66 protein-coding genes and 1 pseudogene (1 of these 67 only partly in view) are annotated in these 53773 nt (G+C 62.0%); 34 read left to right on the top strand and 33 right to left on the bottom strand.

Features of this window, described 5'->3' with window-relative positions; translation table 11 throughout:
* The 3 genes from BLU35_RS23185 to BLU35_RS23175 form a co-directional block, all read left to right on the top strand.
* A protein-coding gene (locus BLU35_RS23185; RefSeq protein ID WP_176907382.1) for a hypothetical protein crosses the window boundary here: on the top strand, positions 1-187 show its 3' portion. 92 nt of this gene lie to the left of the window's left edge; 187 of the gene's 279 nt are visible here — the last part of the coding sequence; its start codon lies off the left edge, out of view; its stop codon occupies positions 185-187.
* Between the two features lie 444 nt (positions 188-631).
* Positions 632-2182 carry a caspase family protein gene (locus tag BLU35_RS23180; RefSeq protein WP_093234646.1) on the top strand — a complete coding sequence of 517 codons (1551 nt, stop codon included), beginning with the start codon at positions 632-634 and terminating at the stop codon, positions 2180-2182.
* Positions 2183-2373: 191 nt separating this feature from the next.
* Positions 2374-3135, top strand: coding sequence for an MBL fold metallo-hydrolase (locus tag BLU35_RS23175; RefSeq protein ID WP_093234645.1), 762 nt, complete (start codon positions 2374-2376; stop codon positions 3133-3135).
* Between the two features lie 179 nt (positions 3136-3314).
* Here the strand turns inward: BLU35_RS23175 and BLU35_RS23170 are convergent, their stop codons facing one another.
* Complete coding sequence (locus tag BLU35_RS23170; RefSeq protein ID WP_058323463.1) at positions 3315-4724, bottom strand: adenylate/guanylate cyclase domain-containing protein; 1410 nt, start codon at positions 4722-4724, stop codon at positions 3315-3317.
* 156 nt (positions 4725-4880) lie between these two features.
* Entirely contained in the window at positions 4881-5297 is a 417-nt protein-coding gene (locus BLU35_RS35710; protein ID WP_057254051.1) for a nuclear transport factor 2 family protein, read from the bottom strand.
* 189 nt (positions 5298-5486) lie between these two features.
* Between BLU35_RS35710 and BLU35_RS23160 the strand changes: the two genes are divergently transcribed.
* The 6 genes from BLU35_RS23160 to BLU35_RS23135 all read left to right on the top strand — a co-directional run bounded on the left by BLU35_RS23160 (position 5487) and on the right by BLU35_RS23135 (position 10951).
* On the top strand, positions 5487-5897 hold the full coding sequence (locus BLU35_RS23160) for a GFA family protein (protein ID WP_093234664.1): 411 nt from the start codon (positions 5487-5489) through the stop codon (positions 5895-5897).
* Positions 5898-6038: 141 nt separating this feature from the next.
* Positions 6039-7112, top strand: a complete 1074-nt coding sequence (locus BLU35_RS23155) for a cyclic nucleotide-gated ion channel (RefSeq protein WP_058323465.1) — start codon at positions 6039-6041, stop codon at positions 7110-7112.
* Positions 7113-7296: 184 nt separating this feature from the next.
* Complete coding sequence (locus tag BLU35_RS23150) at positions 7297-8142, top strand: response regulator (protein ID WP_093234644.1); 846 nt, start codon at positions 7297-7299, stop codon at positions 8140-8142.
* A gap of 306 nt (positions 8143-8448) precedes the next feature.
* Positions 8449-9717, top strand: coding sequence for a diguanylate cyclase (locus BLU35_RS23145; RefSeq protein WP_093234663.1), 1269 nt, complete (start codon positions 8449-8451; stop codon positions 9715-9717).
* Positions 9718-9840: 123 nt separating this feature from the next.
* Positions 9841-10317: a VOC family protein gene (locus tag BLU35_RS23140; protein ID WP_057254061.1), complete on the top strand. Its 477-nt coding sequence runs from the start codon at positions 9841-9843 to the stop codon at positions 10315-10317.
* Between the two features lie 226 nt (positions 10318-10543).
* Positions 10544-10951 (top strand): DUF805 domain-containing protein, encoded by a 408-nt coding sequence (locus BLU35_RS23135; protein ID WP_158539409.1) that lies wholly within the window; start codon positions 10544-10546, stop codon positions 10949-10951.
* Positions 10952-10987: 36 nt separating this feature from the next.
* Here BLU35_RS23135 and BLU35_RS23130 read toward each other — a convergent pair whose 3' ends face one another.
* From BLU35_RS23130 to BLU35_RS23110, 4 genes are all read right to left on the bottom strand, one after another.
* A complete protein-coding gene (locus BLU35_RS23130) occupies positions 10988-11587 on the bottom strand; it encodes a YdeI/OmpD-associated family protein (RefSeq protein ID WP_057254066.1) in 600 nt (199 codons plus the stop codon).
* Between the two features lie 150 nt (positions 11588-11737).
* Positions 11738-12742 carry a GlxA family transcriptional regulator gene (locus tag BLU35_RS23125; protein ID WP_057254457.1) on the bottom strand — a complete coding sequence of 335 codons (1005 nt, stop codon included), beginning with the start codon at positions 12740-12742 and terminating at the stop codon, positions 11738-11740.
* Positions 12743-13605: 863 nt separating this feature from the next.
* Positions 13606-13809, bottom strand: a complete 204-nt coding sequence (locus tag BLU35_RS23115; protein ID WP_057254070.1) for a hypothetical protein — start codon at positions 13807-13809, stop codon at positions 13606-13608.
* 99 nt (positions 13810-13908) lie between these two features.
* Positions 13909-14187 (bottom strand): hypothetical protein, encoded by a 279-nt coding sequence (locus BLU35_RS23110; RefSeq protein ID WP_057254072.1) that lies wholly within the window; start codon positions 14185-14187, stop codon positions 13909-13911.
* 112 nt (positions 14188-14299) lie between these two features.
* Between BLU35_RS23110 and BLU35_RS23105 the strand changes: the two genes are divergently transcribed.
* The 4 genes from BLU35_RS23105 to BLU35_RS23090 all read left to right on the top strand — a co-directional run bounded on the left by BLU35_RS23105 (position 14300) and on the right by BLU35_RS23090 (position 16610).
* Positions 14300-15190 (top strand): LysR substrate-binding domain-containing protein, encoded by an 891-nt coding sequence (locus tag BLU35_RS23105; protein WP_093234641.1) that lies wholly within the window; start codon positions 14300-14302, stop codon positions 15188-15190.
* A 74-nt stretch (positions 15191-15264) separates the two neighbouring features.
* Positions 15265-15912: a VIT1/CCC1 transporter family protein gene (locus tag BLU35_RS23100; RefSeq protein ID WP_093234640.1), complete on the top strand. Its 648-nt coding sequence runs from the start codon at positions 15265-15267 to the stop codon at positions 15910-15912.
* Between the two features lie 233 nt (positions 15913-16145).
* A complete protein-coding gene (locus tag BLU35_RS23095; RefSeq protein ID WP_093234639.1) occupies positions 16146-16379 on the top strand; it encodes a hypothetical protein in 234 nt (77 codons plus the stop codon).
* Positions 16380-16421: 42 nt separating this feature from the next.
* Complete coding sequence (locus BLU35_RS23090; protein ID WP_093234638.1) at positions 16422-16610, top strand: hypothetical protein; 189 nt, start codon at positions 16422-16424, stop codon at positions 16608-16610.
* A 154-nt stretch (positions 16611-16764) separates the two neighbouring features.
* On the opposite strand, the gene BLU35_RS23085 is transcribed toward BLU35_RS23090, so the two are convergent.
* Both BLU35_RS23085 and BLU35_RS23080 read right to left on the bottom strand, forming a co-directional pair.
* Complete coding sequence (locus BLU35_RS23085; RefSeq protein ID WP_093234637.1) at positions 16765-17220, bottom strand: hypothetical protein; 456 nt, start codon at positions 17218-17220, stop codon at positions 16765-16767.
* 188 nt (positions 17221-17408) lie between these two features.
* Positions 17409-18065, bottom strand: a complete 657-nt coding sequence (locus BLU35_RS23080) for a GntR family transcriptional regulator (RefSeq protein WP_058327032.1) — start codon at positions 18063-18065, stop codon at positions 17409-17411.
* A gap of 274 nt (positions 18066-18339) precedes the next feature.
* Here BLU35_RS23080 and BLU35_RS23075 point away from each other — a divergent pair, with 274 nt between their 5' ends.
* The 8 genes from BLU35_RS23075 to BLU35_RS23040 all read left to right on the top strand — a co-directional run bounded on the left by BLU35_RS23075 (position 18340) and on the right by BLU35_RS23040 (position 24793).
* Positions 18340-19764 carry a M20 family metallopeptidase gene (locus BLU35_RS23075; protein WP_093234636.1) on the top strand — a complete coding sequence of 475 codons (1425 nt, stop codon included), beginning with the start codon at positions 18340-18342 and terminating at the stop codon, positions 19762-19764.
* Positions 19765-19797: 33 nt separating this feature from the next.
* A complete protein-coding gene (locus BLU35_RS23070; RefSeq protein ID WP_058323475.1) occupies positions 19798-20517 on the top strand; it encodes an ABC transporter permease in 720 nt (239 codons plus the stop codon).
* Positions 20517-21239 (top strand): ABC transporter permease, encoded by a 723-nt coding sequence (locus BLU35_RS23065; protein ID WP_058323476.1) that lies wholly within the window; start codon positions 20517-20519, stop codon positions 21237-21239. Before BLU35_RS23070 ends, BLU35_RS23065 begins: the two co-directional genes overlap by 1 nt.
* 2 nt (positions 21240-21241) lie before the next feature.
* On the top strand, positions 21242-22018 hold the full coding sequence (locus BLU35_RS23060) for an ABC transporter ATP-binding protein (protein WP_093234635.1): 777 nt from the start codon (positions 21242-21244) through the stop codon (positions 22016-22018).
* 72 nt (positions 22019-22090) lie between these two features.
* A complete protein-coding gene (locus tag BLU35_RS23055) occupies positions 22091-22948 on the top strand; it encodes a transporter substrate-binding domain-containing protein (RefSeq protein WP_093234634.1) in 858 nt (285 codons plus the stop codon).
* Between the two features lie 112 nt (positions 22949-23060).
* Entirely contained in the window at positions 23061-23399 is a 339-nt protein-coding gene (locus BLU35_RS23050; protein ID WP_057254095.1) for an ArsR/SmtB family transcription factor, read from the top strand.
* A 64-nt stretch (positions 23400-23463) separates the two neighbouring features.
* Entirely contained in the window at positions 23464-23931 is a 468-nt protein-coding gene (locus tag BLU35_RS23045) for an SRPBCC family protein (protein WP_093234633.1), read from the top strand.
* Between the two features lie 376 nt (positions 23932-24307).
* On the top strand, positions 24308-24793 hold the full coding sequence (locus BLU35_RS23040; RefSeq protein WP_082616076.1) for a BA14K family protein: 486 nt from the start codon (positions 24308-24310) through the stop codon (positions 24791-24793).
* Positions 24794-25010: 217 nt separating this feature from the next.
* On the opposite strand, the gene BLU35_RS23035 is transcribed toward BLU35_RS23040, so the two are convergent.
* Positions 25011-25322 carry a hypothetical protein gene (locus BLU35_RS23035; RefSeq protein WP_057254099.1) on the bottom strand — a complete coding sequence of 104 codons (312 nt, stop codon included), beginning with the start codon at positions 25320-25322 and terminating at the stop codon, positions 25011-25013.
* Positions 25323-25470: 148 nt separating this feature from the next.
* Here BLU35_RS23035 and BLU35_RS23030 point away from each other — a divergent pair, with 148 nt between their 5' ends.
* Entirely contained in the window at positions 25471-25926 is a 456-nt protein-coding gene (locus BLU35_RS23030; RefSeq protein WP_245299211.1) for a hypothetical protein, read from the top strand.
* Between the two features lie 32 nt (positions 25927-25958).
* On the opposite strand, the gene BLU35_RS23025 is transcribed toward BLU35_RS23030, so the two are convergent.
* The 8 genes from BLU35_RS23025 to BLU35_RS22990 all read right to left on the bottom strand — a co-directional run bounded on the left by BLU35_RS23025 (position 25959) and on the right by BLU35_RS22990 (position 33075).
* Positions 25959-28031: an ASKHA domain-containing protein gene (locus tag BLU35_RS23025; RefSeq protein WP_093234632.1), complete on the bottom strand. Its 2073-nt coding sequence runs from the start codon at positions 28029-28031 to the stop codon at positions 25959-25961.
* A 154-nt stretch (positions 28032-28185) separates the two neighbouring features.
* Positions 28186-28518 carry a hypothetical protein gene (locus tag BLU35_RS23020; RefSeq protein ID WP_057254103.1) on the bottom strand — a complete coding sequence of 111 codons (333 nt, stop codon included), beginning with the start codon at positions 28516-28518 and terminating at the stop codon, positions 28186-28188.
* Between the two features lie 141 nt (positions 28519-28659).
* Positions 28660-29622, bottom strand: a complete 963-nt coding sequence (locus tag BLU35_RS23015) for a methyltetrahydrofolate cobalamin methyltransferase (protein WP_093234631.1) — start codon at positions 29620-29622, stop codon at positions 28660-28662.
* Between the two features lie 98 nt (positions 29623-29720).
* A complete protein-coding gene (locus BLU35_RS23010; RefSeq protein ID WP_057254108.1) occupies positions 29721-30812 on the bottom strand; it encodes a methylenetetrahydrofolate reductase in 1092 nt (363 codons plus the stop codon).
* Positions 30809-31411 (bottom strand): methylenetetrahydrofolate reductase C-terminal domain-containing protein, encoded by a 603-nt coding sequence (locus BLU35_RS23005; protein ID WP_093234630.1) that lies wholly within the window; start codon positions 31409-31411, stop codon positions 30809-30811. The genes BLU35_RS23010 and BLU35_RS23005 overlap by 4 nt, the downstream gene beginning before the upstream one ends.
* A complete protein-coding gene (locus BLU35_RS23000) occupies positions 31404-31706 on the bottom strand; it encodes a virulence factor (protein WP_093234629.1) in 303 nt (100 codons plus the stop codon). The genes BLU35_RS23005 and BLU35_RS23000 overlap by 8 nt, the downstream gene beginning before the upstream one ends.
* Before the next feature lie 340 nt (positions 31707-32046).
* Positions 32047-32850 carry a formyl transferase gene (locus BLU35_RS22995; protein ID WP_058327067.1) on the bottom strand — a complete coding sequence of 268 codons (804 nt, stop codon included), beginning with the start codon at positions 32848-32850 and terminating at the stop codon, positions 32047-32049.
* Between the two features lie 45 nt (positions 32851-32895).
* Positions 32896-33075, bottom strand: coding sequence for a hypothetical protein (locus BLU35_RS22990; protein WP_058327025.1), 180 nt, complete (start codon positions 33073-33075; stop codon positions 32896-32898).
* Positions 33076-33278: 203 nt separating this feature from the next.
* On the opposite strand from BLU35_RS22990, the gene BLU35_RS22985 reads away from it, so the two are divergent.
* Complete coding sequence (locus tag BLU35_RS22985) at positions 33279-33704, top strand: pyridoxamine 5'-phosphate oxidase family protein (protein WP_058323485.1); 426 nt, start codon at positions 33279-33281, stop codon at positions 33702-33704.
* Between the two features lie 16 nt (positions 33705-33720).
* Here the strand turns inward: BLU35_RS22985 and BLU35_RS22980 are convergent, their stop codons facing one another.
* The 4 genes from BLU35_RS22980 to BLU35_RS22965 form a co-directional block, all read right to left on the bottom strand.
* Entirely contained in the window at positions 33721-34494 is a 774-nt protein-coding gene (locus BLU35_RS22980; RefSeq protein ID WP_093234628.1) for a pyrroline-5-carboxylate reductase, read from the bottom strand.
* Between the two features lie 418 nt (positions 34495-34912).
* Complete coding sequence (locus tag BLU35_RS22975) at positions 34913-35176, bottom strand: DUF1488 family protein (RefSeq protein WP_057254121.1); 264 nt, start codon at positions 35174-35176, stop codon at positions 34913-34915.
* 92 nt (positions 35177-35268) lie between these two features.
* The gene (locus BLU35_RS36225; protein WP_093234627.1) at positions 35269-35391 is read right to left on the bottom strand and encodes a hypothetical protein; all 123 of its coding nucleotides are present in this window, start codon (positions 35389-35391) and stop codon (positions 35269-35271) included.
* Between the two features lie 45 nt (positions 35392-35436).
* Positions 35437-35742, bottom strand: a complete 306-nt coding sequence (locus BLU35_RS22965; protein ID WP_058323487.1) for a hypothetical protein — start codon at positions 35740-35742, stop codon at positions 35437-35439.
* A 550-nt stretch (positions 35743-36292) separates the two neighbouring features.
* Between BLU35_RS22965 and BLU35_RS35705 the strand changes: the two genes are divergently transcribed.
* Positions 36293-36451, top strand: a complete 159-nt coding sequence (locus BLU35_RS35705) for a hypothetical protein (RefSeq protein ID WP_156414722.1) — start codon at positions 36293-36295, stop codon at positions 36449-36451.
* Between the two features lie 12 nt (positions 36452-36463).
* On the opposite strand, the gene BLU35_RS35100 is transcribed toward BLU35_RS35705, so the two are convergent.
* Entirely contained in the window at positions 36464-36718 is a 255-nt protein-coding gene (locus BLU35_RS35100) for a hypothetical protein (protein WP_143032969.1), read from the bottom strand.
* Between the two features lie 136 nt (positions 36719-36854).
* Here BLU35_RS35100 and BLU35_RS22955 point away from each other — a divergent pair, with 136 nt between their 5' ends.
* Both BLU35_RS22955 and BLU35_RS22950 read left to right on the top strand, forming a co-directional pair.
* Positions 36855-37226 (top strand): COG4315 family predicted lipoprotein, encoded by a 372-nt coding sequence (locus BLU35_RS22955; RefSeq protein WP_093234625.1) that lies wholly within the window; start codon positions 36855-36857, stop codon positions 37224-37226.
* A 499-nt stretch (positions 37227-37725) separates the two neighbouring features.
* Positions 37726-38838, top strand: a complete 1113-nt coding sequence (locus BLU35_RS22950; protein WP_057254127.1) for an AI-2E family transporter — start codon at positions 37726-37728, stop codon at positions 38836-38838.
* Positions 38839-39097: 259 nt separating this feature from the next.
* Here the strand turns inward: BLU35_RS22950 and BLU35_RS22945 are convergent, their stop codons facing one another.
* The 8 genes and pseudogenes from BLU35_RS22945 to BLU35_RS22910 form a co-directional block, all read right to left on the bottom strand.
* Positions 39098-39373 carry a metal/formaldehyde-sensitive transcriptional repressor gene (locus BLU35_RS22945; RefSeq protein WP_093234624.1) on the bottom strand — a complete coding sequence of 92 codons (276 nt, stop codon included), beginning with the start codon at positions 39371-39373 and terminating at the stop codon, positions 39098-39100.
* A 27-nt stretch (positions 39374-39400) separates the two neighbouring features.
* Positions 39401-40309: a CDF family Co(II)/Ni(II) efflux transporter DmeF gene (gene dmeF / locus BLU35_RS22940; protein WP_093234623.1), complete on the bottom strand. Its 909-nt coding sequence runs from the start codon at positions 40307-40309 to the stop codon at positions 39401-39403.
* A 140-nt stretch (positions 40310-40449) separates the two neighbouring features.
* Positions 40450-41043: a hypothetical protein gene (locus BLU35_RS22935; RefSeq protein ID WP_093234622.1), complete on the bottom strand. Its 594-nt coding sequence runs from the start codon at positions 41041-41043 to the stop codon at positions 40450-40452.
* Between the two features lie 197 nt (positions 41044-41240).
* Positions 41241-41625: pseudogene (locus BLU35_RS22930) on the bottom strand (DUF1638 domain-containing protein); the annotation flags it as partial.
* 46 nt (positions 41626-41671) lie between these two features.
* Entirely contained in the window at positions 41672-42175 is a 504-nt protein-coding gene (locus BLU35_RS22925; RefSeq protein WP_093234621.1) for a YciE/YciF ferroxidase family protein, read from the bottom strand.
* Positions 42176-42339: 164 nt separating this feature from the next.
* Positions 42340-42624, bottom strand: coding sequence for a hypothetical protein (locus BLU35_RS22920; RefSeq protein WP_093234620.1), 285 nt, complete (start codon positions 42622-42624; stop codon positions 42340-42342).
* Positions 42625-42688: 64 nt separating this feature from the next.
* Positions 42689-43006 (bottom strand): hypothetical protein, encoded by a 318-nt coding sequence (locus tag BLU35_RS22915; RefSeq protein WP_093234619.1) that lies wholly within the window; start codon positions 43004-43006, stop codon positions 42689-42691.
* Between the two features lie 118 nt (positions 43007-43124).
* The gene (locus BLU35_RS22910) at positions 43125-43343 is read right to left on the bottom strand and encodes a hypothetical protein (protein ID WP_093234618.1); all 219 of its coding nucleotides are present in this window, start codon (positions 43341-43343) and stop codon (positions 43125-43127) included.
* Between the two features lie 362 nt (positions 43344-43705).
* Here BLU35_RS22910 and BLU35_RS22905 point away from each other — a divergent pair, with 362 nt between their 5' ends.
* Complete coding sequence (locus BLU35_RS22905; RefSeq protein ID WP_093234617.1) at positions 43706-44320, top strand: LysE family translocator; 615 nt, start codon at positions 43706-43708, stop codon at positions 44318-44320.
* Between the two features lie 31 nt (positions 44321-44351).
* On the opposite strand, the gene BLU35_RS22900 is transcribed toward BLU35_RS22905, so the two are convergent.
* Entirely contained in the window at positions 44352-44972 is a 621-nt protein-coding gene (locus BLU35_RS22900; RefSeq protein ID WP_093234616.1) for a DUF1638 domain-containing protein, read from the bottom strand.
* Positions 44973-45011: 39 nt separating this feature from the next.
* Here BLU35_RS22900 and BLU35_RS22895 point away from each other — a divergent pair, with 39 nt between their 5' ends.
* Entirely contained in the window at positions 45012-45170 is a 159-nt protein-coding gene (locus BLU35_RS22895; protein ID WP_057254143.1) for an entericidin domain-containing protein, read from the top strand.
* A 120-nt stretch (positions 45171-45290) separates the two neighbouring features.
* Here BLU35_RS22895 and BLU35_RS22890 read toward each other — a convergent pair whose 3' ends face one another.
* Entirely contained in the window at positions 45291-45989 is a 699-nt protein-coding gene (locus BLU35_RS22890) for a cobalamin B12-binding domain-containing protein (protein ID WP_057254147.1), read from the bottom strand.
* Positions 45990-46324: 335 nt separating this feature from the next.
* On the opposite strand from BLU35_RS22890, the gene BLU35_RS22885 reads away from it, so the two are divergent.
* The 6 genes from BLU35_RS22885 to BLU35_RS22860 all read left to right on the top strand — a co-directional run bounded on the left by BLU35_RS22885 (position 46325) and on the right by BLU35_RS22860 (position 53032).
* Positions 46325-47899, top strand: coding sequence for a trimethylamine methyltransferase family protein (locus BLU35_RS22885; protein ID WP_058323207.1), 1575 nt, complete (start codon positions 46325-46327; stop codon positions 47897-47899).
* A 107-nt stretch (positions 47900-48006) separates the two neighbouring features.
* On the top strand, positions 48007-48708 hold the full coding sequence (locus tag BLU35_RS22880; protein WP_093234615.1) for a 4Fe-4S dicluster domain-containing protein: 702 nt from the start codon (positions 48007-48009) through the stop codon (positions 48706-48708).
* Between the two features lie 238 nt (positions 48709-48946).
* Positions 48947-49498 (top strand): hypothetical protein, encoded by a 552-nt coding sequence (locus BLU35_RS22875; protein WP_143032968.1) that lies wholly within the window; start codon positions 48947-48949, stop codon positions 49496-49498.
* Positions 49499-49582: 84 nt separating this feature from the next.
* Positions 49583-50332, top strand: a complete 750-nt coding sequence (locus tag BLU35_RS22870; RefSeq protein WP_058323215.1) for a phosphodiester glycosidase family protein — start codon at positions 49583-49585, stop codon at positions 50330-50332.
* Positions 50333-50468: 136 nt separating this feature from the next.
* Positions 50469-50996: an RNA polymerase sigma factor gene (locus BLU35_RS22865; RefSeq protein ID WP_093234613.1), complete on the top strand. Its 528-nt coding sequence runs from the start codon at positions 50469-50471 to the stop codon at positions 50994-50996.
* Positions 50993-53032 carry a vWA domain-containing protein gene (locus tag BLU35_RS22860; protein ID WP_162730500.1) on the top strand — a complete coding sequence of 680 codons (2040 nt, stop codon included), beginning with the start codon at positions 50993-50995 and terminating at the stop codon, positions 53030-53032. Before BLU35_RS22865 ends, BLU35_RS22860 begins: the two co-directional genes overlap by 4 nt.
* A gap of 334 nt (positions 53033-53366) precedes the next feature.
* Here BLU35_RS22860 and BLU35_RS22855 read toward each other — a convergent pair whose 3' ends face one another.
* The gene (locus BLU35_RS22855; RefSeq protein ID WP_058323203.1) at positions 53367-53714 is read right to left on the bottom strand and encodes a hypothetical protein; all 348 of its coding nucleotides are present in this window, start codon (positions 53712-53714) and stop codon (positions 53367-53369) included.
* Positions 53715-53773: the final 59 nt, after the last annotated feature.

Here is a 53773-nt window from a genome sequence, read left to right as displayed (position 1 = left end):
GGACAGCGAGACCGCCGTTCTGGTCGTCGTCGAGGGCGAAAGCCGCATGGAAGTGGCGATCGCCGCAGGCGCCACGGAGATGATCTGCCCGAGCGGCTGTTTCGTGACGGCGCCGAGCGGCGACCGCATCGGCCTGCAGGGCGACGAGAATGTCGAGATCGTCAACGGCAATGTCGTGGTGAAGTAACCGGAAACCAGCCACTGAAGGGCGCGGACTCTTCCGCGCCCCTAGAGCGCCGTGCGTTCAGACGAACGCGCAAAGGACGCTCTAGTACTTTGATCGTAGAGCATCTTTCCGCTTCAAGTGATTCCACTCGGACGCTCTATAGCGCCGCAGTTTCAGACGAACGCACAAAGACGCTCTGGCTCTTGAGAGCAGTTTTCCGCTCTCAATGTTTCCACTTGAGAGCGGAATGCATTGGCGCCCACAGCTAATCACGGCGCGCCAATCCCATTGGATGGCGAATGAACCGGCACTCCCGCCCGTCAATACGACGAGAGACAGGGTGGTCCGGCGAATGCCTTTGCCATCCCTTCGAAGCGCATTGACACGATCCATGCCCGGTAGCACGCTCGGCTGTTCGGCCGACGTTGCTCGCCACGGTCGTTCGCGTATTGCGGGAGGGGAACCATGCCATTCCTTCGCATCGCCTTGGCCGTCCTATTGGTGTTTTGCGCCACGCAAGCGTTTGCCGAGAAGCGCGTGGCGCTGGTCATCGGCAATTCCGCCTATCAGCATGTGGCGGCGTTGCCCAATCCCGGCAATGACGCTGCCGACATGGCGGCCAAGCTCGAAGGGCTCGGCTTCGAGGTGGTGACCGGTGTGGATCTCGACCTCTCGGGCGTGCGGCGCGTATTGCGCGATTTCGTCGACCGTCTCGATGGCGCCGATCTGGCGCTTTTCTACTATGCCGGCCATGGTCTTCAGGTGGACGGCGAAAATTATCTTGCCCCTGTCGACGCCAAGCTCGCCTCCCATGTCGATCTCGATTTCGAGGCGGTGCCGATGAACCTGATCCTGTCGGCGATGGAGCGCAGCACCAGGGTCAATGTCGTGCTGCTTGATGCCTGTCGCGACAATCCGCTCGCGGTCAATCTCGCCCGCTCCATGGGCACCCGATCGGCCTCGGTCGGCCGCGGACTTGCCAAGGTCGGCACCGGCATCGGCACGCTGATCGCCTTTGCCACCCAGCCCGGCAATGTCGCGCTCGACGGCAGCGGGCGAAACTCGCCCTTTACATCGGCGCTGCTCAAGCATCTCGGCCAGCCGGGACGCGACATCACCCGCGAGCTGATCGAGGTGCGCCGCGACGTTCTTGCGGCAACCGGCGGCAAGCAGGTGCCCTGGGACAATTCCTCGCTGACCGGCGAGGTGGTGCTGAAGCCTGCCGATGGCGGCCAACCGGCGTCGGTCAGGGAGCCGGCGACGGACCAGACTGCTGAGCTTGCCTATTGGGAAACGATCAAGGATGGGACGGAGCGCGATCTGTTCGACGCCTATCTGCAGCAATATCCCGATGGTGCTTTCGCATCCCTGGCGAAGGCCAAGATCCGCATCATCGAGCGGGTCTCCGCCCCGGCAACAGTTACTGACGTGCCCGCCGGCCAGGCCGTGGCGGCCGTTGATCCGGCCGCAGCCGCAGCGGGTACCGACGATCGCGCCTTGACCCGATCGATCCAGCAGCAGCTGAACCGGCTCGGCTGTCGGGCCGGCAGCGAGGATGGGCTGTGGGGCGCCGGCAGCCGCAAGGCGCTGGAGGCATTTGCCAGGCACAGCAAGGCTGAACTCGCGACGCTCGAACCTTCCAGCGACGTGCTCGAACGCCTGAAGGCCGAGAAGGCGCGGATATGCCCGCTTGCCTGCGCGCGAAACCAGGAGGCAAAAGACGGCCGCTGCGTGACGATCCGGCGCGAGGCCAAACTGCCCGAGCCGAGTGCGACCCAGGGCACCGCCAAGACACCGGCGAAGAGCACCGGCACGCGAGCGATCAGCCCGCCGGCCGAGCTGAAAAAGAAGAGCTATGCCGGCTGCCCCGACAATGCGGACGTTGCCTTCCGGCAGATGTTTTCCCGCGGCTCTGGCCGCGGCAGGACGACGATTACCGCCACGCATTCCTGCGGTCGCGCCTTCGCCTGTCACCGGGCGGCAAGGGGCCAGCCCTGGGATTGTGGCTGGCGGTGAAGCTGCGTGTGGCAAGCGGCGATCCGTACGCTGCCGGCGTTGGCTGGAGCGTCTCAGCTCCGCCGGCCGAACGCCGTTGCGCGCCCTTTGGCGGCGTGGCAGAGGGCAAATTTCGGCTCTTGATTTTACCGCCGCCTCAGCAAGGATCACGGCGACATCCGTCACCGCTTTCCGGCAAGGGAGGACTCCCCATGAAACTCCAGCTTATCCGCAACGCCACGCTCAAGCTCGACTATGCCGGCCATACCGTGCTCATCGATCCCTTTCTCGGGCCGAAAGACAGCCTGCCGTCCTTTGCCGGGCGCTCGCCCAATCCGACGGTCGAGCTGCCGGTCGATATCGACACCATCCTGGCCGGTGTCGAACTCGTCATCATCTCGCATCTGCATGAGGATCACTTCGACTACACCGCCAAGGAGCGGGTGCCGAAGGGGCTGCCGATCCTCTGCCAGCCGGGCGACGAGGAGGCGATCCGCGCCGCCGGCTTTCGCGACGTCACGCCGCTTTCCGACAAGGCCAGCTGGCAGGGGCTGACGCTGACCCGGCGTGACGGCAGCCATGGGCTCGGTCCGGTCGTCCAGGACATGGGGCCTGTCATCGGCTTCAGCCTTGAGGCGAAGGGCGAGCCGACGGTCTACTGGGCAGGCGACACGGTCTTCTATCCGGCGATCGAGAAGACGATCCGCGAAACGAAGCCTGACATCATCGTCACCCATTCCTGCGGCGCGAAGTTTAATGGCGATCTCATCGTCATGGATGCCGAACAGACGATCAAGGTCTGCGAGACGGCGAAAAACAGCACCGTCATTGCAACGCACATGGAGGCGCTGGATCACGCGACGGTCAGCCGAAGCGAGCTGCGGGTAGCAGCCGATGCCCATGGCATCCCCTTGACGAAGCTGGTGATCCCTGATGACGGCGACGTGCTGACGCTGATACCGCCGGTGGTCTAAGCAATTCCAGGAAAAGTGCGAAGCGGTTTTGCGTCCGGAATTGCGGAGATACCAAGCAATTCCAGGAAAAGTGTGAAACGGTTTTCCGTCCGGAGTTGCGGCGATTCCAAGCAAATTCCAGGAAAAGTGTGAAGCGGTTTTCCGTCCGGAATTGCGGCGATCCAGAAGGCCGGACGAGCTTACGGGATCGAGAAGATACTGATCTCGTTGGTGATGCCGCGAAGAGCGACATTGTGCGACTGCGGATTGAGGCCGCGGTCGCTGAGCAGGCCGGAGGTGCGCGGGTCGTCGAGCACGGAGCTGGTGGCGAAGATCTCGCGCGAACTCGCGAGATGCTGGACGCGCGAAGCGATGTTGACCGTCTGGCCGAAATAATCCTGGCGCTCGTTGAGGTTGACGGCGATGCACGGCCCCTCGTGGATGCCGATTTTCAACAGCAGATCCTCGGAGCCCCGGTCCTCGTTGAGCTGTCGCATCGCCTCGCGCATGCGCATGGCCGCCGCAACCGCTCGGTCTGGCGTCGGGAAGGTTGCCATGACCGCGTCGCCGATCGTCTTGACCACGGCGCCCGCCTCGGCGGCAACGATCTCGTTGACTGCGCTGAAATGGGTCTTCACCAGATCGAAGGCTGCGAGATCGCCGACCCGCTCGTAAAGTTCGGTGGAGCCGCGCAGATCCGAGAAGAGGAAGGTGAGGCTGGTGATCTTCAGCCGCTGGTCTACGTCGATCGTGTCGGTGCGGTAGATATCGCGGAAGGTCTGGTTGGAAAGCAGCCGCTTGGCGGTGAGGAACGGACGCCGACGGCCGAGAATATCGTGCAGGGTGTCATTGGCGATACAGACCGAGGGCAGGGTGCGCACATCCGTATGGTTTTCCACCTGGATGCGCAGCGGACCCGGCTGCATGGTCAACGCCTCGTCGTGGCGATGGCCGCGATCGAAGACGAGCGACAGCGTCCGCCGTTCCTTGGTCGGCTCGCCCTTGACGTCAATGAATTGCGCGGCATGGGTCACCGGCTCGAAGACGATGATGAATTCCGCCGGCATCTGCAGCGAGATCACCGCCTTTTCGCCGGGCGGCAGTTCGAGCGCCTCGATCATGAAATCGTCGACCTGGGCCTCGTAGTCGTCCTCCGGCAAATCTATGCCGGAGCCCCAGTAGATCTGGCGGAAATATTCGAGCGGCGGCAGCTCGTGCGGGTTGTGGGCCTCGATGTGGCGTACCCGCGGGTTGACGGTGAAGGTCACTTCCACCATCTCGTCGAGCGTCGGCTCATAGCCGGCGGCGCAGAGCGAACAGGTATAGGTGTCGCTCTGCACGGTCTTCAGCGAGGTATTGCTGTCAAGTACACCGCCGCAGCCGGGGCAGAGCACATTCCACGACAGCTCGAAGAGCCCGAGGCGTGAGGCATGCAGGAAGGCGGCGATGACCTTTTCTTCGTCCAGCCGATGTTCGGCGGCAAAGGCGAGCGCATTGACGCGGCAGAGCTTGCGGTCCGGCGCTTCCCGGACAAATCGCTCCAATACGCCGGCGATGTCAGGCTGCACGTTTTGGCGCAGCATGTCGAAGAGAGGCTGAGCGTCACTCATGATTGCATCCTACACTGAAAAGAGCCGGCGGGGCAGCCGGTTTGTCGGTGTGGGTTCGCGTGCCGGAGATTGGCCCTGGCCGGCTTTCCCGCCACTTTAATCCGCCTTGGCGACAAGGCTGAAATAGCCTCGCCGCACATGGGTCGATCGCGTGCTCTACGCCGCCTTGCGGTCGCGGCCGAAGGGATCGCCGAGCACCGATTCCGTGTGCAGGGAGGCCAGCCATCCACCGTCCTTGCGGATCCAGGTGGTGGCGTCGGCCGCCTTTATCGTCAAAGGCTCTCCCTCGACTTCCATCTCTTCCGTCACCGTGTAGGCGATGACGGCGACGTCCTCGCGCGGAAAGATGACGCTGACGTCGTCGAGGCGAAACGCGTTGAGCTTCCAGGAACCTTCGGCCTGGTCGGCCATCCTGCGATAGTCATCGCGGGTAAGAATGGCCGCCCCTTGCGCCCCCACGACGATCGACCGTTCGGGCAGCATGGCCACGGACGCCTCGGTATCCTTCTCCAGGATGGTTCGCCAGAATTCCTGTTCGAGATCGATGATCTCCTGTTCGTCGGCATGGGCCATGGTTTGATTCCTCCGTTTACAATTTGCAGAAGCCATGGGACGGACAAAGGTTCCGACCAAAAAGACCTCGCCGCATAGCGCGCATTTTTTGCGCGACCGCGTGAGATCGAAGCCGAACCGCCCCGCGGGAACCCAACACCCGCCTCTGTCGTTTTCCGGATCCAGCAGTTGCGAAGCAGGATGAGACACATGAGGATCTTCTCGGGAAAATGCCTCTGCGGCCAGGTGCAAGTATCGCTTCGTGGCGAACCTCTGCGCGTCGGTATCTGCCATTGCATGGATTGCCGGAAGGAAAGCGGTTCGGCCTTCACCTTCTATGGCATCTGGCCCGCGGATCAATTTGAACGTACCGGCGACACGTCGGAGTTTCAGGGACGGTGTTTCTGTCCCGGTTGCGGGTCGCGGGTTTTTTCGGTCGATGCGCGTGAGGCGGAGGTCAAGCTCGGTATCCTGTCCGACGCGCCGACCTCGCTTAAGCCGAGCTACGAGCTCTGGATCAAGCGGCGCGAGCCATGGCTAAGGCCGGTCGAGGGGGCCGAACAGTACCAGCAGGATCGCGAACGGGCAGCCGACGAAGGGCCGGTCGACACGCGCTACTAGAGCGCGCGTCACCATCAATCTGTCATCCCTTAATTAAGCGTCGATTCATCGATGGAATTGTGCTTAAGATCAAAGCGTTACTGCGCTGCTGGCATGTCGGGCCGAGGTATCGCCTGAGAGCGCGGGTCGCTGGGGGAGTGAATGTCGGCACGGCCTTTCCTGAAAATCTCCGCGCCGCTCAACGGGCTGTTGGCGGCGGCGGGGCTTATTACGGTCGCGGCGCTGACGGCGCGGGATATTGGCCTGACGGCCAAGCTGTCGCTGGAGCTTGTGCTTGCCGGTATCTGGGCCATCTATGTTCTGCAACTGGCCGATACGGTGATGCGGCAGCGGGCGAAGGACGATCGCGGGCGGACGCCCGAACTCATCATCGATCTGCTTGCCGTCGTGGTTCCGCTTGCCGGATTTCTTCTCGCTGGCCCGCGTGACCAGAGCCTTTATTGCGGTATCTGGCTGTTGAAGCCGCTGCGTCATTTCACCTTCTTCCGGCTGCTTGGCCGGGTGGTGGCGCGGGCGGCACCCAATCTCGTCGGTGTCACCTCGGTCTTCGGCATCGTTCTCTTCGGCGCATCGCTTTTTGCCTATCTCATCGAGCGCGATATCCAGCCGGACAAGTTCGGCAGCATTCCCCAGGCCATGTGGTGGGCGGTGGTGACACTTTCGACCACGGGCTATGGCGACGAGATTCCGATGAGCTTTGCCGGTCGGGTGCTGGCGGGCCTCGTCATGATGTGCGGCATTGGCATCTTCGCGCTGTGGGCCGGCATTCTTGCCACCGGCTTTTTCGAGGAGGTGCGCCGCCAGGATTTTGTGCGCAACTGGCAGCTGGTTGCGGCCGTGCCGTTGTTCCAGAAGCTCGGCTCGGCCGCCTTCGTCGAGATCGTGCGGGCACTGCGCCCGCGGGTGGTCCCGGCGGGTGCCATCATCTGCCGCAAGGGCGAGGCGGGCGACCAGATGTTCTTTATCGTCGAGGGCCGCGTCAGCATTACGACCCCTTCGCCGACACCGATCGAACTCGGCCCCGGCAGCTTCTTCGGCGAAATGGCGCTGATCACGGGCGAGCCGCGCTCGGCGACCGTCAGCGCAGCCACGGAGGTCTCGCTGCTGTCGCTCTATGCGGAGGATTTCCAGATGCTGTCGAGCAGCAATCCGGAGATCGCCGAAGTCATCCGCAAGACGGCGGAGGCGCGGCGTGGCGGGACGTCCAGGGATTGACGGGATGGTGGGATCCGGCGGCCCTCGTGTCATGCCGGCACGCGACCTCGTCATTTCGTCGGTTGCTCATTAACACGAGAGAAAGCCTTTCTCCTCTAGCATGACGGCTGCAAGTTACAGTGACTTTGCGGGCACGAAGAACGCTTGGGCGCTGTAGGGGGACACTCTTTTACATAGGCGTTCAATGTCGTTTTTTGGCATTTCCGGAATGTATTATTCCGGCGAATCCCTTGCCCAGCACCGTATCGTGCTTGCCGAGGACTCCAACCTCTTCTCGTCGATGGTTTCGAAGCGGCTGAAAGAGCTGTTCGACATCGATGTCATCGTCTGCCGCGACTATGACGATTTGCAGTTCGCGGTCGAAAACGCGACTTTTCCGGCGTCGCTCGCCATCTCCAACATCAACCTGCCGGGGGCGGAGAACGGCGAGGCGCTCAACTATCTGATCGACATGAGCGTGCCGACCGTCGTCTTTACCGGCTCGTTCCAGGAGTCGACGCGCGAAAAGATCCTCGCCAAGGAGATCGTCGACTACGTTATCAAGGATAGCGTCTTTGCCGTCGACATGTTGGCGGAATCGGTCTGCCGCTTCCTCACCAACCACAAGCACCACGTGCTGATCGTCGACGACAGCCCGACGGCGCGCGCACTTCTGACGACACAGCTGAAGCGCTACAATTTCCGCACCAGCTCGGCCGACAGCGGCGCAGCCGCGCTCGAACTTCTCAAGAGCAATCCCGATATCGGCCTTGTCATCACCGACTACAACATGCCCGATATCGACGGATTCGAGCTGACGCGGCGCATCCGCGGTTCCTACGGGCCGCATCAGCTGCGCATCATCGGCGTCTCGTCCTCCACCAACCGGCTTTTGTCGGCGCGTTTCCTGAAAGCGGGCGGCAACGACTTCATCGTCCGCCCCTTCGTCAATGAGGAATTCTACTGCCGCGTCAACCAGAACCTGGACACGCTGACCAAGATCCGCACCCTCAGCGAAAAGGTTAGGGTTCCGGCGCAATCTTCGGCCTGATACGAGAAATAATCCCCAAAATTTTGTGGCAATCTGCGCGAAATCCCGCGCGCAGGTTGCTCCATTAACGAAATTGCAATCCGATCGGTCTTCAATCCGCCCCAGCAGGAGCGGGGAGCCCGGTCACACCAGACCACGCCGGCCAGTGGGTCGGTGCGGTCAGTGGCAGGTCTATTCATATATTCGGAGCCAGCGTCACCCCCTTCAAGGGAAGCACGCCTGCGGCTCGAGAGGGGTTGCAGGGACGTGAGATTGCGCCGCACGCCAGGCCGGCTGAATTCTGTGCAAAAGCACAGCGACAAGCGCATGCTCCTTGTCGAAGATTCCCGGATGTTCGCGACGGCGCTGAAATACGGGCTCGAGTCCGTCCACGGCATCCGCGTCACCCATTGCAGCTCGCTTGCGGCGCTCAGGGAAACGCTGGAGCAGGCGCCGGAAAGCTTCTCGCTCGCCGTGCTCGACCTCAACCTGCCGGACGCGCCCAATTGCGAGGCGCTCGAATTCGTTCTTGCCCATCAGGTGCCGGCCGTCGTCTTCACCGCAGCCTTCAACGACCAAACGCGCGAAGAGATCCTCGGGCGCGGCGTGCTCGATTGCGTCATCAAGCATCAGCCTGAATCGATCAACCTCCTGATCGGCGCCGTCGACCGTGCGCTGACCAATGGCAAGACGACGGTGCTGCTTGCCGATTCCGATGCCGCCTCGCGCAGCGAGCTTGCCGGCATTCTGAGAAAGCAGCGGATTTCCGTCTGCGAGGTCGCGTCCGCTGCCGATGCGCTGCAGGTGCTCGACAGCGGCGAGGCGGTCGATCTGGTCGTCACCGATCTCGATCTCGCCGACATGACCGGGGCAGCACTTCTTGCCGAAGTGGAACGCCGGCAGGGCGATGGCGCGCTGCCGGTGATCGGGCTTTCCGACAGCGGCGACCGAAGGGCGGGCGCCCGCTTTCTCGAAGCAGGCGGTACCGACTTCATCCAGAAACCGTTCCTCGAAGCGGAGTTCAACGGCCGCATCGCGCAAGCCGCCAGCATCCAGAAGCGCCTGCAGACGCTGCAGCGGCAGGCGGCCAGCGACTATCTCACCGATCTCTACAACCGCCGCCATTTCTTTCTTGCAGGCCCGCGCCTGGTGGAGCAGTGCCTGAGGCGCGGCGAGCCGACGGCGATCGCCATACTCGATATCGACCATTTCAAGCGGCTCAACGACACCTACGGCCACGAGATCGGCGATATCGTGCTGAGACACGTGGCCAAGCGCCTGGCGGTGCTGGTGGGCGAGGAGCACCTGCTTGCCCGCCTGGGCGGCGAAGAGTTCGGCATCCTCTTCAACGGCTGCGATGTGCGCCGCGCCTTCGCCTTCTGCGATGCGCTCAGGCTGGAGCTGGCGAAATCGCGGATCGTCGCCGACGACGAGGAACTGACGATCACCGTGTCGATCGGCCTTGCCACCATCGAGACGTCGGAAGCTTTCGAAAACTACCTGCACGCTGCCGACCAGTTTCTCTATATGGCCAAGCACGCTGGCCGGAACCGGGTGATCTCGGAACTGGCACTGCTCGACGCGCTGGCGTCGTAAGCTCCCGGCCCGAGCCGCAGGCCTGCCTTCAGAAAAAAGATGCGCCACGTGTCGGCTTGGAACGAAGTCGAACGTCCTTTGGTTACCCGCACATGATCAAGCGGTACGAAGAGGAGCCGACAGATGACGAATGTTGTTTCAAATCTCTGGTTTGCGAAGGAAGCGCGCGAGGCGGTCGACTTCTATATTTCCCTCGTTCCCAACTCGGCGATCACGCGCATCACCACCTTGCCGGCGGAAAGCCCGAGCGGACCGCCCGGCAGCGTTCAGGTCATCGAGTTCATGCTTGGCAATCAGCAGTTCATGGCCCTCGAAGCCGGGCCGCTCGACCCGTTCAACCATGCCTTCTCGATCATGATCCAGTGCGACAGCCAGGAGGAAATCGACCGGCTGTGGAGCGGGATCCTCGATAACGGCGGAGAGCCCGAGCAATGCGGCTGGATCCGGGATCGCTGGGGCCTCTGCTGGCAGATCGCGCCACGGGTGCTTGGCGACATGGTCGCCCATTCGGACCGCGAGCGCGCCAAGCGGGCGACGGAGGCGATGCTGGGTATGATCAAACTCGACATCGCCGAACTGGAGCGCGCCTTCCACGGTTAGGGTCGCACTCGTTTGTGGGGCTGGTCCTTGAGCGGAGGGAACGGAGAGCGAGGCGCTTCCAACGGCTCCGGAGGGCAGCTCCGAGGCGACTTGTTTACGCAACCATGAAGCGCTTTCTGTCGCCATGACATCTACGCGTTTATTAGCGAATCTTCTATATGAGGGGAAGGGCAGGCCAGCGCGGAGGCGCGCCTGGATGCGGAGAAGCCGATGGGGAGGGGACGACGTGAATTCGCAGACTTTTACGAGTTTTGATGGTCGTATCGGACGCCAGACCTGGTGGTTGGCGCAGATCGTTGTCTGGATTGCGACGGCGGCGGCAATGTTCGCCGGAGCGGCGCTGTTGGCGCTTTCGGGCGTCGATAACTATGCGGCGGGCTTCAGCCTCATGCATTCGCTTGTCTTCATTATCCTCATCGCAAACCTCTATTTCAGCTTCACCGTCAACACCAAGCGCTGGCACGACCACGGTCGCTCCGGATGGTGGAACCTTGCGCTGTTTGTCCCGGTCGTCGGGCCGCTCCTGGGCCTTGTGATGCTGGGCTTCCTTGCGGGAGAAGAGGGCGACAACCGCTTCGGTCCGCCGGCCGTCACAGGCGCCGAAGAGCCGAGCCAGCGGTTCGGGCGCGCTTAGCCATAGCGTGAAGTTGGCAGGCGCGGCTGCGGCGTTCTATTTCAGCTTCTGCGGATAGATCGTCTCGCCGCGCTTCAGCATCTCGACGAAGGCCTCGATCTTCTTTTTGCGACCGGCCTCGGTCTTCATGTTGTGGGTGCGGAAGGCGAGCGCGAAGCGGTTCTGGGCGCTGAGCTTGGCGAGCATTTCTTTCGCCTTGGGCTCGGCATCGATCGCCGCCTGCAGGTCGTCGGGGATTTGCATGTCCTTGCCGCTGGCATAGGCCCGATCCCAGCGGCCATCAGCCTTGGCTGCTTCCACCTGGCGCAGGCCAAACTCGGTCATACGGCCTTCTTCGATCAGCCGGGCGACATTGTCGACGTTGATCTTGCTCCAGATGCTCTTCTTGCCGCGCGGCGAATAGCGCTGCAGGAAGCTCTTGTCGTCCAGCCCCTTGCGCACGCCATCGATCCAGCCCCAGCAAAGCACCACATCGATCGCTTCCTTGGGCGTGATCGAGGCTAGCCCGGAGTTCACCTTGTGCGTCTTGATCCAGACCTCGTCCTCGCTCTGATGATGGGCGCCGAGCCAGTCGTAGAAGCACTGCAAATCCCTGAATTCGTGGACTTTGGCAGGATTGATTTCGACGGGTGCCATAGGAAGCATTGCCTCTTGTTCTGAAACGCCAGCCATTCAACCCAAAAAGAAGGAGCGTGCAAGCGGCGCGACGACGCAAGCCAAACGTGTCACAGGCAAAACGAAAAAGGGCGGATCGCTCCGCCCTTCGACTGGTCTTTATGTCGGTCTTTACCGCGCCATCTGCAGCGTCAGCTTGCGGTCGGCGCGCTCCTGCTGCGGCGAGCGGTTGTAGAGTTCGCGATAACACTTCGAGAAATGCGAGGCGGAGACGAAGCCGCAGGCAACCGCCACTTCGACGACCGGCATCGACGACTGGATGAGCAGGTGCCGGGCGCGGTCGAGGCGGATCTCCAGGTAGTAGCGGGCCGGCGACCGGCCCATTTCCTGGCGGAAAAGCCGTTCGATCTGGCGGCGCGAGAGATCGGCGCCCTCGGCGATTTCGAGCAGCGACAGCGGCTCGGCGAGATTTGCCTCCATGAGCTCGATGATCGACAGCACCTTGGCGTTCTGCACGCCGAGGCGGGCGCGCAGCGGCAGGCGCTGGCGGTCATGGGGCCCGCGCACGCGGTCGGTCAGCGCCTGTTCGCAGACGCGGTTGACGAGGTTCTCGCCGAAATCCTGGTCGATCAGGTTCAGCATCATGTCGAGCGAGGCGGTGCCGCCGGCGCAGGTGTAGATGTTGCTGTCGATCTCGTAGAGGTCGGCATAGACGTCGACCTGCGGGAAGCTTTCGGAAAAGCCCGGCAGGTTTTCCCAATGGATGGCGCAGCGCTTGCCCGTCAAAAGGCCGGCAGACGCCAGCACATGGGCGCCGGTACAGAGGCTGCCGACGGCGACGCCGCGATTGTAGACCTCGCGCAGCCAGGCATTGACCGACTTGTTGTTGAAATCCTCGACATAGATGCCGGAACAGACCAGCACCATCGACGGGCGGTTCTCGCCGCCGAGGAACTTGCGCTCGTCGGCAAGCGACGAATTGACCTCGAGCGCGATGCCGCTCGACGACAGGACTTTTTCGCCGTCGGACGAAGCGAGGCGCCAGGTATAGGCCTCGTAGCCGAGCATGCGGTTGGCGATGCGGAGCGTTTCGATCGCCGCCGAAAACGGCAGCATGGAAAAGTTCGGCACCAGGAAGAAGACGAGAGAACGCTTTTTGGTCAGTGGCTTGTTCATGAGGCTTCCCATGCTTGGCGATGGCGTATATTCGTCGCTTGGAAGATACTCTTCGGCTTGTCTATTTGCGACATTGGCATGGAAAGCCGCGACCGCAAAGAGATTTCGCATTGCGACATCGGGCGGCAAGAGGCGGTTCCGCCGCGTTTTGGGGGCTTTGTAAGGAAAGCGACAGTTTTTCCAGCGTGGCTGACGTTATCTGACAAGAACTGCCAGGGATACGCAACAATCACAAAGTGCGCCCCAGGGTTGTGTTTGCCGATTGCGACGTTTTCGGCGGCTGCGGCGGGTGTCGGTAAAAGACAAGTGACGTTCGTACTGCCTCACGGCGCAAGGCTACCGGGTCTCAATGCATTCGCGGCAAGGGTGCAAGGCGGGTTGGATGCGCACGTTTGGTTTGCGGTATGCGTGTTCCAAACTACATACAAAGCGCCCAACACATCGGAAAGGCGATTTTTGCATGCATCAGGATCCACCAACAGCTGTGCATCGCGTTGTCTGGCTGATGAAGGTTCTTTGGGCCGTTTTGATCATCACGACAACGACCGCCATCGGTGCCTACAGTGGGTGGGTAGGCCACGGCATAGTGGGAGCGTTGGCGCTCGGGTTCGTGGGGTTCGTTGCAGGGTGCTTTGTCTGGCGGCCGTCGATGATCATGCAACTGCTGACTTAAGTCTCGCGCGCGTTTTTCGAGGCGCGCCTTTGCCGTGCCGTGCTCCCGTTGCCTGAGATCAGAATAAGGGCGCGGTAGGTTCGGCATGGCGGGGAACCATCCGCGCAAAGAAAAAGGGCACCGCCTTTTCGGCGACGCCCTTTGTTCTTTATCCGGCTGCTCGACCCGCCGAGGCAGGTCAAGCCGTCATTCATTGTTCGGTCTTATGCACCGCATCGTCCACCGACGGGAAGCCGATGTCCTTCAGGGTGTCATAGGACAGATTTTCCAGCGCCCGTTCCTGGCGGTGACGCTTCCACGCTGCCCAGGCGCGGACGCGCAGGTTGAAGAGACCCGGAAGGGACGAGTGGGAGGATGCCCGTTCCGAGGCCGATGAAAACTGAATGTTGGACATTTCATGGCTCCTTCTGAGTGTCTCAGCAGGTCGCGACCATAATCGTATATATGGCGCAACCCGATCTATCATTCCAACGAATATGTTTGATGTTTTCCATCAAACTTGGTGATTGATTAGCGGGTCCGCAAACATCACGTCGTCGCGGACTCTCTTCGGCAGTTTTGCCAGTTCGCGCCGGGCTTCCACCCGATTTCGTGCGATCTGCTTTTCGCGTCTCTGCCGGACAACGCCGTCGAGTACGGCGATCACTTGGGTAAGGGTGTTGAGGACCATGTCGTTGCTCCTTCGATCCTGAATCTGTACCACTACCTGCGACGCGGGGCTGTTACACAGGGAACTCTTCGAAGCGGCGATAACAAGCGCGGCGGCGGACATGGGCTTCTCCTTCCTTCGTCGTCCTTGAGCTTGACTATCGGTCATTGCTGATGTTCAATCAAACGAAATGAAGTAAACTTATCTTTCAGTTTTTCTGATCGAGGATGCCGCCATGAACATGATGATGCGCCACGCGCTTCCGCTTCTTGAAATGGACGTGCTGAAGACCTTTGTCGCCATCGCCGAGACCGGCAATTTCACCACCGCGGCCGAAACCGTCTATCGCACGCCGTCTGCGGTCTCGATGCAGATCAAGAAGCTCGAGGAAATGCTCGGCAGCACGCTCTTCCTACGTGACGCGCGCTCGGTGACGCTGACGCCGAAAGGGGAAATGCTGCTCGGCTTTGCCCGCCGGCTGCTGTCGCTCAACAATGAAACGGTGTCGCGCTTCCTGCTGCCGGACATGAATGGCGTCGTGCGTGTCGGTGCGCCCGAGGATGTCGGCGAACGCATCCTGCCTGAAGTGCTGAAGCGTTTTGCGGAGTCCTATCCGAACGTGACGATCGACGTGTCGATCGGCATGAGCAATGCCATGCGCAAGAAGGTCGACGAGCACCGGCTCGACATTGCCATCTTCAACAGCCTCACCGAGGGAACGCCGAGAAACGGCGAAATCCTGATGCAGGAGAAGCTGGTCTGGGCCGGCGCCAAGTGCGGCAACGCGCATCTGAAGGATCCGCTGCCGGTATCGATGTGGGAGGATGGCTGTGTCTGGCGGGCCGATGCGGTGGAGAAGCTGTCGCGCGCGGGCCGCAAGTTCCGCATCGCTTTCTTGAGCGCCTATACTACCGGCCAGCGCGCCGCCGTTCTCGCCGGCCTCGCGATCGCGCCGCTGCCGCGCTACCTCGTTCAGGGCGAAATGGTGCAGCTCGGCGAGCGCGACGGCCTGCCGGATCTCGGCCACTACAATATCGGCCTGCAGGTGATTACTGACGCGCCGGCACCGGTAATGGCCGTTGCCGATCATGTGCGTGACGCTTTCGCCGACCTGCAGATGCAATAGGGAGGTCGCATGCGGTTCGCCGCCTTCCGCCCCCTGTCTTCCACCCTTCGGTTCTTCTCGCGGGGCGAACAACCTTGAGCGACCATCCACGCCCCGTTCTCGATCCAATCGATCGCCTCTCGGAAATCATCTTCGGGCTGCTGATGGCGCTTTCCTTCACGGGAACGATGAGCACGGTCACGGGCAGCGAGGGTGGGGTCAATGCCGTGCTCGTCGCCGCCCTCGGCTGCAACATCGCCTGGGGTATCGTCGATGGCGTCATGTATGTGCTGACGACGGCTGTCGAGCGGGTGCGCCACCGCGGCTTCCTTGACGCCCTCCGGCGCGAGCCGCTTGCCCGCGCCCGCGAAATGTTCCTGGAAAGCCTGCCGGACGACGTTCGCCGCGTGTCCTCGCCAAAGGAGACCGAGGCGCTGCTGCTCCGGGTGAGGGCGCTTTCCTCCGATCCCAGGCACAGGGCGGTGACGGGGCATGACCTGAAAGCGGCTTTCGCCATCTTCCTGCTCGTCGTCACCTCGACGCTGCCGCCCAGCATTCCCTTCCTGTTGATCGACGATGTCGCGCTGGCGATGCGCGTTTCCAACGGTATCGCGCTCGTCATGCTCTTCGTCGTCGGCGCGCGGCTCGGGCAATACACGGGCCGTAGCCTCTGGCCGATGGCCTTTGCGATGACGGCGATCGGCGCGGTGCTGGTGGCGGTAACAATCCTGTTTGGCGGTTAGCTTTCGCCGCAGGCGCCGCGCTCGGATCAATCGCAACCGGCGTTGTGGCGCGAAGCAGCCGTGGCGTCTCGACCGAAAGGGCCGGTTCCTGGTCTGCTTGCGGTGCCGCATTTTCGAAAGCGGACGCGATGCTCCAATCGATCGTCACCCATTGACGTGGGCATTTTTCTTCACAATAGGGTCAAGCCGACGAATGTGGCGAGCGCCAGCCACACACCAACAGGAGTGTAACCGTGAGCGAACCGACCGTAGCAGATGCAACCAACCGCATTTATGAATCGCTCCAGGCGGACAATGCCGACATCGACGTGCATATTGCGACCCTCAAGGCAGCGTTGGCGCGGGCGGGGTTGAAAGAAGCCGTATTCGACCCGGCCAGGCTCGTGCAGAACAACCGTTCCGGCAGGAAGCTGATGCAGGCATACTTTCGCCAGCGCGGCGTGACGGTGAAATTTTCGGCTGAGTGAAGCCTTCGCACGACGTCAAACGGGGCCTAGCGTGACGGCTGCTTGATCACCTACCGGACGACGCGCCGCGTATCCTCGCCCAAGGAAACCGAGGCGCTGCCTTTGAGGGTGAGGGCGCTCGGCCACGATCCCAGGCACAAGGCCGTCACGGGCCGCGACCTGAAGGCGGCTTTCTCCATGGCCGCGATCGGCGCGGTACTGGTGGCGGTTACGATCGCGCTTGGAGGGTAGCTTTCGCCTGAGGCGCTTCGCTAGGCCAAGCCGGCGCTCCAATTCATGGAGTCGTCGGCGCCGGTCATGCGTCAGATTGAGGGGCTTGAACTACCCCTCACGGTCGTGCGTTCCCAAGGACCTTATCGGCCCGAAGCGGACATTAATAGTCGCCTCAGATCTCCAGGTAGAGATCCCGGTTCAGCAGTTCAAAGCTGTCATCGGTGGTATCGAGAGTACCATCCTGAAGATAGCAATAATCGCCATTCGCTTCATCGAGAAAGCTGAACCCGTTGTCGCCGTAGGATACATAAATCCCAAAAAGATCTCTGGTAGGGATTTTAGCGATATAGAGCGAGGTGGAACGTACTTCTCTGCCTGCATATTTGCTGAGCGAATCGACGGTGAAAACCGGGTAGGAAAAATCCGTGTCAAAGCCATCACGTTCGCTCAGTTGCGGCTCTTCCTGTTGTCGTCGAAACGTCATTTCGCCATCGGAAAACGAGATGGAGTACCAAGAGCCCTCGATTTTGAAAAACAGTAGGACGTGTTCAGCCAGAAGCTCTCCATCCATGTAGAACGCGCATCTGCGAAACTCCTCGATCGTCCTGCCGGCCAGCGTCTTCATCATCTCAAAAACTCAGCGATTTCTCGGCAATCAGCGCAGCCGGTATTTCCCTTGCTATGTCGCTCGCCACCAACCGTCAAACAACGGCAACTCGGCATGCCCGCAAGTGGTGCAAAGTTGCCGTCCCCTCTTGGCTCAGTCTTCGGCACTGCGTAGGCGCCTGACCGGCGAAGCGCCGAAAGGCCAGACGCTCAGGTCCTGATCGGCGCCTGGCGGATGTGGATTTCGATCAGACGCTTCAGTTCAGCCAGATCCCTGGCTTCCAGCGCATCGACCATCAGGTGGTGCTCGCGCGCCGATTGCTCGATGCGGGCACGCGTGCGCCATTGCGAAACCGGGGCCGATACCGTTCGCTGGCGAATTTCGGCGACGACGTCGACAAGTTCGGAGTTGCCGGCAAGAAGCAGAAGCGCGCGGTGAAAGGCGAGGTTGGCGTCGTAGTGCTCCATGATGGAGCCTCGGAACGACATTTCGTCGAACCGACGGGCAAGCCCGCGCAGCTCGGCAATGGCCGCAGGCGTGACATTGGCGATCATCCGGTCGGCGACGCCGGTCTCCAGGATCACGCGGATATCGCTGATCTCCCGCGTGCGCTGGTCGTCAAGTTCGTAGACCTGATAGCCGCGGTTGGGATTGTGCTGCACCAGCCGTCGCTGCGACAGCCGGTCGAGTGCCCGGCGCACCTCCGGCCGGGTGCAATCGTAGCGGCGCTCCAGGTCGATCTGCTTCAGCCAGGTGCCCGCCGGCAATGTCCCGGTCAGGATGTCGTGCAGCAACAGGTCGGTGACATCCTTCTTCTCCTCGGGCTTTTCCTCGGCCGCCAGCATTTCCGTCAGATCGTCGCTCATTCCTGCCTTACACTCTCTCTTGCCGCATGGTCTTCCTCGCGCCTCACGTCGCCTGCGCGTGGCTCACGTCGCCTGCTGCGGCGAAATTGGTTCCATTTTTGGAGAAACTATGATGCTGCCCTGGACAATTCAATGCGCCAGAACGGCTTTCCTTGTCCGCCTTTCGCTGTTGTGCACATCGGTGGAAATATTTCATGACCCTCTTGTGTATCCAAAAATGTTATCATAAATTGGCGCCAATTCTGGTTACTATTGTTGCGGAAGTTAATAAACGATGAAAAATGCCGATGCCGTCTGGGACCTCCTTGAAGCCAAGCGCGAGCGGTTTTTCGTGCTCAGCGACCGGGTCTGGGATACGCCGGAAACCAACTACGAGGAGTTTCGCTCGTCGGCCGAGCATGCGCGCCTCCTGGAGGCCGAGGGTTTCCGCGTGTCGCGTGGCATTGCCGGCATGCCGACGGCGGTCATGGGCGAGGCGGGCGAGGGCGGACCGGTCATCGCCATTCTCGGCGAGTTCGATGCGTTGCCGGGCCTGAGCCAGGAGGCAGGTGTTGCCGAGGAACGGCCGCTCAGCGAAGGCGGCAATGGCCACGGCTGCGGCCACAACTTGCTCGGCGCCGGTTCGCTGATGGCGGCCACCGCCGTCAAGGATTACCTCGCCGCCAACGGCATCAAGGGGCGGGTCCGCTATTACGGCTGCCCGGCGGAAGAGGGCGGCTCTTCCAAGGGTTTCATGGTTCGTGCCGGCGTGTTCGACGATGTCGATATTGCGATCTCCTGGCATCCGGCGCCCTTTGCCGGTGTCAACAACCCGATCTCGCTCGCCTGCAACGAGCTCGACTTCCGCTTCAGCGGTCGGGCGTCGCATGCGTCGGCGGCACCGCATCTCGGCCGCAGCGCGCTCGATGCGCTTGAGCTGATGAATGTCGGGGTCAACTATCTGCGTGAGCACATGCCGTCGTCGGCGCGGATCCACTATGCGGTGACGGATACGGGCGGCAATGCGCCCAACGTGGTCCAGGCCCGCGCGAAGGCGCGCTATCTCGTTCGCGCCCGCAGCCTGCCGGAGCTACTTGACCTCGTCGAACGCGTCCGCAGCGTGGCGAAGGGTGCGGCGCTGATGACGGGAACGACGGTCACGGACGAGATCGTCAGCGGTGACGCCAACCTGATCGGCAACACGCCGCTCGAGGCGCTGATGCATCGCCAGCTCGAGCATCTGGGGCCGCCTCAGTTCGATGAGGACGACCGCAGGATGGCGGCAAAATTCCAGGAGACCTTTACCGGCGAGGATATCGCCTCCGCCTTCGAGCGGTTCGGCCTGAGACTGCGCCGCGGCATTTCGCTCTGCGACACGATCTTCCCGCCGGAAAACGGCGCCGGAACCCTCGTCGGCTCCACCGATGTCGGAACGGTCAGCTGGGTGGTGCCGACGGTGCAGATGCGCGGCGCAACTTACGCGATCGGCACGCCCGGCCACTCCTGGCAGCTGGTCGCGCAAGGCAAGCTTCCGGCCGCCCACAAGGGCATGGAGCATGCGGCAAAGGTGATGGCGAGCACGGCGATCGAGCTGATCCTCGATCCGGCGCTCATCGCCGCCGCCAAGGCCGACCACGCGGCACGGCTGGAGGGCACGCCCTTCGTCAATCCCATCCCTGATGATGTCGACCCGCCGATCCCCGGAGTGAGCCATGGTTAAGTCATCGGTCGACAAGCGAAGGGAGGCGCTGCGATGACTGGGCCCGGTTTCCTTGACATCATTAGCTTCGGGCCTGACGGCTGGGGGCCGGCGCTGGCGGCCGGCGCGTGGATGACGATCCTGATCGCGATCGCAGGTTTTGCGATCGGCGGCGTCATCGGCACCTTCGGTGCCTGGGCGAAAATTTCAGGTGGTCCGCTGCTTCGCTCACTTGCCGAAGCCTACACAACCATCCTGCGCGGCATTCCCGACCTGCTGGTCATCTATCTCTTCTATTTCGGCGGCAGTGCCGTGGTGACGGCCGTCGGTCAATTGTTCGGAGCGGAGGGTTTCGTCAGTTTCCCGGGCTTCATCGCTGGCGCGCTTGCGGTCGGCATCACCTCGGGCGCGCAGCAGACCGAGGTCTATCGCGGCGCCTTTCGCGCCGTGCATCCGGGCGAACTGGAGGCGGCAACCGCCTGCGGCATGGGGCGGCTCCTCAAGTTCCGCCGCATCACCGCGCCGCTGACGCTGCGTTATGCGCTGCCCGGGCTTGGCAATGTCTGGCAGGTGGTGCTGAAGGAATCGGCGCTGGTCTCGGTCACGGGCGTCGTCGAACTGCTGCGCCAGGCGCAGATCGGCGCCGGATCGACCAGCCGCCCGTTCGATTTCTTCTTTATCGCGGCGATGATCTATCTCGCCATTTCCACGGTCTCGGGCCTCGTTCTTCAGGTCACCGAACGCCGGTTCTCGCGCGGCGTCAGGAGGGGCTGATGGATATCAAATTTGCCCTCGAAACCTTCTGGAGCTTGGCGGCGGCGCTGCCACTGACGCTGGAGCTTGCCGTCACGTCGATCGTGCTCGGCTCGGTATTGGCCCTGGGGCTGGCGCTTGCGCGTCTGTCCGGCATTCTCGCGCTCGATCTCTTTGCCCGCGTCTATGTGTTCCTGTTTCGCGGAACGCCGCTGCTCGTGCAGATCTTCCTGATCTATTACGGTCTCAGCCAGTTTCCGGCCGTGCGCCACAGCATTTTCTGGCCGATCCTCCGTGAACCCTACTGGTGCGCGGTGCTGGCGCTGATGCTGAACACGGCCGCCTATGCCAGCGAGATCATCCGCGGCGGGCTGCTTTCGGTCCCGCACGGCCAGGTCGAGGCGGCGCGGGCCTGTGGCATGGGGCGCTTCATGATCTTCCGCCGCATCGTCATGCCGCAAGCGCTTCGCCAGGCGCTGCCCGGCTACGGCAACGAGATGATCTCCATGGTCAAGGCGACCTCGCTCGCCTCGATCATCACGCTGATGGAAATCACTGGCGTCGCCGCCAAGCTCATTTCGGAGAGCTACCGGGTGATCGAGGTCTTCGTCGTCGCGGGGGTCATCTATCTCGCCATCAATTTCGCGCTGACCCGGCTCGTCGCTTTCGCCGAGCACCGGCTGAACCCACAACTGCGCGCGCCGTTGGCGATCTCTGCCGAACTCAAGGGAGAAGCCCATTGAACATGTCCGCCGCCGTCACCGCACCGGTCGCCATCCGCGTGCACGATCTTCACAAGAGCTTCGGCCCGGTCGAGGTCCTGAAAGGCGTGTCGCTCGATGCACGCGAGGGCGAAGTGATTTCCATTCTCGGATCGTCCGGCTCCGGCAAGTCGACGCTGCTTCGTTGCATCAACATGCTGGAGGTGCCGAATTCGGGCACGATCGAGGTCGCCGGCGAGGCGATCCGGCTGAAGACGCTGAGCGACGGGCGCAGCCGTCCGGCCGATCAGAAGCAGGTGGACCGCATCCGCTCCGAACTCGGCATGGTGTTTCAGAGCTTCAATCTCTGGTCCCACAAGACCGTGCTCGAAAACGTCATCGAGGCGCCGGTGCATGTGCTGAAGCGTCCGCGCGCCGAGGCGGTGGAAGAGGCCGAGGCGCTGCTTGCCAAGGTCGGCATCGCCGACAAGCGCAACCACTATCCCTCGCATCTCTCCGGCGGCCAGCAGCAGCGCGCGGCGATTGCCCGCGCGCTTGCCATGCGCCCGAAGGCGATGCTGTTCGACGAACCCACCTCGGCGCTCGACCCGGAACTGGTGGGCGAGGTGCTGCGCGTCATGCGGGGGCTCGCCGAGGAAGGGCGGACCATGCTGGTCGTGACCCACGAGATGGGCTTTGCCCGCGACGTCTCGAGCCGCGTCGTGTTCGTGCACAAGGGAACGATCGAGGAGGAGGGGCCGCCGCACGAGGTCTTCACCCGTTCGAAGTCGGAGCGCTTCCGCCAGTTCATCAAGAGTTGAGATCTGCCGCGAGCTGCAGACCGATTACCAACAACCAAACCAATCAACATCCACAAAAAGGGGAATGCTGTAATGAAAAAGATGACCGCAATCATGGCTTCGGCGCTTGCCGTTGCCGCGGGGCTGATGTCCATGCCGGCTCAGGCCGAAGACAAGAAGTGGACCAAGATCACGATCGCCACCGAAGGCGCCTTTCCGCCGTATAACCTGACGAAGGCGGACGGCACGCTCGAGGGCTACGAGATCGAGCTCAGCAAATATCTCTGCGACCACATGAAGGTCGAATGCACCGTCATCGCCCAATCCTTCGACGGCCTGATCCCGGCGCTCAACGCCGGCAAGTTCGACGCGATCATGGCCGGCATGTCGGCGACCGAAAAGCGCAAGGAAGTCATCGACTTCTCGATGTCCTACGGCAGCACCGGCCAGGCCTTTGCCACGCTGAAGGGCGGCGAGCTGGAAACGCTGCCGATGAAGGGCGAACTGTTCTCGCTCGCCTCCAACGAGGCCGGCGCGCGCAAGGCGGTCGATGAATTGAAGCCGCTGGTCGAAGGCAAGATGGTCGGCGTCCAGACCGCCTCGATCGCCGCGCGCTTCATCGACGAATACCTGAAGGACGTCGTCGAGGTGCGCGAATACAAGACGACCGAGCAGCACGACCTCGATCTCGTCGCCGGCCGCGTCGACCTCGTCATGGCATCGATGGGCTATCTGAAGACCGCGGTCGAAAAGCCCGCCAACAGCGACATGGTCATCGTCGGCCCCCGTTTCCAGGGCGGCTTCCTCGGCGCCGGCAGCTCCGTCGGTCTGCGCAAGAGCGATACCGAGCTGAAGGCGCTGTTTGACGACGCCATCGCCGCAGCCAAGGCCGACGGCACCATCAAGCGCCTGTCGGAAAAGTGGTTCGGCTTCGACCTGACGCCGCAATAAGGCGGTCCGCCACCGCTCTCAACCCAAGCGCCGCGTGTTCCGTCGGACGCGCGGCGCTTTTGCGTGGCGGCGCTAGCGGTTGACTCTCATAAGTAGTGCCTTATGATAAGTCATGGCTTATGAAGGAAAAGTGCTCACTGCGCTCGCAGACCCGACGCGCCGGGCGATCTTCGAGAAGCTTGCCAAGGGACGTTCCTCGGTTGCTGATGTCGCCCGGTCCTTGCCGGTCTCGCAGCCGGCGATCTCGCAGCATCTGAAGGTGCTGAAGGAGGCGGGGCTGGTCACCGACGAGCCTCAGGGCCAGAGGCGCATCTATTCGATCGATCCGGCGGGCCTCGGGCCGCTCAGGCAATGGTTGGACCGCTTCTGGGAGGATCAGCTGGCCGCCTTCAAGGCGCTGGCCGACAGCGACGAGGCTTCGGGAACTGAGCCGAGGGAACCGGAGCGATAGGGGGCGGAAGCCCTACGGTCGACACGCCTCCGCCGCGACCACGTCAGCAATGGGAGGAAAGGATATGCATATGATCGAGTGGGCGCCGGTGCACAAATCCGTAACCGTCAGCGCTCCTCCGGAGCGCGCCTTCGAGATCTTCGTCGCGCGCATGGGCGACTGGTGGCTGAAGACCCACAGCCTGACGGCGAGCGGCCAGAGGGCTGTTATCGTCGAGCCCGCCGCCGGCGGCCGTTGGTATGAGGTGGGCACCTCGGGCGAGGAAGAGGACTGGGGCCGGGTGCTCGCTTACGAGCCGCCGAAGCGGATCCTCTTCGCCTGGCAGCTCAATGCCGAATGGACCTTCGATGCCGATTTCGAGACCGAGGTGGAGGTGACCTTCGAACCGACGCCGGAAGGCGGCACCACCGTGCGGCTCGAACATCGCGACCTCGCCAACTACGGCGCGAAGGCGGAGGTAGCCCGTGCCTCGCTTGATTCCGACGGTGGCTGGGCAGGGCTGCTCGCAGCGTTTGCGGCGAAGGTGGGGTGAAGCGTCGAGCCCGGTTGGTTTGGCGTCGCATCGAAGGCGGCGCGCTTCCAACCTTGTTTCGAACACAATCGCCCCGTATACACCCGGCCATCGGCATTGCTTATGAGCGCTGAAAATTCTCGCCGCTCGCAATCGCCGCGTCGCATTAGACTTTTGACCACGGATGTACTGGCACTGGTGTAAGAGCGATGATGAGGAAGGTCGGTGCGGTTTCGCCCCGGCCTTTTTTGTTGGCCCCACTACGGAATGATGATCTTCATCTGGTCATGGGCTCCCGCTGCTTTGAGGTTCGACGCTGCGCCAAGCTGCGCACGTTCATCTGAGGTTCATGACGGGTGCCGGAAAATGACCCGACGAACAACAGTTGGACGATGCCATGAAAAGAATAGGTGCAGTACTCGTAGCCGCGGCTACGGCACTGTCGGCGGTCTCGGCGCAGGCCGTGCCCATGTCTCCCGTTTCGGTGGGGCAGTCAGTTTCCCAGCCTGTCGAGTTGATCCACCACAAGCCAGGTCATTACGGCGGACCGCCGCACAAACGCGGGTATAACGGCTACCGTTACGGCGGCAACCGTTACAATGCGGCTCCACGATACGGCTATTACAATGGCTACGAGGGCTACCGCTACCGTCGCGACGGTTACCGTCGGCACAGTGACGGATGGTGGTATCCTCTGGCGGCATTCGGGGCAGGAGTGGTTATCGGTGGCGCGATCGCGCAGCCACCTCGCAGGGTCTATTCCAACGCGCCGTCTGCGCATGTCGAATGGTGCTATGACCGCTACCGCTCGTACAACGCCTACGACAACACTTTCCAGCCCTATTACGGGCCGCGCCAGGAATGCGTGTCGCCGTATTACTGATCAGCACGCCTGCTTGACGGTGGCCATGGGTTCGAAGCCTTGATGGCCATCGATGCCCCGTGGCCGCCTTCGTCCGCCGCCAGTTTGCCCTTTGGCAATGACGGCGGCCGAAAGCTTCGGGACGGCCGTCGTCTCCACCTTCCGACCAGTCTGGTGGGTTGCCCGATTTCGCGCGAGGAGCGGCAGGGTTGGCGGCCGAGAGCGTTGCGGCGAACCTTTATTTTGTTGGTGTCGGCCGCACCAGCGTGACGACGCGTGGCTTTGATGGCGCATCCAGCCATTCGATCCACTTGTCCCGTTCCTCGATCGTGTCGAAGAACCGCCAGAGCTTGTAATCTTCTTCGGTCGTCTGCAGCATCTCGCCGAGCGAGACGAGCTCCATCGGCAGCTCCACCTCGTTGCCGTCGTAGCGAATGAAATAGATGCCTTCAGCGGCGAGACGGACCACCTGGCCGGTGCCATAGGTGCCATCGGGATCGTCGACGGTGAAGTACATGCCGGTCAGGGTATCGAGAATCTTGTCGTTCATGGGTTTTGGATGCCAGTTCAAAGAATACGATTCATCAGACCGTCGCCCGCCGCCGGAATTAAGGCAAGCCGAAATATCGAGTGTCCACGTCTGGTGAAGAGGTCAGGCAGCGTTCCAGACGGTGCGAGACGGCAGAAGAGTTGACAAAGTGGCGGCTGACCGGAACCATCTCGTCGTCAACAGAAACAGTGCCCACAATCAAATCATGCAGATATCGATACCGCAGGAGGCTTTTCCCGCGTTGGGAACTGTCGCAAATCCCGCTGTGCTCTACGATGGGCTCAGCGCTTTTGTCTGTTATGAAGCTGCTCCGAGCGCTGGCGGCGGTAATGTCGTTCTCAAGTTCGGCGACGTTATCGATTTCCGGATTACGCCGATGAATGTCGATGGCCTGCCGGAGTGCAGGTACCCAATCCGTCCATGGGCGTTCAATGAAGTCGTGGACGGTGACGAAGCGGCCAAATGGAAAGTCCTCAATCCGCGTTTCTGGCTCATATCCTTTAACGACGTAACGATCGAGGTTCTGTTCGAGACGGTCTCGCTCGAGCTTCATGACGAGCGAGGCGGGCCGCTGCCCAGGACGCTGATGAGCGCCTTGAGATGACGGTCTGAAGACGGCAGCTTAGCCGACTCACTCTACTCCCGGCTTCTTCTCCGCCGACGACCGCCACCCTCGCCATCATCGCCCGTCACCTTGCGCTCCGGCAAAGTCACGACTGCAGAAAGCTTCGGGAAGGCGTCGACCTTGTTCGGCATCGCCATGGCGTTGACGAAGTGCTCCTGAAACTTCGATTCAAGAGCGGTCTCTATCTTCTCGATTTTGCTGACGGTTTGCTCGATTTCGCGGCGGTGGCCGCGGTTAAGCAGCGCCATGAGCGCGCCGGTGCCGGCGGCGTTGCCGACGGCCTTGACCTCGTCGAGGTCGCAGTCCGGAATGAGCCCCAGCACCATCGCGTATTTCGGGTCGATGAAGGAGCCGAAGGCGCCGGCGAAGCGGATGGTGTCGACATGCTCGATATCGAGCTTCTCCATCAACAGCTTGATGCCGGCGTAAAGGGCGGCCTTGGCGAGCTGGATGGCGCGGATGTCGTTCTGCGTCACCGTGATGCGCTGCTCGCCCTCGTGCAGAAGGTAGGAGAAGGTGCGGCCGTTCGGGATGATGCGCGGGCTTTTCGCCGCCATCGCGCCGTCGACGACGCCGTCCTGCGAGATGATGCCGGAGAGATACATCTCGGCGACGATCTCGATGATCGCCGAGCCGCAGATGCCGGTCACGCCGACGCCGGCCGCAGCTTCGGCAAAACCGTCCTCGTCCGACCATTTGTCGACGCCGATGACGCGGAAGCGCGGTTCCAGCGTTTCGGGATCGATGCGCACGCGCTCGATCGCGCCGGGGGCGGCGCGCTGGCCAGAGGAGATTTCAGCACCCTCGAAGGCGGGGCCGGTGGGCGAGGAGGCGGCGACGACGCGGTCCCTGTTGCCGAGCACGATCTCGGCATTGGTGCCGACATCGACCAGCAGCATCATCTTGTCCTGGCGATAGGGACCTTCGGCAAGCGTGGCACCGGCCGCATCGGCGCCGACATGGCCGGCGATGCAGGGCAGCATGTAAAGCCGGGCGCCGCGGTTGACGTCGATATCGATCTCGTCCGCCCAGTATTGCAGCGCGCCGGAGACGGCGAGCGCAAACGGCGCCTGACCGAGTTCGGTCGGGTCGATGCCGAGGAACAGGTGGTGCATGATCGGGTTGCCGACGAAGACCATGTCGAAAATGTCGTGGCGGTCGACCTCGCCCTCGTCGCAGACCTTGCCGATCAGGCCGTTGACCGCCTCGCGCACCGCCTTGGTCATGGCTTCCCGGCCGTCGGGGTTCATCATCACATAGGAAACGCGGCTCATCAGATCCTCGCCGAAGCGGATCTGCGGGTTGGAAGCGCCCGAGGAGCCGACGATGCGGCCCGAGAGCAGCGACACCAGATGCATCGCGATCGTCGTCGAGCCGATGTCGCAGGCAACGCCATAGGCCTCGTTCTTCAGGCCCGGCCACAGGCCGACGATGAAGGGGCGGGACGAATCCATGTCGCGGTGGATGGCGGCGGTGACGGCCCAGTTGCCCTTGCGCAGGATGGTCTGCACCTGCGGGATCAGGTGCGGGGCAATCAGGAGATCCTTCCAGCCCCAGTCCTTTTCCAGCATCACCTTCAGCCGGTCGAGGTCGCCGAGCGGCTTGTGCATGTCGGGCTCGTCCACCTCGACATAACAGAGCTGGACGGCGGCGTTGCGCTCGATGACGCGATCGGTCGCGGCCTTGCGCACGACCTGGGCGTTGATGACGGTATCCTGCGGCACGTCGATGACGAGGTCGCCGAGGATCTGGGCGGAACAGGACAGCCGACGGCCATCGGGCAGGCCGCGGATCTTTTCGTAGCGATCTTCCTTCGCGCCCTTTTCCGAGATGTGCTCGTTGGAGGAAACGATCTTGTGCTTGGCGAAGTTACCTTCCTGCACCACGATCTGACAGCGCCCGCAGGTGGCGCGGCCGCCGCACACACTCTCGACATAGACGCCGAGCTTGCGGGCGGCATCGAGAACCGGGGTGCCGACCGGGAAGCGGCCGCGTTTGCCAGAAGGCATGAACAGCACCAGAGGATCCTTTTGCGCGGCTTCGGTCATATTGGTCTCGATCTCGGAAGTGCCTTCGATGCGCATGCTCTAGTCTTTCGTCAGGTCCGCTTCAACAGGTGAGCGAAGCACGGCTAAACGGTTTCAGACTGCACCGGAACGCCGCCCGATAGTTGTCCAATCCCGACATGGAAGCATCTGTTTCAAACAGTTAAGGCGTGAGGCTTGGCGGCCGGTCAGGCTACTTGCGCGACAAACGCCGGGCGTTGCTGCGCACCCGCTTGCCATAGGGCCTGAGCGCTGCGGACGCAATCGCCGTTCCGTGGCCGGAGGCCGTGCCGCCGGCCATCAGCCGCAGCGTGTTGTCGAAGGCAGCTTTCCAAAGGGCCATGTTCACGGCCATGACGCTTTCCGCTGAGGCCGCGATCTTCTCGGAGATCATGCGGTGAAGCTCGGTTACGTCGTGGGACTTGCCCGTAAGCGCCGCCATCTGCATTTCCTGCAGCCGGACGGCGATGACGAAGGGTGCTTCAAACCAGAGGGTCGCGGCATCGAGTCGAAGGCGGCGTGTCATGGGTGATCCCTTGTGCTGCGAGGTTGGGTGCCGAAGTCGGTGGTATAGCGCTCCCGTTTGTATCACCGCGAATGCGACGGGAGGAGGGCGGCGACGAGACGCGGATGGCTTCTCATGCCGTTCCCCCTCGCAAGACGTAACCTACTCGCTCGCTGCCGCACCGCCGGTGCGGGCCGCGCGACCGCCGCGGCGTCCACCGCTGGCGGCTGCCGGTGCGGCCGCAACGACGTGGCCACCGTCGGCCGGCTTGTGGTCGCGATAGGTCTTGATCCAGTGGGTGCAGTTCGGGTCGGTGCCGTTCAGAACGTTGGCGGCGCGCACGGCCTCCATTTCCTGCGGGCGGCAGGGGTTCATGATGGCCGACGTCATGCCGGCGCCGATGACCATCGGGATGAAGCCGGCATTGATGCCGTGGCGGTGCGGCAGGCCGAAGGAGATGTTGGAGAGGCCGCAGGTGGTGTTGACCTTGAGCTCCTCGCGGAGCCGCCGCAGCAGCGCGAAGACCTGCCGGCCAGCGTCGCCCAGGGCGCCGATCGGCATGACCAGCGGATCGACAACGATGTCGTGCGGCTTGATGCCGTGATCCAGGGCGCGCTCGACGATCTTCTTGGCGACGGCGAAACGCACGTCCGGGTCCATCGAGATTCCGGTTTCATCGTTGGAGATAGCCACCACCGGTACGTCGTATTTCTTGACGAGCGGGAGGATCGCCTCGAGCTTCTCCTCTTCGCCGGTGACGGAATTGACCAGCGGGCGGCCCTTGGCAACGCGCAGTGCCGCCTCGATCGCGGCGGTGACGGAACTGTCGATCGCCAGCGGTACATCGACGAGGCCCTGGACGATTTCGAGCGTCTTGACGAGCAGCGGCGGCTCGGTCTCGTTCGGGTTGACGGCGGTGACGCCGGCGTTAACGTCGAGCATCGTCGCGCCCGCTGCCACCTGCTCCAGCGCATCCTTGATCACCGTGTCGAAGTTGCCCTCGATCATTTCGGCGGCGAGTTTCTTGCGGCCGGTCGGGTTGATGCGTTCGCCGATGACGCAGAACGGCTGGTCGAAGCCGATGATGATCTCGCGGGTGGCGGAAGCGACGATGGTCCGGGTCATGCAGGGTCCTTTGTCAATTGGCGTCGGGCTATGTAATCACGCCCAGGAAGTCGATGATAGGCGCCTTCTGATAGGCGCCGGTTTTGTCTGCGGTCTGGTCAGTGCGGATGATGGGCTGCGGCTTCGGCCATCTCCTGCTGGTTTTCTTCCTTGCCTTCGCGAATATGCTCCAGCCGCTCGGCAACGAGCGCATCCTCAGGCAGCGTCTCGTGCTTCCAGGGCCGGCGGCCCTTCAGCACGCCCGATTCATGCACGATCTCTGCGACATATTCTTCCTGGCGATAGGCCATCACGTGGATGCCGGAGACACCTTCGATCTCCTTCACCTCGTTGATGATGTCGATGCAGAGCTGCTTGCCTTCCTTCTTCTGGTCCTGCGCGCCTTCCAGGCGGGTAATGACGCTGTCGGGGATATGGATGCCCGGAACGTTGGAGCGGATCCAGCGGGCGGTCTTAGCCGATGCCATCGGCCCGACGCCGACGAGGATATAGCACTTCTCGTGCAAGCCGAGGTCGCGCACCTTCTTCATGTATTCGCGGAACATCGGCACGTCGAAGCAGTACTGGCTCTGCACGAACTGCGCGCCGGCCTCGATCTTCTTGGCGAGACGATAGGGGCGGAAATCGTAAGGCGGGGCGAAGGGGTTGATGGCGGCGCCGAGGAACACCTGCGGCGGCGTCGTCAGCTTGCGGCCGGAAAGGAACTTCGAGTTGTCGCGCATGATGCGCACGGTTTCGAGCAGCGACATGCAGTCGAGGTCGAAGACCGGCTTTGCGCCCGGCTGGTCGCCGGCCTGCACGCCGTCGCCGGTCAGGCACATGATGTTCTGCACGCCCATGGCCGAAGCGCCGAGCACGTCGCCCTGGATGGCGATGCGATTCTTGTCGCGGCAGGCGATCTGCATGATCGGCGCATAGCCCATGCGGGTCAAAAGCGCGCAGATGCCGACCGAGGACATGTGGCAGTTGGCGCCGGATGCATCCACCGCGTTGATGCCGTCGACCCAGCCGTCGAAGACCGCAGCGCGTTCGTAGACGTCCTGCGGGTTGGCGCTGTCGGGCGGGTTGAGCTCGGCGGTGACGGCAAATTCGCCGCGACGCAGAACACGCTCCAGACGGCCGCGGGAGGAATGGCCGGGCAGGGGCTCAAGCGGCGCGCCGGGATCGAAGGGATTGATATCGGGGCTCATGCCTGGCCTTCCTTGGATGCCGCTTCACGCTGCGCTGCGGCTTCCGCCGTCACGCGCAGCCAGGACGAAGTTTCGCGCAGCGACTGGTTGACCGGCTTCTGCACGTTCATGATCGCATTGCCCTTCTCCATGTTCTGCGAGCCCTTCCAAGCCTGCACCCAGACGCAGGGCATATCCGGCTCGACCTCGCAATTGCCGTTGGCGCGCACGCCGCCGCAGGGGCCATTGCGCAGCTGCTTCGGACAGTTCATCGGGCAGGACATGCCAGTTGAAGACAGCGCGCACTGGCCGCACATGCGACAGTCGAAGAGGAAACCCTTGACGTGACGCTCGACGAAGGTGATCGGTCGCTCGACCCGGCCGTAGCCGAGGGCGTTCCAGAGCGGATGCAAGAGCAGGAATACATCGGCGAAGCGGTTGTAGAACCACTCGAGGAAACGGGAGTTGCGCACGGCCCAGAGGCGAACCGTATATTTGTGGCGCGACCGGCGGCTCGGAGAAACCCCGGTCGGGGTATAGGCGCCGGTCGCAGCCTTTGCCCCAGGTGCTGCGTTGCCCTTCATGATCTTCGGTTCGCCTGCGGGCTTGGCGTCAGCCATTGTCACGGCCTCCGGCTTTGACGAGCGCCACGAGGCGTTCGCGGTCATAGGCGGCTTCAAGCTCGGCGGCAGCGCCGTCGGCTTCCGCTTCCAGATCGTCGGACACCGGCACCGGATCGGCCTTGCGCCATTCGGCGAGATAGTCGTCGGTTTCGGCGGTACCGGTGCGCATCGCGCACATGTCGATCGCCTCGGTGAAACGCAGCGACAGTTCGCGCTTCGCCGTCGTGCGGCCCTTCTTGATGATGACCTGGGCCGGAATGTCGCGCCAGTAGACGATAATGCGATCTGCCATCGGGTGTCGTTCTCCTCCCCTGCATGTTTCCTTTAATCGGAGCCGATTAAGGATCAAAAACATGCAGCACTCTAAAGCGCTACAGCGACCTTTGCGCGCCTGATACGACGCGCAGCGCTGTAGGTGCGACAATGCGCATGTACAGGCGTCCGGGCTCATCTCGCCACGACGTCGGATATGTCCAAAAACGACGCTGGGCGACGAGCCGCCGCGGGCGCGCTTCACGGGACGCGCGAGCGTCGGTCGAGCGGCCGGGCGTGTCAATGCCGTTCGGAGCGGATTGCCCACAGTTTCAGGCTTTTAGCGCGCATGTGACAGGAACGATAACCCTTTGCACCGCTTACCAGATACGACGTGTGAGCCCATTCCACACCCAGGCCCAGATTGGCGGGTGAAACCATTGCCGTGACGGACCTGCGACATCGACGGGCCGCAGTTTTCCGTCAAGCGCATCTGTGACTGCGGCAATCGCAATATCGGTGGAAGCAGCCGTCTGCAGCAGCGGATAGGTGTGCATCGTGTCGCTTTGGCTCGGCCTTTGGCGTGACTGGTAGAGTACGCCGCCGGTGTCGACGCCGGCATCGACCAGATGCACAGTCGCGCCGAAGTTCTCCGCATCGTCGTTGACCAGCGCCCAGTAGCCGCCCATCAGGCCGCGATAGGTGGGGTTGATGCCGGCATGGAAATTGAGGACCGGGCAGGGGATCGCGGCAAGCGTTTCGGCCTTCAGCAAGCGGCAGCTGATGAGGAAGATGACGCCGGGTTTCAGCGCGCGGATTTGCTTGATGGCGTCGGCGTCGTTGATCGAAGCCACGGATTTGATCGGGATCGACGAATCGAGTTTTCCCGAGACCTTGTAGGTGGCGAAGATTTCTTCCGCGCGGCTACGGGTAAAACGCTTGCCGAAGCGCGAGGCGATCATGGTGGCAAGCTGCCCGAGCGCCATCGGCCAGCCGAGCTTGCGGGCGCGGCGACGCAGGAACAGGCCCTTGGATTCCGGCTGTTCCTCGATGACGGTCACATCGGAAAAGCGGCCAGCGAGCGCGTTGATCATGATCCACGGGTTCTCACCGCCCGCCGTGACCACGACGATAGGGCCGGGGCGCTTGCCGGCGGCTTGATTCGGACTGGCGATTTCGGTCATGGCGGCCCCATGCGTGAACAGGGCCAAGATATGCAGGCTCGCCCGTTACCGGCGGCTTAACTGGTTCCAGTACCATTCCGCCACACCGCCGCCGAGCACGACCAATGCCACGGACTCGAGCAGCGCTACGTCTTCCGTCAGGTTGCAGACCGCACCGATCAGCAGAGCCAGAAGCAGGCCGGCCGCACATCCAAGCGCATAGGGCAGATATTCGAGGAATTTCACTGCTGTCTCCTCCGACAGGCGTGGCGATCTTCTTCAACATAGCCTCACGGCAAGGGCGCCGCGCTGCTGATGGTTCGCCGCATGGTTGCCGATGGCTATGAGATCACCTTGACTCCCTCCATTGCCTTGTCAAGCTGCGCTTGGCAGGAAAGCCTGAATTCGTTCCGCCGGCAACGCACCCAGCCATCCAGGACGATGAAGCAATGGGCGACATTCAATCCAGACGCATGATCCTCGACTTCTTGAGGCAGCACACCTTGGCCGTGATCGCGACCTGCGGCCGGGATGGCAGGCCTGAAGCGGCGGCTATCGATTTCTCGGTGCGAGACGACCTGGAAATCGTGTTCGACACGTTCGAACATACCCGCAAGTTCGCAAACCTCTTGGAGCAGAGCCGCATCGCGCTCGTCATCGGCTGGGACAACAACATCACCGTTCAATATGAGGGCGACGCGACGAAGGTCTCCGCCGATGATCTCGAGCGATACCAGGAAGCGCATGTGAAAAGCGTTCCGGCCGAAAGAGAGTTTGTCGAGAAGGGTGCCGTGGTGTTCCGGGTCGAACCGCGCTGGATTCGCTACTCCGATTACAGCAAGACTCCTCCCGACGTGATCGAGCTCGGCTTCTGAAGTTTGGACCTTGCCGTCATGAAGCCGCGGTGATGCGGCGGTGAATACCGCCGAGACTTTCCTTGAACCGCTCGAACGTCCCGTGCTCCGTCAGCTCTCGCAGCACCTGTTCGTTGATGCCGCCGCGTGTCGCGTAATCCTCGGCGAGATGCGCGAAGCTGGCATCCGGTGTCGTTGCCGGTGCCTGACCCAAAGCCCCAAACAGCGAGGCCACATAGTCGCGGCCCTTGGCGTCCTCCACGCCGTTGTCTTTCAGCCAGCCATGGATCGTTTCGAGATATTTGAAGTAGCTGGCATAGGTGGCCGTCGCCACGCTCAGCACATCGAACTCGCTCTCGCTTTCAACCTCGATCGCCTTGCCGAGCCTGCCGAAAAACGCTGCCATTTCCGGATCCGGCGGGAAAATGATCGTCGGCCCCTGGCGGATCGCGATCATCGGCATCGGCAATGCCTTGGTCACCCGCTTCACCGGGCCGACCATGGCGGCGATCTCATTGCAGGAGAAGGTCGCGATCAGGCTGACGACATGGTGATCCGGCCGGAAGCGCAACAGCGGCAGCACTTCGCGGGCGATCTGTGGCCGGACGGCAAGCATGACCGTGGCGCAATCGTCCAGGACCGCCTGATTGTCGGCCGCCACCCGCACATCGGGAAACCGCGCGGCAAGGCCCGCCGCGATCTCTTCGTTGCGTGGCGACAGCACGACCGGCGTGGTTTCGCCCGGAAGCGATTTGAGCCCGGTGACGATCGCAGACGAGAGTGCGCCGGTGCCGATGAAGCCGAGTTTCATGAGAAGTCCTGTCGCTTGGTGATTTCAGCAGATCCGTGAAACTGCCGGGTGCCGCATGCACGGGTCCTGGTTTGTGGTTCGCGGAACAATAATACCAAAGGCGCTGGCGACAAGCGGTCGCGACAGCGTCGCCCACAGGCTACAGCGCCGCGCGTCTTATCAGACGCGCAAAGGTCGCTGTAGCACTTTGAATTGCTGCATGTTTTTGTCCTTTAATCGGGTACGATTAAAGGAAACATGCAGTAGCGGGACGCATTTCAACAACGGAGTTGAGGTTGCCCACACCCTGTCGCCGCCTGCGGGGAGAGGGGGACGTGGACAGTGATGTCGCCGAACAGGGCGGCGATCCTGTGAGACCAAGGGGTGTTGGGCGCGAGCGGGTGCCGCGGGTTTCCTTCCGAGATCTAGCGGCCGAGATCTAGCGGAAGTCCGCGGCTGTGAGGATATAGATTGTCCGGCGCCCGTTGGCATAGGCTGCCCTTGCGACTTCGTAGATCGAGTTGCGTGCGGCGTCGAATGCCTGGAGGCAGGCCGCCTCGGTCGTCCGGGTGGGCGCGCCACGGGCCAGAGCCGCCGCCTCGACATAGAAGGGCACTTCGAACATGCCGTCGTGGCCAAGGAAGCGAACGGCGTTCCTCGCACCATCGAAGCTTCGGGATTGGTTTGGGAAGCTCAGTGGCATGGTGTGATCCTTTTAGCGGTAAGCCAAGTTGGCCAGCGGTGGGTCGGCCGGGTAGACGCGTGAAGACGTGCATTCATCTTCGCACCGCGCCATCACAAGATCCGCCCGAAGAGGATTGTGGTAACGACGACGGCGATCGCGAGCGAAAGAGCAATCCAGGCAAGCAGACCACGATAGTCGAAGAGATAGATCTGAGCCGGTATGTGGTACTTCATGATCGCCTCCTGTGGCTGATCTGTTCGGACCGCTTGGCTTGGTGTTTACAAGATGTGTGCAGTTCTGAACGCCCGTTCGGCCCGTGCGATCGCGTCGTTGCCGGCATTGACGAGTTCGAGATTGCCTTCATCGGTTACCCGCTCATGGCATTCGCCGTTGCTGCGTATGCGGTACTGGAGCGCATTGTCGCGGATCGGCAGCGTCGCGGTAATGCGATATGTTTCTCCGACAATTGACTCCCTCGTCAGCGCCCCTCTGGAGCGAACGAGCTGGCCAACGTGAAAACGGTGGACAGGCGACTGGTCGCGCGGACTGCGGATGATGCGTTTGGTGAACGTTAGCGTGTTCATGATGGTCTCAGTCCTCTTAAAATGTGCTTGGGCACGGTCGGCCGGACAGCTGCTCAAAGATGGCTTGGCGCGGGCGAACAGATGTCCCGAAGCGAGATGTGCTTCGAGACGAAGCGTAGGCCCAAACACTGGAACCGAAGCTTGCGTATCTGTCGAAAATTTAGGAGATCGGGGCGGTTCGAAGTTCTGATACCGCGAAAGCCACATCGGCCAAATCTACTTGGCTTAATATAGCGCGTCGATTGAGTTTCAATTGAGGCGGTTGTGTCTGCTGGTGGGGATGCGCGCTCCTATTGGCGGGCTTGCCGGTGGTTCTCCGGATGTCGGGGCTCATCAACCGTCACTCCATCACGGTCTTCCGTTGTCCGCTCGATAAAGCCCCGCGTCAATTGCGGATGTGGTAAGCTCATCGTTTGGAATTGGAGACTGCGATCGAAGGGGCCTTGAACCGAACGGCTGCCGACACCTTGCAAAAGGCGCTTGCACGTTTCCTTACTCAAGCCTGATGACGCCCGGCCGCGATGATCTCATTCGAAGAAGGAGAGGCGCAATGTCCTCCCGTTTGGTCTTCTGCCTGCTTCTGGTTGCCCTGTCGGTTGTCCTTGTCTGGGCCTTCAGACCGCCTCAGGGCAACGCCGATGGTCGCTCAGCCATGCCGCATCTGGCGGATCAGGGCCAGGTCGTGAACCCCGATTGTGGACTGGGCTGAACCATGGCAACGCTACGGTACGGTCTCAAGGTCGAAGCCAACAATGTCTGGGCGGTGGTCGATGTCTTCACCGGGCAGCCGGTCGTTCTTCACGGCTCTCTGCTGTCGAACTTGCCGCGCGATGAAGCGGATGATCTTCTGGATATTCTCAATCTCAAAGACGGCATACGCAGGGGCACGATAAAGGTTCCGCCCCGCGCGCCGGAAGATGAGAGCTAGTTCCGCCGCACCAAGGCAGCCGCCACGGCGGTTGACGTTGTCGGTCAAGGTTCCGCTCTTGTCCGAGCCGATAGACGCCTCCAACTTCGGGCGTTCATGGAACCGCAATCGAAGCGACACGTTTGCGTGTGTTAGACTTCGGGGCACTACTGGCATTCCGCCGGCATCCCCGATGGGAAAAATCATGAAAACCTTTCTGATCGCATTGGGCGTGGCTGCCGCTACGTCATGGACGGCCTTTGCCGCAGAACCAGGCAAGATGGTCGACACGAAGATGGGCAAGGTCATGGCCACGGATACGGGCATGACCCTCTACACGTTCGACAAGGACACCAAGGGCAAGTCGAACTGCGACGCCGATTGCCTGAAGAAATGGCCGGCCTTCCACGCCGCAGCGAATGCAAAGGCAGATGGCGAATGGTCGTTGGTCAAGGACACCGCCGGCATGCAGATGTGGGCCTACGACGGAAAGCCGCTTTACACCTATGCCGAAGACACGAAGGCTGGCGACGTCAAGGGTGACGGCGTCAACGGCGTCTGGCACCGCGCCAAATAACACCCCAAACGACGGCGGGCGGCTTTATGGCCGCCCGCCTCTGGGCGCCGGAACGAAGGCACATCTGGCGCGTTACATCCTACGTTGGAGTACAGCAAAAAATAGCATCGTCCATCATCTTGATCGACGATAACCAGGGTACTCCCAGGAGACCCAAATGGATATCACCACACTACTCATCATCGTTCTCATCGTTCTCTTGCTCGGCGGCGGCGGCTGGTACGGTCGCGGTCGCTGGTATTGAGCCATTCGTCTACGGACGGACACGTAGGCCCTTTCTGAATGGATCGGGTTGTCCGAGGGAGACCTAGCAAGGCGGGCAATTGCCCGACATTGCGTCGTATGAGTTCGTGAGCGAGCCACGTTGCGGTCACTCAAATCTCTACCTCGTCGGACCTGCGCCGGCAGTCCATCGGATGCCGGCCTAGTCTCGTCGTCTGCTCGATCCGGCGAGTGTGTCGTCTGTGAAAAGGTGCCCCTGGAGGAGGCGGATCGGGCAATGTCAGATTCTCGCAGATGGATAGGGCCTGTTCTCGGTACGGGCGCGCTTGCCCTGCTGGTGATCGGTTGCGCCCTGGTCCTCTGGCCCTTCCTGTCGGCTTTGTTGTGGGCTGCGGTGATCTGTTTCTCGACCTGGCCGCTCTACCGCCAATGCGAACGTGCCGTCGGAGGATATCGCCCAGCTGCCGCGGCGATAATGACGATGCTGGTAGTCTTTGTCTTGGCAGCACCCCTTGCGTTCCTTGTGACCGCGCTCGTGGACGATATAAAGACTGTTGCCGAAGCGATTGCGCACGTCCTGGAAGAGGGGCCGTCGGTGCCGCCCAACTGGGTCAAGGGCCTGCCGATCATTGGCGAAGGCGTTGCGGCCTACTGGGAGAACCTCGCTCATGACGCCCCAGCGTTCATAGCTGAACTCAAGAAACTGACGGGACCCGTCACCGATATGGCGCTTGCAGGCGGAGCGGCGCTCGGGGCCGTCCTGCTTGAGCTCGCACTCAGCATCTTCATCACCTTCTTTTTGTTCCTGCATGGTCGCCGCATGATCGGCTTCATGCGCCAGATCAGCGAGCGCGTTGCCGGTCCCCGCGCCAAGAGATTGCTGATGGTCATCGGTATGACCGTGAAGGGTGTCGTCTACGGCATGATCGGAACTGCCCTTGCACAGGGCTTGCTGGCCGGCACCGGTTTCTGGATCGCCGGTGTGCCCCAACCGATATTGTTGGGCGGCCTGACCTTTGCGCTGTCATTCGTGCCGGGAGGCCCGCCGTTTCTCTGGGTACCGGTGGCGCTTTGGTTGCTGTTGCAAGGTTCCATGGGCTGGGCGATCTTCGTCGCCGTCTGGGGGCTCCTGCTCGTCAGCAGCATTGACAACTTTCTTCGGCCGTATCTGCTCAACCAAAACAGCAACCTGCCGGTGTTGCTCGGCTTGTTTGGACTCGTCGGCGGAGTGCTTGCCTTTGGGCTGATCGGGCTATTTCTCGGACCCACCCTGTTGGCGGTCGCTTACAACTTGTTTCTCGAGTGGGTCGCAGCCGAGCTCGAAGAACGGGCGCAAACAGCGTCCCCTTCCGGCGTGCCCGAGGATACGAGAACCACGGCAAGGAACTGAGCTCCGATCAATGGAACGTTCCAGGTGTTGCGGCGCGATCAAACGCCATGCCGCCACCCTGATTTTCCCCATCGGTCCAATTCTTTAGACGAAAAAGGCGAGGTGAGCATTTGCGGTCTGATTGACGACCTTGGTGGCGATGGCGATCGCGGTCAGGGCAATGTCCGTCGCCTGCTCTTCGTCGAGCGTCGCGTCTGAAGCAGCTTGGCGGGGGATGCCGCTGATTCCGGCGGCGGAGGCGGTGTGCTTTCCGCCCGGCCTATTTCATATAGGCGCGCACCACGTCGACCAGTTCGGCCGCCGCTTCATCCCGATCCTTTTGCGACAGGTCGGCCGCGGCCAGATGCATGTGGATGTGGTCCTCGACAACCTCCGCCATCAGGCCGTTGACCGCGCCGCGGATGCCGGCGATCACCTGCATGACCTCGGCGCAGCCCTTTTCCTCCTCAAGCATCCGTTCGACCGCCTCCATCTGGCCCCGGAGCCGCCGGACCCGGTTGATGAGCTTCTGTTTTTCACGCATGGTATGGGTCATCGGTCACTCCGGTTTCGGGCGCCGTCACTATGCGGCCCGTGCTTCCACCTCCACGGTGACATGCGACAAATCGTGAATGGCGGCAAGCTTCTCACGATAATAGGACGGTGCCCGCGGGTTGTCGGCGACAATCGAGACGATCGCGCCGTGGTGACCCGGTCCGAGCTGCCAGACGTGCAGATCGACAATCTCGGCATCTTCCTTGGCGACGATCTCGCCGATTTCTTCGGGCAGGTCTTCGCCTTCGGGAAGGTAATCCAGCAAGGTTGCGCCGGTGTCGCGGATGAGACCGAAGGACCAGCGCGCAATGACGATTGCGCCGACGATACCTATGGCGGGATCGAGCCACAGCCAGCCATAGATCGCGCCCAGACCGAGCGCGACAATTGCGAGAACCGAGGTCAGCGCATCGGCGAGGACATGCAGATAGGCGGCGCGCAGGTTTCGATCCTGCCCGCCATGGTGTCCATGATGCGACCCGTGGTGATCATGATGGTGATGGGCGTGGTCGTCCTTCAGCAGCCAGGCGCACACGAGGTTGACGATGAGGCCGGCGACGGCGACGAGAATCGCCTCGCTAAAATCGATCGCCACCGGAGCGTTGAGGCGGCGCAGGCTCTCCCAGCCGATCAGCAGAGCGATGAGCGCCAGCACGATGGCGCTGGAAAAACCGGCCAGGTCGCCAAGCTTTCCGGTGCCGAAGGTGAAACGGCGATTGTTCGAATGCTTGCGCGCATAGAGATAGGCAAGCGCGGCGATCTCGATCACCATCATCGTTGCGGTGATCGCGATGACGATCCAGGTCCGCCGCTCGTTGCGCTCGTGATTGCCGCCGAGGAAGACGTGATCGTGGCGCGCCGCGAGCACCCGCCCTTCGCCATGCGAATGCCCGTGGTGACTGTGGTGGTGATGATGGTCGTGTTGGTGATTGCTCATGCCGGCGGCTCCAATATTATATAGGGGGGTACCCTATATAAGGCTCGCCGTAAAGTGCTCGGTTCCTGCTTCCGCCGCCGTCAGACAATGTTGTTGCCGGCGGCAATGGGCGCTGGCGGCATCAGCCTCCGTGATCGGCTCTAGCCGGCTCGACCGAGCGCGATGGCTGAGCCCGTGAACGGCAGCACCCGCTTGTAGCCCGCCGGCGTCGGCTCGATCTGCGTGGCGGCGGACGTGCCGAATTGCGTGATGCCCGCGCCGAGATAGTGTACGAAATCATGGCGGCGACCGCCGAAATCGAACGGTGCGCTTGCAATCAGGCGGGCCGAAAACACATTGGTGCCGAACAGCACCGCCGTTGTCCCAGCGATGGTGTCGGAGACCGTGGTTCCCACCACCAGGCTGATCCGCCGGAACGTGGCTATGCATTCTCCCTTGGCGAAGGAGGCGGGGTCATCGAAGGTTCCAACCGGCTTGCGCTGAAGATAGAGCGAAAATTCGCCGACCGGGTCGAGGCCAAGGGACAGGACCCCGTTTGCCGCCGCTTGCGCCTTGAACGGCTTGGCGGCGAAGGTGAAATGGGCAGTCGTTTCGCCCGGTTCTCCATCAAACATCTGGGCATCAAGAAAAGGCAGGTGCAGGAAATAGCCGTAGTCGGCCAACGTGCCGTCGTTCGCCTCGTAGAAGCGGCCGGTGGCGTACCAGGCGAGTTCGGCGGAAAGCAGTGCGCTCATGACGGGCAATCCTGTGGTCAGCGGTGGAGTTGCAGCCAGCAGGTTGTGCAGCGTTCTGTCCCGTGCGGGAAGGCCCATCGGGGCGCGTGTGCCGGTCGGAGCGCCCAATCAGCCGATAGAGTAAATGCGCGCTAGCAGGGCCAGCGTGTGATGCCCCAACCTGCGACACCGCGCGCCATGCGCGACAAGTTGCATACTCACGCCCTGATCAGCGAGGTCGCGAGATCGCCATAGCCGGTGAAGCGGTACTCGTATTCAAGCCCGAGATAGTCCGCCGCCTCTTCGCCTCTTCCTGCAGGGCCAGATCCTCCTCCTGCGAGAGATAGACCAGCTTGCGGTAATGGCCGAAATACATGTCCCTCAGTTCCGGATGCCGGTCGAGGCCGAGCAGTCGATGACGAAGGTTTCGAACTGGCGGGCGAGGAAATCGGTGAGGAAAAAGGCGGTGATGTCGTCGTCCCAGCGGCGGGCGAAATCCCTGTTGCCGGCAAAGCCGGCAAAGAAGGAATAACGGTGCGGGCCGGAGATGCGCTCGACCTCTTCCTCTTCGCAGAGACGGTGGAGACGGCCGCCGAAACCGCACCCTTTGCCCGGCTCGATAAAGGATCAAGCCGGGCTGGTGTTTGCGTCAGGCCGCTTTTTCGGCGGTCTGATTGACGACTTTTGTGGCGATCGCGGTCAGGGCAATGTCCGTCGCCTGCTCTTCGTCGAGCGTCGTCTGAAGCAGCTTGGCGGCGTCTTTCATGCCCAGCTCCAGAGCCCACGTCCTCAGCGTGCCATAGCGTGACATTTCGTAGTGTTCGACAGCCTGTGCGGCTGCAAGCAGTCCGGCGTCGAGCGCGGGCGAGCCTTGATACTCTTCCATGATCGAGGCGCCTTCCTTGGTGATGCCCATGATCGCGTCACAGGTCTTCTTCGCAGGCTTCTTGCCGATGATCTTGAACACTTCGTCCAGCCGCTCGACATGGACCTTTGTCTCTGCGAGATGCTTGATAAACGCGTCCTTGAGCGGCTTGCTCTTGGCGGCATCGCGCATCTTCGGCAGTGTGTCGACGATCTTGTTCTCGGCGAAGTAAACGTCCTTCAACGTATCGTGAAAAAGCACGTCCAGTGTCTTGATGTCCTTGGCCATGATGGCTCCTGTTGTTCGAGGGCTCACTGTCATGTTCCAGGCGACGCGCCTGGCCGTGCTGGCTGCCCGTGAGCGGCGGCCAGATAGCGGAGATCGGACGGTTGGAATGGCGGTTACAGTTGGACGGCTAGAGCGACGACTGACAGTAAATCTGTTGCCTGTGTTCAGCCGAAATCGTGGTTCTCTCGGGCCAATGCTGTTTGTATGTCAACGAGCGAGTGGCGCTTCGCCTCGGGCAAGATGCCCCGTGTTTCATGCCATAGGGCACATTCAAGGAGCGAAGCCTCGTCGGTATTGCCGAACCGAAACTCATCCATAATGAATCTGGCCAGGCGGTCGGCATGGTCGCCGGGACGCTTTTTCGAGCAGGTCGCCTCAAAAACCCTCCGGACCACCACGATGTCGTGGGGGCTGAGATTATGGCCTGTCAGGTTGGGCAGCATGTACATAGAATTCTCCCTTCACCGGCGCCGGAATAGCGCACGCGATCAATCGGTTAGCCGCAAGCGGCGGTCAGGCCGCAGGCTTGGCGACGACATCCGAAACGGCGCCGCCTTCGTCATCCCATCGGTCAATCGCCTCAGCTTTCAACTGTGCCGGCGTCTGATGTTCGCCGTTTGAGGCATCCGCACGCTCTACAAGTGCTGCGGCGAGCGTCGCGCTGGTGTCGATGCCGCTTTCGAGAGCAGTCATCAGAAAGCGTGCCGCGGCAAGCCGTCCGGCCGGATCTGCCGTCGCTGTCGTTCCGTAGAAACCGGCAACGGTAAGCACCTCGAACAACAGGCTGAGGTCGTCTGAATCAAGATAGTGTTCTGGATTGCTGGAAGACATTACGTCCTCCTTTGGTTGGGGCGCAGGCACGGAAAGGCCTGTTTGCGACAGCGCCCGCTTCAATCGCTGTCGATGGAGCACCCTGCACGCGTTGTCGCGCCAGTGCAACGAACTTCACTCAAGCACCTTGAGTGTGTCTCGACTGGTCCCGGGGCGCCGTTATGTCTCGTGCGTCCATCGCATTTGCCAGATCGAGCCGGCGGGGGCCGGCCTTTGCGAAGATTTCGCGCGCGGCAAGCGGTGGCAGGCGATAGGCCACAATGAACTCTTCGAGATCGTAGACTGCGTCCCAGCCACGAAGCAGGGCCTCTTTGTCATACTTGAAATGCCTGGTCACTGGAGACGCTCCCGCGTGTTGGATCGGTGCTTGGCGCAAAGACGGCCAATTGTCAGGCGGCAGAGGAAGCGTCAGGGGGGTGGAGATATGATCTGGTAGCTAAACGAGGTGGAGCGCACATGGTTCCAAAATAAACTCTGAAGTCGACGAGATTTAAATTGAATAGTTACAGATCGTGAGACCTGATTTTTCTCGAGATATGTTTTCTAGTGGTTTTTCTCTTGAAGATTATTTCGGTTTGTCTTGCGCATGTCATTGTATATGCGTGTGTTATCCAAATTGTTTGTGTGTTTGTCTATTTGTGTAGATCGAGAGATTGTGCCTATATGCTTGGATCGAGGAATTTTCCCCAGGCCTTAGCCATGACCCTTGCTGTCAACTCCACCTATGCTCTGGCACTGTTCCTGGCCGCGGTCACCCCGGGGCCTGCCATGTTCGCGGTCATTTCCACCAGCATCAGCCGCGGTGTTCGCCCGGCGCTGGCCTTTGGCCTCGGTATCGCGCTCAGCGATATGGTGCTCGTAAGCGTCGCACTTGCTGGCCTCACGGTCATTGCACAGACGTTCGGCTGGCTGTTTCTTGCCATCAAATATGCTGGCGCCGGCTATCTGATTTTCCTCGGATATCGGATGTGGTGCGCGGCTGCGACGGTTGAGGCGGAGGTGGCATCGGGCGAGCGCAGATGGATGCGCTCGCTGGCGCTTGGCGCTGCCATCGGCTTCGGCAATCCGAAGGCGATCCTCTTTCATGCCAGCCTGATGCCGCTGATCCTCGACCTCGAAAGCCTTGATCGCTTCGGGATCGGGACGGTGCTTGCGGTCGTTTTCGCGGTCAATGTTGTCACGATGGGTGGCTATGCGCTCTTGTCTGCGGCATCGTCACGGTGGTTCCGCACCACCCGGGCGGTCCGGGCGCTGAACCGGGTGGCCGGCAGCGCCATGATTGCCACCGGCCTCGCGATCGCCGCGCGCAGCTAGATCTGCCGCGGCCACTTCGGCCGCCATTCCATCATGCGCTGATCAGCGACGTCGCCAGATCGCCGTAACCGGTGAAGCGATATTCGTATTCCAACCCGAGCGTTTCGGCGGCCTTCTTCGCCTTTTCCTGCAGGGCTTTGTCCTCCTGCTGCGAGAGATAGACCAGCTTGCGGTAATGGCCGAAATACATGTCCCTCAGCTCCGGATGCCGATCAAGGCCGAGCGGCTCGATGACGAAGGCTTCGAACTGGCGGGCGAGGAAGTCGGTGAGGAAGAAGGCGGTGATGTCGTCGTCCCAGCGGCGGGCGAAATCCGCGTTGCCGGCAAAGAAGGAGTAACAGTGCGGGCCGGGGATGCGCTCGACCTTTTCTTCTTCGCACAACCGGTCGAGATGGCCGCCGGTGCCGCAATCGGCATAGGCGACGAAAATGCGCTCGGAGCCTTCGGCGCGCGCCTTGGCGATGGCATCGCGCACGCCGGGGGTGATCTTGTCCGGGGTGTTGTGCCAGATGGCGGGCAGACAGTTGAGGTCGATATGGGCGAGCCCGTTTGCCTCGCAGATCGCCAGGATTTCGCGCGCGATGGCGCCACAACCGATCACGTGAACTTTTTTCGGTTGTGCACGTTCTATTGCCGACGATATTTTTTCCATCTTGATTCCATGTGGCTATAAGCGGGAAGGAACCTGACCATGACAGTAAAGACCCTTGCAACCGTCGGCGCCGTTCTCGTCGCCCTGTCAACGCTCACCGCCTGCGGCAACACCATCCGCGGCATCGGGCAGGATACTGCAAACACGGTCAACGCGACACAGTCGGCCGGCAAGAAGGTGGCACACTCCGTCAACTAAGCCTGACGGCGAACGACTGGGCACGGCCTCCGTCACCCACGCCGAACCAGCCAGACATAAGAAAGCCGGCCGCGGATTTCACCCCTGCGGCCGGCTTCGTCATTTCATGGCCTTCGGAGCTTAGCCAGCTGCCAGCCGGTTGTGCTTGCGCTTCATGAAGTCCTTGGCGGTTTCGACGGCGATCGCCGCGTCGCGGCAATAGGCGTCGGCGCCGACGGCCTTGCCGAATTCCTCGTTCAGCGGCGCACCGCCGACGAGAACGACGTAGTCGTCGCGCAGTCCCTTTTCCTTCAGCGTGTCGATCACGACCTTCATATAGGGCATGGTGGTGGTCAAAAGCGCCGACATGCCGAGAATGTCCGGCTGCTCGCGCTCGATCGCTTCGAGGTAGTTCTCGACCGGGTTGTTGATGCCGAGGTCGACGACGTCGAAGCCGGCACCTTCCATCATCATGCCGACGAGGTTCTTGCCGATGTCGTGAATGTCGCCCTTAACGGTGCCGATCACCATCTTGCCGAGCTTGGGCGCGCCGGTTTCGGCGAGAAGCGGGCGCAGGATCGTCATGCCGGCCTTCATGGCGTTTGCCGACAAAAGCACTTCCGGCACGAACAGGATGCCGTCGCGGAAGTCGATGCCGACGATGCGCATGCCTTCGACCAGCGCCTGGGTCAGGACATCGTAGGGCGTCCAGCCGCGCTTGAGCAGGATGTGGGTCCCGTCCTCGATTTCTTCCTTCAGACCGTCATAGAGGTCGTCGTGCATCTGCTGCACAAGTTCTTCGTCGGAAAGGTCCTCGAGAATGATTTCATCGTCTGCCATATTGGGGTTCCTCGGTTCCTGGCACGGCCGCGCAAATATTCCGGGCGCGTCCATCAATCCATAGCGTTCGATTTCTAAAAATCTGTTTTCGAAAGCGACGTCGCATATGACAAAAAGCGACGGGAGGGCAGCTTCTTTTGACGCCTGCATATTCTTAACAAAAACAATATATTCGCGCCACGCGGTTTTTGGCGTCCTGTGGTCGCTTCTCGGTAGTGTTCGAGTTGCGCCACTCCTTGGCGCATTGAGACCCGCAAGGCCCCCTATGCTTGGTAGCATTAGGACCAATTGATGCTTGAAGGCGCAAAAAGTGATGCGCGGGAGAGGAAAAGCGAATGAGCGACGTGACAGATCAGGGCGCGGGTGAAGGCGGCGGTCGCCGCTCGCGTGGCGAGGGACGGGGAGCGGCAGCACGGCGTGCGTCGCGCACCGGCGGCGGTCCGGGACCGTCTCTGCCCTATATCCAACGCAAGATTCGCGAATATGAGGTCCTCGACGAGGAAGGTCTGCAGCTCATCGAGCGCAATGCCGACACGATCCTGGAGGAAATCGGCATCGAGTTCCGCGACGACGCGGAAGCGCTCGAACTGTGGAAAGAGGCCGGTGCCGATGTGCGCGGCCAGCGCGTGCATTTTCCCAAGGGGCTCTGCCGCGAACTCCTGAAGACGGCGCCTTCAGAATTCACCTGGCATGCCCGCAATCCGGAGCGTAGCGCCCAGGTCGGCGGCAAGGCGACGATCTTCGCGCCGGTTTACGGCCCGCCCTTCGTGCGCGATCTCGAGGGCAACCGCCGCTATGCGACGATCGAGGATTTCCGCAATTTCGTGAAGCTCGCCTATATGGCGCCGTCGATACATTCGTCGGGCGGCACGGTCTGCGAGCCGGTCGATATCCCGGTCAACAAGCGCCATCTCGATATGGTCTACAGCCATATCAAATATTCCGACAAACCCTTCATGGGCTCGGTCACGGCGCCGGAGCGCGCGGAAGACACGATCGCCATGGCGAAGATCGTCTTCGGCGATGAGTTCGTCGAAAACAATTGCGTCACGCTGAACCTGATCAACGCCAACTCGCCGATGGTCTTCGACGAGACCATGGTCGGCGCGCTGAAGGTCTATGCCCGCCACAACCAGGCCTGCGTCCTTTCGCCGTTCATCCTGTCGGGCGCCATGAGCCCGGTGACGGTTGCCGGCACGCTGACGCAGATCCTTGCCGAAGTTCTCGCCGGCGCCTCCTTCACCCAGCTGATCCGCAAGGGCGCGCCGGTTCTGTTCGGTACGTTCGCGGCCTCGATCTCGATGCAGTCGGGCGCACCGACCTTCGGCACGCCGGAGCCGTCGCTGGTTTCCTACGGTGCTGCCCAGCTCGCGCGTCGCCTGAAGCTGCCGTTCCGTACCGGCGGCTCGCTCTGCGGCTCCAAGGTTCCGGATGCACAGGCAGCGCACGAATCGGCCAGCACGCTTAACATGACGCTGCTTGCCGGCACCAACTTCGTGCTGCATGCGGCCGGCTGGCTCGAAGGCGGTCTCGTCTCGTCCTACGAGAAGTTCATGATCGACCAGGACCAGCTCGGCATGATGCAGAAGATGGCCGAGGGCATCGATCTCTCGGAAGAAGCCCAGGCGCTGGACGCAATCCGCGAAGTCGGCCCGGGCAGCCATTATCTCGGCTGCGCCCATACCCAGGCCAACTTCCAGACGGCTTTCTATCGCTCGCCGCTCGCCGACAACAATTCCTTCGAGCAGTGGGAAGTGGAAGGCGAAAAGCGCATCGAGCAGCGCGCCAATGCGCTCGCCCGCAGCTGGCTGGAACACTACGAAGCGCCTTACCTCGATCCCGCGATCGACGAAAAGCTCAAGGCCTTTATCGACCAGCGCAAGAATTCGATGCCGGACGCTTTCACCTGAAAGGGTCCCGAGCGAGCCAGGGAGCAAGGCGGCGCGGCGCAGGTGGCCGACATGATCCAGAAGGAGGTCTGGCGCCCGCATTACGAACACCAGGGGCCGAAACCGAAATGACGGCGCCTTCCGCGACAGCGGACAAGATTGTCGAGATAGTCCGTGCGGCGCTGGCGCCGCACGGACTTTTTTTGCGCGGAACGCTGAACTTCTCTTCCGCAGAGGCAGCACCGCTGCTGGCCGATGGGCGACCGGCGGCAAGCGTGCTGCTGATCGGCAATATCGGCGGCTCGCTGTGGCAGGCCTTCAATGCCTGGCGGGAGGGCCTGCCGGATCGTGGCGGTGCCGATCCGCTCGACACCTGGTCGAAGGTGGTGATAGGGCCGGTTGCCGCAGCCTGCGGGGCGACTGCCTATTTCCCATCCGATCCGCCGTGGCAGCCCTTCCAGCAATGGGCGATGCGGGCAGAGGGCCTGCAACCTTCGCCGCTCGGCATCCTCATCCATCCGCGTTACGGGCTCTGGCACGGTTATCGTGGCGCCCTTGCTTTCGACAGGCCGTTTCCCGAAACCGGCGAGCGGGCGGCGCAGCACCCTTGCGATCGTTGTGCCGCAAAGCCCTGCATGTCAGCCTGTCCAGCAAATGCGCTTGTCGAAGAGCGCTTCGATGTCGGCCTCTGCCGCGGGCATCTGCGCAGCGAAGCGGCCAGGGGTTGCCTGTCGGCAGGCTGTCTTTCGCGCGATGCCTGTCCTGTCGGGAGTGACTATCGCTATCGTCAGGAACAGCTTCGCTTCCATATGGCAGCGCTTAGCCTCTAAAGCTTGATCCCGGTGGGTCCGCAGTTTTCCTCTGCATCACGCTCTAACTTACGAGAATCGATCACCTTTATGACTGGGGTCGGCGCCCCAAAATCGCTGTGGTCTCGGCCGCCCGGCTGACCTCCTTGTCTGCAAAGATGGTGCAAATCTCCAAAATGACTAAAATTGGAGATGTCTTGGAAAGATAATATTATCGAATTTACACCGATCTGGACGGCGTGGCGTTGGAGTCCATCGTATGAGAGGTAGCCCAGTCGTATCCGTGAGTAACTATCCTCCGCACCTTTCGCGTGAGGAGGTGGAAGCGCAGATCTCTCGCCTTAACAGCATCCACGCCGCAAACAGCCAGGTCCTCGATGAAGCCTTCAAGCGCCTGCTGGCGATCGGCGCCGGCCATGCCGCCGTCATTGCCGCCTGCATCACCGGCTTCGATGCGCTGGTGGACCGTTCGGTGTTTTCGGGCGGTTTCCTTCCCGATGCCATCGACCTACTCCGGAAATTCGCACTGACCGTCAGCGCCCTTGGCCTGTTCCTCACTTTCCTGGCGATTGGCAACAATTTCGGCGAGGTGCAGAAGGAAGCGAAGCGCCATGCGGTGAAACTCGCAACGACGCTCAGGGAAAAGCGCCTGCTGCTTTCGCTGTCGCAGGATGTGCTGAACCGCGATCCCAAATCCTATGTGCTTGCTGGCGTCGGCGGCTTTGCCTGCCTCTGCGTGATCTTCGGGCTGGCGGCTGCGGCCGGGAGTTATGGACTTGTGATTGCCATGGGGCTGATCGCCGCCGGCTGAGGGCGGATGCTTGTCGTTGGCGTTGCGCCAGAACCGCCGCAATCTCCGTCATGCTTGACGTCTGATTCGATTGGACCTTTTGCCATGCCGCTTTTCCCAAAGCCTTTTCTCGTCGGTGCCGTTCTGTCGGCTGGCCTTGCCGGGCCTGCTGCTGGCGCCTGCCGCGACGTCAGCCATCTCGGACAGGACTATCTCGCCTGTTCGTTCAATCCGGCGACAAGCGACATCCGGCTCTACAACAAGGACCAGGCGGGCGTGCCTTTTCGCTCCTTCCGGGCGCTGTCGCTCGAACTGCGCCACCGTGACGAGTACATGGCCTTCGCCATGAACGGCGGCATGTATCACGACGACCTGTCGCCTGTCGGCCTGCATATCGAAGAGGGGCGCGAGCAGGCGCCGCTCAACACCAATACCGGCTGGGGCAATTTCCATCTGCTGCCGAACGGAGTGTTCTACGTCGATGACGACAAGGCGGGCGTGATGGCGGCGGACGCCTATCGCGACGCCAAGATCGCCCCGCGCTTTGCCACGCAGTCGGGCCCGATGCTGGTGATCGACGGCAAGCTGCATCCGCGTTTCCTGCCCGATAGCACCAGTCTAAAGACCCGCAACGGCGTCGGCGTGACGGAGAATGGCGAGGTTGTCTTCGTCATCTCGAAGCGTCCAGTGCGTTTCCACGATTTCGCGACGCTCTTTCGTGACACGCTTGATTGCCCCAATGCGCTTTTCCTCGACGGTACGATTTCCAGCGTCTACGCGCCCGAGATCGATCGTCACGACCGGCTGTTTCCGATGGGGCCGATGATCGCCGTCGTCGGGAAATTTCCGCGCTGATTTTCTCTGGACGCGGGATGCGGGCGGAAAACCGCACACACTTTTTCTCATCCCGTTCGAAAAAATATGTCTTCCACCCAAGGAACGGGCAGCCTGCAACGTCTAAGGTTCAAATGAGGTGAGGGCGGGCACGGATTTGGACGCTGAACTCGTCGAAAAGGCGGTAGGTGGAGACCGGCAGGCTTTTGGTGAGCTGGTCGAACGACACTATGATTTTGTCCATGCGGTCGCCTGGCGCTGGTCCGGCAACGCGTCGGATGCCGAGGATATTGCCCAGGATGTCTGCCTGCGCTTAGGCGCTGCGATCCGCGGTTTTCGCGGCACCAGCCGGTTTCGCACCTGGCTTTACACGCTGACTTTGAATGGCGCCCGCGATCACAAGAGACGGCAGGCGCGCGATGACCGGCGCATGCAGGCCTATGCCAGCGAGCAGGCGACGATCGCTCCGCCCGAGGATCCCGATGAGGCGCAGCGCGAGGCGCTGTGGGCGGCGGTACGCGACCTGCCGGAAAAGCAGTGCGACGCGGTGCTGCTCGTTTATGCCGAGGGGCTCAGCCACGCGGCAGCGGCCGACGTGCTCGGCTGCTCGGAAGCAACCATATCCTGGCATGTGCATGAGGCGCGCAAGCGGCTGAAGACATTGCTTGGCAAGGAGGCGGTGTGACCATGAGCGACGATTTCGAAAAGCTTGGCCGGCTTACGCCGCCGAAGGCTTCTGCGGAAGCGCGCGCCCGCGCGCTCACTGCCGCCATGCAGGCCTTCGACGAGCGGCAAGAAAATTCGACTGCCACCCAAGGATCGGTCCAGCCGGTTCGTCAAAGCTCCATCTTCAACCGGATATGGAGCCCCATCATGAACCGGAAACTGCTTGCCGGATCGGCACTCGCCACACTTCTCGTCGTGCCTGCCGCAGCCTTTCTGACGCTAGAACTGACGCGCAACGGTGCGCTCGGCGAGAGCGGGCAGGAGATCGCGCTGAAGGACGAGGCGAAGAAGGAAGTGCAAAGGCAAAGGCCCGAGCCGCAGATGGCGGCCAAAAAGGCGGCCACAGATGAACTCGCGCGCCAGCGGGAGGCAAAAACCCTGGAGGCGCCCGCCAGCGCAGCGGTGGAGAGCGAGGCCGCAGCGCCCGCTGCGGATGCAATGGCCAACGGCGTTGCGCGCGACAGCGCCGCCCCGCTGTCGGCCGTCGGTGGCATGCAGCCGCAGATGACCTATCAGCCTGCGCCGATCGCCCAAGAGGAGAGCCTGATCGCACCGCCGGAAAACCGCGAGCGCTTCGGCAAGGCCGACAGCAATCCGGTCAAAAGCGTTCTGACCGAGCCGGTCTCCACCTTCTCGGTTGATGTCGACACCGCGTCCTACGCCTTCGTGCGCCGCTCGCTGATGGAAGGGCAGATGCCGGAGCGTGACGCCGTGCGGGTCGAGGAGATGGTCAATTACTTCCCCTATGATTGGCCGCGCCCGGAAACCGCCGCCGAGCCGTTCAAGGCGACGGTGACGGTGACCCCGACGCCGTGGAACGGCGGCACACGGCTGATGCATGTGGCGATCAAGGGCTACGACGTCGTGCCAGCGCAAGCGCTGAAGGCAAACCTCGTTTTCCTGATCGACGTCTCCGGCTCCATGGACGAGCCGGACAAGCTGCCATTGTTGAAGAGCGCCTTCCGGCTGCTCGTCGAGAGATTGAAGCCCGAGGATACGGTGTCGATCGTCACCTATGCCGGCAATGCCGGGACGGTGCTGGAGCCGACCGCGGTGAAGGACAAGGCGAAGATCCTTGCCGCGATCGATACATTGCAGCCGGGTGGTTCGACCGCCGGCGCCGAAGGTATCGATGCGGCCTATGCGCTCGCCGAAAAGGCCTTCGTCAAGGGCGGGGTCAACCGCGTCATGCTGGCGACCGATGGCGATTTCAACGTCGGCCCGTCGAGCGACGAGGATCTGAAGCGGCTGATCGAAGACAAGCGCAAGAGCGGCATCTTCCTCTCGGTGCTCGGCTTCGGCCGCGGCAACTACAACGACGCGCTGATGCAGACGATCGCCCAGAACGGCAACGGCACGGCCGCCTATATCGACACGCTCGCCGAAGCGCAGAAGACGCTAGTGGAGGAGGCAGGCTCGTCGCTCTTCCCGATCGCCAAGGACGTCAAGCTGCAGGTGGAGTTCAACCCGGCGGCGATCGCCGAATACCGGCTGATCGGCTACGAGACGCGCGCCTTGAAGCGTGAAGACTTCAACAACGACAAGGTGGACGCCGGTGACATCGGCTCCGGCCATAGCGTGACGGCGATCTACGAGGTGACGCCGACGGGCAGCCCCGCGGTGCTGAACGACGACCTGCGCTATGCGGAGGCACAGAAGCCGGCGGCAGAAGCAAGCCCGCATGGCGGCGAGCTCGCCTTCCTGAAGATCCGCTACAAGAAGCCTGACGGCGACAAAAGCGAACTGATCACCACGCCGGTGACCGAGGCCAATGCAGTGCCGGCGCTCGCTGAGGCGCCCAACGACGTTCGCTTCTCCGTCGCGGTTGCGGCCTTCGGGCAGAAGCTCGCGGGCGTAACGGCCCTCGCTGACTATTCCTATGACTCAGTCATCGACCTTGCCACCGCTGCCAAGGGCGCCGACCCGTTCGGCTATCGCGGCGAGTTCGTCAACCTGGTGCGGCTGGCGAAGGGGCTCGGTGGTTCGCGCAATTGAAGGTGGCTCGGTTTGAGTGGGCTCGCCCCTCATCCACACGGTGAGGGAGGCCCCTCATCCGGCTGCCGCCACCTTCTCCCCGCCTGCGGGGAGAAGGAAATGCATGGCACCCGCTCATACCCACAGCGGCCCATTCGCGCCTTGCCCTGGAGATCGAGGACAAGTGGAGACGTAGCCGTCGCTCTCCCCGCCTGCGGGGTTAGGGTGAGGGGCGATTGGCGGCCTCATCCGCCCTCATTCCTGTGACAAGCACAGGAATGAGGGCGTAGAGGTTTGGAGCTTGCACTATCGCCCCCCACGACGGACGGGCTCACATCGAGGAGGGGCTGTCGTTTCACGCCTTCGGAAAAGCGCGGTCCAGACCGCCGGCCTTCGAAAGCCCGGCCTTGAACGCCTGGTAGGCGGCGTGCTGGCTGGAGCGGCCGGCTTCCATCAGGCGCATCTGCAGGCGCGCTGGGGCCGTGTTGCCGAACCATTGCCCGAGCTTTTCCAGTTTCAGGGAGTTCAGGAACTTGGCCTCCGAGGCGAGGTCGAGGTGGCGATAAAGGCCATCCATCAGACGCTCGTCCTGCTCGGGGTTTTCCATCAGCAGGCGCAGGAAGGACTGGTCTGCTTCGGCGAAAGCCCCAAGCTTCTCGGCGACCGTATCCCGGTCGGGAAAGGAGGCTGGGCCGGCGTTCATGTAAGTCTCCCGTCTGCGTTTCCGACCGCGCGGCGCGTCTTGTGAGGCGCGCATGGGGT

Source organism: Sinorhizobium sp. NFACC03 (genome assembly GCF_900103435.1).
In the GTDB taxonomy this organism is placed as follows: domain Bacteria; phylum Pseudomonadota; class Alphaproteobacteria; order Rhizobiales; family Rhizobiaceae; genus Ensifer.
The sequence above is the reverse complement of the archived record's forward strand: the minus strand, read 5'-3'. Positions and strand labels throughout refer to the sequence as shown.

Bases quoted from the DNA above. Each gene is read 5' to 3' on its own strand.
- BLU35_RS23180 (WP_093234646.1), top strand. From the start codon at position 632: ATGCCATTCCTTCGCATCGCCTTGGCCGTCCTATTGGTGTTTTGCGCC.
- BLU35_RS23175 (WP_093234645.1), top strand. From the start codon at position 2,374: ATGAAACTCCAGCTTATCCGCAACGCCACGCTCAAGCTCGACTATGCC.
- BLU35_RS23170 (WP_058323463.1), bottom strand. From the start codon at position 4,724: ATGAGTGACGCTCAGCCTCTCTTCGACATGCTGCGCCAAAACGTGCAG.
- BLU35_RS35710 (WP_057254051.1), bottom strand. From the start codon at position 5,297: ATGGCCCATGCCGACGAACAGGAGATCATCGATCTCGAACAGGAATTC.
- BLU35_RS23160 (WP_093234664.1), top strand. From the start codon at position 5,487: ATGAGGATCTTCTCGGGAAAATGCCTCTGCGGCCAGGTGCAAGTATCG.
- BLU35_RS23155 (WP_058323465.1), top strand. From the start codon at position 6,039: ATGTCGGCACGGCCTTTCCTGAAAATCTCCGCGCCGCTCAACGGGCTG.
- BLU35_RS23150 (WP_093234644.1), top strand. From the start codon at position 7,297: ATGTCGTTTTTTGGCATTTCCGGAATGTATTATTCCGGCGAATCCCTT.
- BLU35_RS23145 (WP_093234663.1), top strand. From the start codon at position 8,449: ATGCTCCTTGTCGAAGATTCCCGGATGTTCGCGACGGCGCTGAAATAC.
- BLU35_RS23140 (WP_057254061.1), top strand. From the start codon at position 9,841: ATGACGAATGTTGTTTCAAATCTCTGGTTTGCGAAGGAAGCGCGCGAG.
- BLU35_RS23130 (WP_057254066.1), bottom strand. From the start codon at position 11,587: ATGGCACCCGTCGAAATCAATCCTGCCAAAGTCCACGAATTCAGGGAT.
- BLU35_RS23125 (WP_057254457.1), bottom strand. From the start codon at position 12,742: ATGAACAAGCCACTGACCAAAAAGCGTTCTCTCGTCTTCTTCCTGGTG.
- BLU35_RS23115 (WP_057254070.1), bottom strand. From the start codon at position 13,809: ATGTCCAACATTCAGTTTTCATCGGCCTCGGAACGGGCATCCTCCCAC.
- BLU35_RS23110 (WP_057254072.1), bottom strand. From the start codon at position 14,187: ATGTCCGCCGCCGCGCTTGTTATCGCCGCTTCGAAGAGTTCCCTGTGT.
- BLU35_RS23105 (WP_093234641.1), top strand. From the start codon at position 14,300: ATGAACATGATGATGCGCCACGCGCTTCCGCTTCTTGAAATGGACGTG.
- BLU35_RS23085 (WP_093234637.1), bottom strand. From the start codon at position 17,220: ATGATGAAGACGCTGGCCGGCAGGACGATCGAGGAGTTTCGCAGATGC.
- BLU35_RS23080 (WP_058327032.1), bottom strand. From the start codon at position 18,065: ATGAGCGACGATCTGACGGAAATGCTGGCGGCCGAGGAAAAGCCCGAG.
- BLU35_RS23075 (WP_093234636.1), top strand. From the start codon at position 18,340: ATGAAAAATGCCGATGCCGTCTGGGACCTCCTTGAAGCCAAGCGCGAG.
- BLU35_RS23070 (WP_058323475.1), top strand. From the start codon at position 19,798: ATGACTGGGCCCGGTTTCCTTGACATCATTAGCTTCGGGCCTGACGGC.
- BLU35_RS23065 (WP_058323476.1), top strand. From the start codon at position 20,517: ATGGATATCAAATTTGCCCTCGAAACCTTCTGGAGCTTGGCGGCGGCG.
- BLU35_RS23060 (WP_093234635.1), top strand. From the start codon at position 21,242: ATGTCCGCCGCCGTCACCGCACCGGTCGCCATCCGCGTGCACGATCTT.
- BLU35_RS23055 (WP_093234634.1), top strand. From the start codon at position 22,091: ATGAAAAAGATGACCGCAATCATGGCTTCGGCGCTTGCCGTTGCCGCG.
- BLU35_RS23050 (WP_057254095.1), top strand. From the start codon at position 23,061: ATGGCTTATGAAGGAAAAGTGCTCACTGCGCTCGCAGACCCGACGCGC.
- BLU35_RS23045 (WP_093234633.1), top strand. From the start codon at position 23,464: ATGCATATGATCGAGTGGGCGCCGGTGCACAAATCCGTAACCGTCAGC.
- BLU35_RS23040 (WP_082616076.1), top strand. From the start codon at position 24,308: ATGAAAAGAATAGGTGCAGTACTCGTAGCCGCGGCTACGGCACTGTCG.
- BLU35_RS23035 (WP_057254099.1), bottom strand. From the start codon at position 25,322: ATGAACGACAAGATTCTCGATACCCTGACCGGCATGTACTTCACCGTC.
- BLU35_RS23025 (WP_093234632.1), bottom strand. From the start codon at position 28,031: ATGCGCATCGAAGGCACTTCCGAGATCGAGACCAATATGACCGAAGCC.
- BLU35_RS23020 (WP_057254103.1), bottom strand. From the start codon at position 28,518: ATGACACGCCGCCTTCGACTCGATGCCGCGACCCTCTGGTTTGAAGCA.
- BLU35_RS23015 (WP_093234631.1), bottom strand. From the start codon at position 29,622: ATGACCCGGACCATCGTCGCTTCCGCCACCCGCGAGATCATCATCGGC.
- BLU35_RS23010 (WP_057254108.1), bottom strand. From the start codon at position 30,812: ATGAGCCCCGATATCAATCCCTTCGATCCCGGCGCGCCGCTTGAGCCC.
- BLU35_RS23005 (WP_093234630.1), bottom strand. From the start codon at position 31,411: ATGGCTGACGCCAAGCCCGCAGGCGAACCGAAGATCATGAAGGGCAAC.
- BLU35_RS23000 (WP_093234629.1), bottom strand. From the start codon at position 31,706: ATGGCAGATCGCATTATCGTCTACTGGCGCGACATTCCGGCCCAGGTC.
- BLU35_RS22995 (WP_058327067.1), bottom strand. From the start codon at position 32,850: ATGACCGAAATCGCCAGTCCGAATCAAGCCGCCGGCAAGCGCCCCGGC.
- BLU35_RS22985 (WP_058323485.1), top strand. From the start codon at position 33,279: ATGGGCGACATTCAATCCAGACGCATGATCCTCGACTTCTTGAGGCAG.
- BLU35_RS22980 (WP_093234628.1), bottom strand. From the start codon at position 34,494: ATGAAACTCGGCTTCATCGGCACCGGCGCACTCTCGTCTGCGATCGTC.
- BLU35_RS22975 (WP_057254121.1), bottom strand. From the start codon at position 35,176: ATGCCACTGAGCTTCCCAAACCAATCCCGAAGCTTCGATGGTGCGAGG.
- BLU35_RS36225 (WP_093234627.1), bottom strand. From the start codon at position 35,391: ATGAAGTACCACATACCGGCTCAGATCTATCTCTTCGACTATCGTGGT.
- BLU35_RS22965 (WP_058323487.1), bottom strand. From the start codon at position 35,742: ATGAACACGCTAACGTTCACCAAACGCATCATCCGCAGTCCGCGCGAC.
- BLU35_RS35705 (WP_156414722.1), top strand. From the start codon at position 36,293: ATGTCCTCCCGTTTGGTCTTCTGCCTGCTTCTGGTTGCCCTGTCGGTT.
- BLU35_RS22955 (WP_093234625.1), top strand. From the start codon at position 36,855: ATGAAAACCTTTCTGATCGCATTGGGCGTGGCTGCCGCTACGTCATGG.
- BLU35_RS22950 (WP_057254127.1), top strand. From the start codon at position 37,726: ATGTCAGATTCTCGCAGATGGATAGGGCCTGTTCTCGGTACGGGCGCG.
- BLU35_RS22945 (WP_093234624.1), bottom strand. From the start codon at position 39,373: ATGACCCATACCATGCGTGAAAAACAGAAGCTCATCAACCGGGTCCGG.
- dmeF (WP_093234623.1), bottom strand. From the start codon at position 40,309: ATGAGCAATCACCAACACGACCATCATCACCACCACAGTCACCACGGG.
- BLU35_RS22935 (WP_093234622.1), bottom strand. From the start codon at position 41,043: ATGAGCGCACTGCTTTCCGCCGAACTCGCCTGGTACGCCACCGGCCGC.
- BLU35_RS22925 (WP_093234621.1), bottom strand. From the start codon at position 42,175: ATGGCCAAGGACATCAAGACACTGGACGTGCTTTTTCACGATACGTTG.
- BLU35_RS22920 (WP_093234620.1), bottom strand. From the start codon at position 42,624: ATGTACATGCTGCCCAACCTGACAGGCCATAATCTCAGCCCCCACGAC.
- BLU35_RS22915 (WP_093234619.1), bottom strand. From the start codon at position 43,006: ATGTCTTCCAGCAATCCAGAACACTATCTTGATTCAGACGACCTCAGC.
- BLU35_RS22905 (WP_093234617.1), top strand. From the start codon at position 43,706: ATGACCCTTGCTGTCAACTCCACCTATGCTCTGGCACTGTTCCTGGCC.
- BLU35_RS22900 (WP_093234616.1), bottom strand. From the start codon at position 44,972: ATGGAAAAAATATCGTCGGCAATAGAACGTGCACAACCGAAAAAAGTT.
- BLU35_RS22895 (WP_057254143.1), top strand. From the start codon at position 45,012: ATGACAGTAAAGACCCTTGCAACCGTCGGCGCCGTTCTCGTCGCCCTG.
- BLU35_RS22890 (WP_057254147.1), bottom strand. From the start codon at position 45,989: ATGGCAGACGATGAAATCATTCTCGAGGACCTTTCCGACGAAGAACTT.
- BLU35_RS22885 (WP_058323207.1), top strand. From the start codon at position 46,325: ATGAGCGACGTGACAGATCAGGGCGCGGGTGAAGGCGGCGGTCGCCGC.
- BLU35_RS22880 (WP_093234615.1), top strand. From the start codon at position 48,007: ATGACGGCGCCTTCCGCGACAGCGGACAAGATTGTCGAGATAGTCCGT.
- BLU35_RS22875 (WP_143032968.1), top strand. From the start codon at position 48,947: ATGAGAGGTAGCCCAGTCGTATCCGTGAGTAACTATCCTCCGCACCTT.
- BLU35_RS22870 (WP_058323215.1), top strand. From the start codon at position 49,583: ATGCCGCTTTTCCCAAAGCCTTTTCTCGTCGGTGCCGTTCTGTCGGCT.
- BLU35_RS22855 (WP_058323203.1), bottom strand. From the start codon at position 53,714: ATGAACGCCGGCCCAGCCTCCTTTCCCGACCGGGATACGGTCGCCGAG.